The 57,671-nt window shown below is 65.1% G+C and carries 52 protein-coding genes (1 of these 52 running past the window's edge); 25 read left to right on the forward strand and 27 right to left on the reverse strand.

What is annotated here, in order from left to right:
• From VIM61_14640 to ccsA, 3 genes are all read left to right on the forward strand, one after another.
• A partial coding sequence (locus tag VIM61_14640; protein HEY8901646.1) for a cation-translocating P-type ATPase occupies positions 1–1,829 on the forward strand: 1,829 nt, incomplete at its 5' end.
• A gap of 2 nt (positions 1,830–1,831) precedes the next feature.
• Positions 1,832–3,610, forward strand: coding sequence for a hypothetical protein (locus VIM61_14645; protein HEY8901647.1), 1,779 nt, complete (start codon positions 1,832–1,834; stop codon positions 3,608–3,610).
• The gene (gene ccsA / locus VIM61_14650) at positions 3,607–5,226 is read left to right on the forward strand and encodes a cytochrome c biogenesis protein CcsA (protein HEY8901648.1); all 1,620 of its coding nucleotides are present in this window, start codon (positions 3,607–3,609) and stop codon (positions 5,224–5,226) included. The genes VIM61_14645 and ccsA overlap by 4 nt, the downstream gene beginning before the upstream one ends.
• Here the strand turns inward: ccsA and VIM61_14655 are convergent.
• Both VIM61_14655 and VIM61_14660 read right to left on the reverse strand, forming a co-directional pair.
• Complete coding sequence (locus VIM61_14655) at positions 5,214–6,344, reverse strand: serine hydrolase domain-containing protein (protein ID HEY8901649.1); 1,131 nt, start codon at positions 6,342–6,344, stop codon at positions 5,214–5,216. The two genes, ccsA and VIM61_14655, sit on opposite strands and share 13 nt — an antisense overlap.
• Before the next feature lie 26 nt (positions 6,345–6,370).
• Positions 6,371–6,838 (reverse strand): hypothetical protein, encoded by a 468-nt coding sequence (locus VIM61_14660; GenBank protein HEY8901650.1) that lies wholly within the window; start codon positions 6,836–6,838, stop codon positions 6,371–6,373.
• 118 nt (positions 6,839–6,956) lie between these two features.
• Between VIM61_14660 and recJ the strand changes: the two genes are divergently transcribed.
• Together recJ and recG are read left to right on the forward strand one after the other, a co-directional pair.
• Positions 6,957–8,621, forward strand: coding sequence for a single-stranded-DNA-specific exonuclease RecJ (recJ, locus tag VIM61_14665; GenBank protein HEY8901651.1), 1,665 nt, complete (start codon positions 6,957–6,959; stop codon positions 8,619–8,621).
• Positions 8,618–10,699, forward strand: a complete 2,082-nt coding sequence (recG, locus tag VIM61_14670) for an ATP-dependent DNA helicase RecG (protein HEY8901652.1) — start codon at positions 8,618–8,620, stop codon at positions 10,697–10,699. Before recJ ends, recG begins: the two co-directional genes overlap by 4 nt.
• On the opposite strand, the gene VIM61_14675 is transcribed toward recG, so the two are convergent.
• Genes VIM61_14675 through VIM61_14690 form a run of 4 tightly spaced genes read right to left on the reverse strand, consistent with a single transcriptional unit; the run spans position 10,696 to position 14,913 of the window.
• On the reverse strand, positions 10,696–12,087 hold the full coding sequence (locus VIM61_14675) for an FAD-binding oxidoreductase (GenBank protein HEY8901653.1): 1,392 nt from the start codon (positions 12,085–12,087) through the stop codon (positions 10,696–10,698). The two genes, recG and VIM61_14675, sit on opposite strands and share 4 nt — an antisense overlap.
• Before the next feature lie 54 nt (positions 12,088–12,141).
• Entirely contained in the window at positions 12,142–12,633 is a 492-nt protein-coding gene (locus VIM61_14680; GenBank protein ID HEY8901654.1) for a nucleoside deaminase, read from the reverse strand.
• Between the two features lie 38 nt (positions 12,634–12,671).
• Positions 12,672–13,616 carry an antibiotic biosynthesis monooxygenase gene (locus VIM61_14685; GenBank protein ID HEY8901655.1) on the reverse strand — a complete coding sequence of 315 codons (945 nt, stop codon included), beginning with the start codon at positions 13,614–13,616 and terminating at the stop codon, positions 12,672–12,674.
• Positions 13,617–13,623: 7 nt separating this feature from the next.
• Positions 13,624–14,913, reverse strand: coding sequence for a carbohydrate porin (locus VIM61_14690; GenBank protein HEY8901656.1), 1,290 nt, complete (start codon positions 14,911–14,913; stop codon positions 13,624–13,626).
• Positions 14,914–15,049: 136 nt separating this feature from the next.
• Between VIM61_14690 and VIM61_14695 the strand changes: the two genes are divergently transcribed.
• The 5 genes from VIM61_14695 to dxs are packed head-to-tail and all read left to right on the forward strand — an operon-like array spanning position 15,050 to position 21,006.
• On the forward strand, positions 15,050–15,682 hold the full coding sequence (locus tag VIM61_14695) for a DUF1919 domain-containing protein (GenBank protein HEY8901657.1): 633 nt from the start codon (positions 15,050–15,052) through the stop codon (positions 15,680–15,682).
• Positions 15,683–15,723: 41 nt separating this feature from the next.
• Positions 15,724–17,097 carry a sigma-54 dependent transcriptional regulator gene (locus VIM61_14700; protein ID HEY8901658.1) on the forward strand — a complete coding sequence of 458 codons (1,374 nt, stop codon included), beginning with the start codon at positions 15,724–15,726 and terminating at the stop codon, positions 17,095–17,097.
• Between the two features lie 24 nt (positions 17,098–17,121).
• Entirely contained in the window at positions 17,122–18,855 is a 1,734-nt protein-coding gene (locus VIM61_14705; protein ID HEY8901659.1) for a glycosyltransferase family 39 protein, read from the forward strand.
• Positions 18,852–19,112, forward strand: coding sequence for an exodeoxyribonuclease VII small subunit (gene xseB, locus VIM61_14710; protein HEY8901660.1), 261 nt, complete (start codon positions 18,852–18,854; stop codon positions 19,110–19,112). The genes VIM61_14705 and xseB overlap by 4 nt, the downstream gene beginning before the upstream one ends.
• Positions 19,113–19,116: 4 nt before the next feature.
• Complete coding sequence (gene dxs / locus VIM61_14715) at positions 19,117–21,006, forward strand: 1-deoxy-D-xylulose-5-phosphate synthase (GenBank protein ID HEY8901661.1); 1,890 nt, start codon at positions 19,117–19,119, stop codon at positions 21,004–21,006.
• Positions 21,007–21,015: 9 nt separating this feature from the next.
• On the opposite strand, the gene VIM61_14720 is transcribed toward dxs, so the two are convergent.
• Both VIM61_14720 and VIM61_14725 read right to left on the reverse strand, forming a co-directional pair.
• The gene (locus tag VIM61_14720) at positions 21,016–21,330 is read right to left on the reverse strand and encodes a multidrug efflux SMR transporter (GenBank protein ID HEY8901662.1); all 315 of its coding nucleotides are present in this window, start codon (positions 21,328–21,330) and stop codon (positions 21,016–21,018) included.
• A gap of 132 nt (positions 21,331–21,462) precedes the next feature.
• Positions 21,463–22,062, reverse strand: a complete 600-nt coding sequence (locus VIM61_14725) for a TIGR00645 family protein (GenBank protein HEY8901663.1) — start codon at positions 22,060–22,062, stop codon at positions 21,463–21,465.
• A gap of 107 nt (positions 22,063–22,169) precedes the next feature.
• On the opposite strand from VIM61_14725, the gene VIM61_14730 reads away from it, so the two are divergent.
• A complete protein-coding gene (locus VIM61_14730; GenBank protein ID HEY8901664.1) occupies positions 22,170–23,534 on the forward strand; it encodes a glycine--tRNA ligase in 1,365 nt (454 codons plus the stop codon).
• A 234-nt stretch (positions 23,535–23,768) separates the two neighbouring features.
• On the opposite strand, the gene VIM61_14735 is transcribed toward VIM61_14730, so the two are convergent.
• The 13 genes from VIM61_14735 to VIM61_14795 form a co-directional block, all read right to left on the reverse strand.
• Complete coding sequence (locus VIM61_14735) at positions 23,769–25,049, reverse strand: hypothetical protein (protein HEY8901665.1); 1,281 nt, start codon at positions 25,047–25,049, stop codon at positions 23,769–23,771.
• 145 nt (positions 25,050–25,194) lie between these two features.
• Positions 25,195–25,584: a biopolymer transporter ExbD gene (locus tag VIM61_14740; GenBank protein HEY8901666.1), complete on the reverse strand. Its 390-nt coding sequence runs from the start codon at positions 25,582–25,584 to the stop codon at positions 25,195–25,197.
• Positions 25,585–25,647: 63 nt separating this feature from the next.
• Complete coding sequence (locus VIM61_14745) at positions 25,648–26,103, reverse strand: biopolymer transporter ExbD (GenBank protein ID HEY8901667.1); 456 nt, start codon at positions 26,101–26,103, stop codon at positions 25,648–25,650.
• Between the two features lie 37 nt (positions 26,104–26,140).
• The gene (locus VIM61_14750; GenBank protein ID HEY8901668.1) at positions 26,141–26,965 is read right to left on the reverse strand and encodes a MotA/TolQ/ExbB proton channel family protein; all 825 of its coding nucleotides are present in this window, start codon (positions 26,963–26,965) and stop codon (positions 26,141–26,143) included.
• Entirely contained in the window at positions 26,958–27,812 is an 855-nt protein-coding gene (locus VIM61_14755) for a tetratricopeptide repeat protein (protein HEY8901669.1), read from the reverse strand. The genes VIM61_14750 and VIM61_14755 overlap by 8 nt, the downstream gene beginning before the upstream one ends.
• A gap of 41 nt (positions 27,813–27,853) precedes the next feature.
• A complete protein-coding gene (locus VIM61_14760) occupies positions 27,854–30,649 on the reverse strand; it encodes a tetratricopeptide repeat protein (protein HEY8901670.1) in 2,796 nt (931 codons plus the stop codon).
• A 243-nt stretch (positions 30,650–30,892) separates the two neighbouring features.
• Complete coding sequence (locus VIM61_14765) at positions 30,893–31,612, reverse strand: hypothetical protein (protein ID HEY8901671.1); 720 nt, start codon at positions 31,610–31,612, stop codon at positions 30,893–30,895.
• Positions 31,613–31,626: 14 nt separating this feature from the next.
• Positions 31,627–32,319 carry a hypothetical protein gene (locus VIM61_14770; GenBank protein ID HEY8901672.1) on the reverse strand — a complete coding sequence of 231 codons (693 nt, stop codon included), beginning with the start codon at positions 32,317–32,319 and terminating at the stop codon, positions 31,627–31,629.
• Between the two features lie 61 nt (positions 32,320–32,380).
• Entirely contained in the window at positions 32,381–33,523 is a 1,143-nt protein-coding gene (locus VIM61_14775; protein ID HEY8901673.1) for an ABC transporter permease, read from the reverse strand.
• Positions 33,520–34,443, reverse strand: a complete 924-nt coding sequence (locus VIM61_14780; protein HEY8901674.1) for an ABC transporter ATP-binding protein — start codon at positions 34,441–34,443, stop codon at positions 33,520–33,522. The genes VIM61_14775 and VIM61_14780 overlap by 4 nt, the downstream gene beginning before the upstream one ends.
• Complete coding sequence (locus VIM61_14785; protein HEY8901675.1) at positions 34,440–35,393, reverse strand: HlyD family efflux transporter periplasmic adaptor subunit; 954 nt, start codon at positions 35,391–35,393, stop codon at positions 34,440–34,442. The genes VIM61_14780 and VIM61_14785 overlap by 4 nt, the downstream gene beginning before the upstream one ends.
• Positions 35,390–36,016 (reverse strand): helix-turn-helix domain-containing protein, encoded by a 627-nt coding sequence (locus VIM61_14790; protein ID HEY8901676.1) that lies wholly within the window; start codon positions 36,014–36,016, stop codon positions 35,390–35,392. The genes VIM61_14785 and VIM61_14790 overlap by 4 nt, the downstream gene beginning before the upstream one ends.
• Before the next feature lie 66 nt (positions 36,017–36,082).
• A complete protein-coding gene (locus VIM61_14795; protein ID HEY8901677.1) occupies positions 36,083–36,826 on the reverse strand; it encodes a phosphatase PAP2 family protein in 744 nt (247 codons plus the stop codon).
• Positions 36,827–36,942: 116 nt separating this feature from the next.
• On the opposite strand from VIM61_14795, the gene VIM61_14800 reads away from it, so the two are divergent.
• The 3 genes from VIM61_14800 (at position 36,943) to VIM61_14810 (ending at position 42,301) form a co-directional block, all read left to right on the forward strand.
• On the forward strand, positions 36,943–37,365 hold the full coding sequence (locus VIM61_14800) for a hypothetical protein (protein HEY8901678.1): 423 nt from the start codon (positions 36,943–36,945) through the stop codon (positions 37,363–37,365).
• Between the two features lie 89 nt (positions 37,366–37,454).
• Positions 37,455–39,095: an efflux RND transporter periplasmic adaptor subunit gene (locus VIM61_14805; protein HEY8901679.1), complete on the forward strand. Its 1,641-nt coding sequence runs from the start codon at positions 37,455–37,457 to the stop codon at positions 39,093–39,095.
• Entirely contained in the window at positions 39,092–42,301 is a 3,210-nt protein-coding gene (locus tag VIM61_14810; GenBank protein HEY8901680.1) for a CusA/CzcA family heavy metal efflux RND transporter, read from the forward strand. Before VIM61_14805 ends, VIM61_14810 begins: the two co-directional genes overlap by 4 nt.
• Here the strand turns inward: VIM61_14810 and glmS are convergent.
• Complete coding sequence (glmS, locus tag VIM61_14815; protein ID HEY8901681.1) at positions 42,288–44,135, reverse strand: glutamine--fructose-6-phosphate transaminase (isomerizing); 1,848 nt, start codon at positions 44,133–44,135, stop codon at positions 42,288–42,290. The genes VIM61_14810 and glmS overlap by 14 nt on opposite strands.
• A 115-nt stretch (positions 44,136–44,250) precedes the next feature.
• On the opposite strand from glmS, the gene VIM61_14820 reads away from it, so the two are divergent.
• The 3 genes from VIM61_14820 to VIM61_14830 are packed head-to-tail and all read left to right on the forward strand — an operon-like array spanning position 44,251 to position 47,604.
• Entirely contained in the window at positions 44,251–45,543 is a 1,293-nt protein-coding gene (locus VIM61_14820) for a glucose-1-phosphate adenylyltransferase (GenBank protein HEY8901682.1), read from the forward strand.
• 57 nt (positions 45,544–45,600) lie between these two features.
• Entirely contained in the window at positions 45,601–46,272 is a 672-nt protein-coding gene (locus VIM61_14825) for a hypothetical protein (GenBank protein ID HEY8901683.1), read from the forward strand.
• 6 nt (positions 46,273–46,278) lie between these two features.
• Positions 46,279–47,604, forward strand: coding sequence for an MFS transporter (locus VIM61_14830; protein HEY8901684.1), 1,326 nt, complete (start codon positions 46,279–46,281; stop codon positions 47,602–47,604).
• On the opposite strand, the gene thiD is transcribed toward VIM61_14830, so the two are convergent.
• The 4 genes from thiD to VIM61_14850 form a co-directional block, all read right to left on the reverse strand.
• Positions 47,601–48,413 carry a bifunctional hydroxymethylpyrimidine kinase/phosphomethylpyrimidine kinase gene (thiD, locus tag VIM61_14835; protein HEY8901685.1) on the reverse strand — a complete coding sequence of 271 codons (813 nt, stop codon included), beginning with the start codon at positions 48,411–48,413 and terminating at the stop codon, positions 47,601–47,603. The genes VIM61_14830 and thiD overlap by 4 nt on opposite strands.
• On the reverse strand, positions 48,410–49,084 hold the full coding sequence (locus VIM61_14840) for a zinc metallopeptidase (GenBank protein HEY8901686.1): 675 nt from the start codon (positions 49,082–49,084) through the stop codon (positions 48,410–48,412). Before VIM61_14840 ends, thiD begins: the two co-directional genes overlap by 4 nt.
• 76 nt (positions 49,085–49,160) lie before the next feature.
• Positions 49,161–49,877 (reverse strand): class I SAM-dependent methyltransferase, encoded by a 717-nt coding sequence (locus tag VIM61_14845; protein ID HEY8901687.1) that lies wholly within the window; start codon positions 49,875–49,877, stop codon positions 49,161–49,163.
• Positions 49,877–51,007, reverse strand: a complete 1,131-nt coding sequence (locus VIM61_14850; protein HEY8901688.1) for a Xaa-Pro peptidase family protein — start codon at positions 51,005–51,007, stop codon at positions 49,877–49,879. The genes VIM61_14845 and VIM61_14850 overlap by 1 nt, the downstream gene beginning before the upstream one ends.
• 24 nt (positions 51,008–51,031) lie before the next feature.
• On the opposite strand from VIM61_14850, the gene VIM61_14855 reads away from it, so the two are divergent.
• The 8 genes from VIM61_14855 (at position 51,032) to VIM61_14890 (ending at position 57,546) form a co-directional block, all read left to right on the forward strand.
• Positions 51,032–51,895, forward strand: coding sequence for a 50S ribosomal protein L11 methyltransferase (locus VIM61_14855; GenBank protein ID HEY8901689.1), 864 nt, complete (start codon positions 51,032–51,034; stop codon positions 51,893–51,895).
• Between the two features lie 37 nt (positions 51,896–51,932).
• Positions 51,933–52,316: a hypothetical protein gene (locus VIM61_14860; GenBank protein HEY8901690.1), complete on the forward strand. Its 384-nt coding sequence runs from the start codon at positions 51,933–51,935 to the stop codon at positions 52,314–52,316.
• Between the two features lie 133 nt (positions 52,317–52,449).
• The gene (locus VIM61_14865; GenBank protein HEY8901691.1) at positions 52,450–53,079 is read left to right on the forward strand and encodes a prepilin-type N-terminal cleavage/methylation domain-containing protein; all 630 of its coding nucleotides are present in this window, start codon (positions 52,450–52,452) and stop codon (positions 53,077–53,079) included.
• 16 nt (positions 53,080–53,095) lie between these two features.
• Positions 53,096–53,797 carry a PEP-CTERM sorting domain-containing protein gene (locus VIM61_14870; GenBank protein ID HEY8901692.1) on the forward strand — a complete coding sequence of 234 codons (702 nt, stop codon included), beginning with the start codon at positions 53,096–53,098 and terminating at the stop codon, positions 53,795–53,797.
• A gap of 36 nt (positions 53,798–53,833) precedes the next feature.
• Positions 53,834–54,571 (forward strand): superoxide dismutase, encoded by a 738-nt coding sequence (locus VIM61_14875; GenBank protein HEY8901693.1) that lies wholly within the window; start codon positions 53,834–53,836, stop codon positions 54,569–54,571.
• 64 nt (positions 54,572–54,635) lie between these two features.
• On the forward strand, positions 54,636–55,058 hold the full coding sequence (locus tag VIM61_14880) for an NUDIX hydrolase (GenBank protein ID HEY8901694.1): 423 nt from the start codon (positions 54,636–54,638) through the stop codon (positions 55,056–55,058).
• Positions 55,059–55,163: 105 nt separating this feature from the next.
• Positions 55,164–56,330 (forward strand): nucleoside-diphosphate kinase, encoded by a 1,167-nt coding sequence (locus VIM61_14885; GenBank protein HEY8901695.1) that lies wholly within the window; start codon positions 55,164–55,166, stop codon positions 56,328–56,330.
• A 52-nt stretch (positions 56,331–56,382) separates the two neighbouring features.
• Positions 56,383–57,546: a pyridoxal phosphate-dependent aminotransferase gene (locus tag VIM61_14890; protein HEY8901696.1), complete on the forward strand. Its 1,164-nt coding sequence runs from the start codon at positions 56,383–56,385 to the stop codon at positions 57,544–57,546.
• 80 nt (positions 57,547–57,626) lie between these two features.
• On the opposite strand, the gene VIM61_14895 is transcribed toward VIM61_14890, so the two are convergent.
• A protein-coding gene (locus tag VIM61_14895; protein HEY8901697.1) for an ATP-binding cassette domain-containing protein crosses the window boundary here: on the reverse strand, positions 57,627–57,671 show its end. It continues 585 nt past the right edge of the window; only the last 45 of its 630 coding nucleotides appear in the window; its start codon lies beyond the right edge, outside the window; it ends in the stop codon at positions 57,627–57,629.

The following is a 57,671-nucleotide window of genomic DNA, read 5'->3' on the forward strand; positions in this document are numbered from 1 at the left end:
TCGACACGGCCCGGCTCGCGTTGCATGCCGCCCTCGCCGCAAGCGCGGTGCTCGTTTTCGCCCTCGTCGGCATCCCCCTCGCGAGAACCGCTCTCGTCGCCGCCACCCGCGGCCGCATCGTCTTCGAGCAACTCTTCCTCGCCGGCATCCTTGGCGCCTTCGCCGCCTCCGTCATTTCGAGCCTCACCGGCGTTGGCCACGTCTATTACGAAGTCGTCGCCATCCTGCTCGCGATCTACACGTTCGGTCGCACGCTGGGCGACCGCCGCCGCGAAGCCGCGCTGCAGGCGGCCCAGGCGCTCGGCGAGGAATTCGAAACCTGCGAACGCCTGGCTCCCGAGGGTGCCCTCCAACGCATCCCGGTGCGCGAGATTCGCCGCGGCGATCTCGTCCACATCGCCGCCGGCAGCGCGGTGCCGATCGACGGCGTCATCACCGAGGGCTCGGCCCTCGTGCAGGAAAACACGCTCACCGGCGAAGCGTTTCCCGTCACCCGCCGCCCCGGCGATCCCGTGCTCGCGGGCAGCCGCCTCCTCGATGGCCCCCTTCGCGTGCGCGCGACCGCTCCCGGAAACGAACGCCAGCTCGATGCCTTGTTCGAACGCGTGCGCGCCGCCCAGTCCCGCCCCGCCCACCTCCAGCGCGAGGCCGACCGCCTCGTCGCGTGGTTTCTTCCGGCCGTGATGCTCGTCGCGGCGCTCACCTTCGCGGGCAGGACCCTTCACTCCGGCTGGACGGTCGGCCTGTTCAACGCCCTCGCCGTGCTCCTCGTCGCCTGCCCGTGCTCGATGGGCCTCGCCACGCCGATCGGCGTCTGGTCCGCGCTGGCCGATCTCGCCCGTCACGGCATCGCCGCCGGCACCAGCGACCTCGTCGAGCGGCTCGCGCAGGTCGAGCAGGTCGTCTTCGACAAGACCGGCACCCTCGGCGACGAGCGCCTCGCCCTGGTCGATTTCGTCAGCGCGCCCGGCATCGACCGCGAAACCCTCCTCGGCGAGATTTCTGCGCTCGAGGCCGCCAGCGATCACCCGATCGCCAATGCCTTTCGCCTCCATCCGCCGGCCGGCATCGCGACGAACGTGCGATTGATCTCCGGAGTCGGCATCGAAGGCCGCGTCGGCGACGTCCACCTTCAGATCGGCAACGCCTCGCTCCTCGCCGGTCGCTCCGCCGACATCCTGCGCGCGGAACTTCCCGCCGCTCTTCCCGGCGAACGAGAGCTCCTTGTTCTGCGCGACGGCGAACTGGCCGGCGTGGCCCGGCTTCGCGAGCAACTGCGCGAGGCCGCTCGCACCATCGTCGCCGACCTCGAGGCCGCCGGCCTCCCCTGCACGATCCTCACCGGCGACTCCTCGCCCACCGCGCACGGCCTTGCCGCGACGGAATCCGGCCTCACTCCGGAAAGGAAGGCTGCTCGGGTGCGCGAACTGTCCGCCGCCGGGCGCGTCCTCTTCGTCGGCGACGGCGTGAACGACGCTCCCGCCATGGCCGAGGCCCATGCCTCGCTGGCGCTGGCGACCGGCAGTTCGCTCGCTCGCGAGACCGCGCTCGGCGAGTTCCACGACCTCCGCGCCATTCCTTTCGCCATCGCCCGCAGCCGCGCCACGCTCCGCGCCATTCGGCAGAACCTCCTGTTCGCCGCCGCCTACAATGGCCTTGGCATCACCCTCGCCGCCGCGGGCATCCTGCACCCCGTCGCCGCCGCGCTGCTCATGCTCGCCTCCAGCCTCACGGTAAGCGTCCGCGCCCTCCGGCCCGTGAACGTCCGATTGACTCCGCGCCCGCGGCGCGCTCCGCTGGCGGACATTCCGCATCCGCAACCCGTCTGAAAATGCCCGCCACTCCTGCCGCCGAAGCCACGCACCGCGCGCATGTCGCCGCCCGGCGCGAGCGCTCGCCGTTGTGGCGCGTCATCCACGCCCTCGGCTCGCTGAAGCTGGCCCTGCTCCTTCTCGCGACCATCGCGATCGCCTGCGCCGTCGCCACGTTCGCCGAGAGCCGTTTCGACACCAAGGTCGCGCAGGCCTACATTTACAAGGCGCCGTGGTTCACCGTCTGGCTCGGCGTCCTTTGCCTCAACCTCTTCGCCGTCACGCTCACCCGCTGGCCCTGGCAGCGAAAGCACCTCGGCTTTGTCATCACGCATTACGGCATCATCACGCTGCTCATCGGCGCGATCATCGGCTCGCACTTCGGCTTCGAGGGCAACGTCACCCTCCACCGAGGCGCGCCTCCCGCCGACCGCATCACCACCAGTCGAAGCCTCCTCCAGATTCAGAATGCCACCACCGACGACTTCGACCTCGCCCCCTTCGACGCCCAGCTCGTGCGTCCTTCCGAGGCCCGTCCCCGTGAATTTCCGGTGCCCGGCACGGATTGGAAGATCCGCGTCGACGCCTGGGCCGACGCCCTGACCACGAGCGAACGTCTCGCCCCGGCCGAGAGCGGCCCACCCGGCGTCACTCTCGACTTCTCATCGAAAATGATGGGCCAGCACATCAGCCTGCCGCTCGTTCTCGCCCCCGACGCCCCCGCGCCGCGCGACTTCTTCGGCCTCGCAAAGGTCTCCCTCGTTCCCGATCTCCCGGCCCGCGCCCCTCTTGCCATCACGGAATCCCAGCTCGTCTTCGCGAGATTTGCTTCCGTCACTCAGGCCGAGGGCGACGTCCGCACCGGCGTGCAGGCCGCATTGAGTTCCGACGGCGCGATTCTCACCGTCACGCTCGCAGACGGCAAATCCGTCGACTTCGACCGCGTGAAGATTACCGGCCAGCCGCAAAAGGTCGGCCCCGCCACGATCACCGCGACCGAATACTGGCCCGACTTCGTCTTCGCGAACGGCAAACCCGCCACCGCCAGCACCGAGCCGCGGAATCCCGCCGTGCTCGTCCGGGTCGAAGCCCCACGGCCCCTGCCCGGCGCGCGCCCCATGCTCGAGGTCGCCCCGGCCGCGGACGGCATCACCTACCAGCTTGGGCGCGGCGATTACGCCATTTCTCGCGGCGCTGCGAAGGTCGGCGCGTCGTTCCCGCTCGGCTGGGCGGACTGGACCGCTACGCTTTCGCAGTCGCTTCCTCACGCCCGCCTGGTCACGGAGCGACGCCCCGCCGGGGCCGGCGAAAATGGCGCGCCCGGCCTGCGCGCCCGACTGGTCAGCCCCGCTGGCGTGGCCGGCGCCCCGCACTGGCTGGCCTCCGGCGATGCACTCACGCTCACCGGCGATGGCGTGACCGCCCGCCTCGGTTACGGCCTCGAGTCCCGCCCCGTCCCGTTCGAGATCGGCCTGCGCAATTTCGAAGTGCCCCGCCTCGAAGGCACCGACACCCCCGCGAACTTCATCGCCACCGTGGAATTCCGCGATCCGAAAACCGGCGCGACGAAACAGGATGTCGCCCAGATGAACCACCCCGCGAGCTGGCCCGGCGGCGCATTTGCCGTCACCACCGGATTGAACTACAAATTCTCCCAGGCCCAGTGGAATCCCGAGGACCTCGGCGAAACCACGCTCCAGGTCCTCTACGACCCCGGCTGGCTCCTCAAGTGGACCGGCTCGCTCGCCATCTGCTGCGGCATTTTCATCATGTTCTACCTGCGCCCGAAAAAATCATGAGACTCGTCCTGTTCCTCGCGCTCATGCTCGCCGCGCCGCTCGCCCGCGCCCTCGACGCCACGCCGCTCGAGGCGATTCCCGTGCAGGAAGGCGGCCGGAAGAAACCCTTCCTCGTCTTCGCGCAGGAGAATCTCCTCACCCTCAGCGGCCGCACCGCGCTCACGCTCGACGGCCGTTCGCAGTCCGCTTCCGAGATCATCAGCCGCCTCTGGCTCACCCCCGAGAAAGCCGGCTCGCTGCCCCTCATCCTCGTCAACAATCTCCCGCTGAAAGCCGCCGCCGGTCTCGACGAATCCCGCAAATGGTTCTCCCGCGACGAGCTCGCCGCCAGCGCCGGCTTCCTCGCCCTCTACCAGCGGGCCGAGGTCGCCCGCCGCACCGCGAAGGACGGCAAGCTCACCGGCACCGACAAGACCGTCGACCAGATCGCCCAGCGCATTGCTCGACTCGATGCCCTGCGGACGGGCGAACTCCTCCGCCTCGTCGCGAATCCCGCCGGCGATTCCGCCGCATGGAGCCCGCTCCCTCTCGACAATCCCGCCGTCGCATCCCTCCGCGCCGCTCTCCTCTCGGACAACGACGCCGCCTTCAAAGCCGCCGCCGATTCCCTGCGCACCTCCCTCGCCGCGCAGGCCCCGCAGTTCCAGCCGTCCGCCTGGAAAATCTCGCTCGAGCTGCTCTATCAAAAAGCTCACCCGTTCCGCTGGGCCTGGATTCTTTACCTCGCCGCCGGCATTACCCTCGCCGTCACCTCCGTGCGGGGACGACGGGCCGGCTACGCCATCGCCTGGGGGCTCGCCGGGGTCGGGGCGCTGTTCCAGGCCGCCGGATTCACCGGCCGCATCCTCATCGCCGGCCGGCCGCCCGTCTCGAACATGTATGAGTCGATCATCTGGGTCGCGTTCGGCGCCGTGTTCTTCGCGCTCGTCTTCGAGGCCATCCACCGCGGACGCTATTTCCTGCTCGGCGCCACGTTTGCGGCCGTCATTCCGCTGCTCCTCGCCGACTTCCAGCCGCTCGCCCTCGACCGCTCGATCCAGCCGCTCACGCCCATTCTCCAGAGCAACTTCTGGCTCGCGACGCACGTCCTCATCATCACCCTCAGCTACGCCGCCTTCCTCCTCGCCCTCGGTGTCGCCCACATCGCCCTCGGCAAGATCGTCCTCGGCCGGAAACCCTCCGCCGCGCTCTACAACTACATCTACCGCACCCTTCAGGTCGGCGTCCTCCTGCTCGCCATCGGCACCATCCTCGGCGCCGTGTGGGCGAATTACTCCTGGGGCCGCTTCTGGGACTGGGACCCCAAGGAAACCTGGGCGCTCATCGCGCTCCTCGGCTATCTCATCGTGCTGCACGGCCGCATCGCCGGGGCGTGGGGTGGCTTCGGCCTCGCGCTCGGCGCGTTGCTCGCGTTCCAATCCGTCCTCATGGCCTGGTATGGCGTGAACTTCGTGCTCGGCGTCGGCCTCCACAGTTATGGCTTCGGCTCCGGCGGTTTTGGCTACGCGGTGACGTTCGTGACCGTGGAACTCGCCTTTGCGGGGCTCGCCGCTTGGCGCCATCTCGGCCAGGCCAAATCCCCCGCAGGAGTTCGCGGGATCGATCAGCCCGCGTAAAGCGCCTCGACCAGCGCGAGCGCGCGCCGCTTCGGCAGCACGCCCATCTCCATCTGGTTCATCACGTAGGCAAACCCGAGGCCGGCATCCGGATCCGCAAAGGCCAGGCTGCCGCCCGCGCCGGGATGCCCGAACGCCCGCGTGGACGGCCCAAAATTCGCCCGGATCTTGCGCCCCTCGCCGTCTACGGGATCCCGCATGAACCCCGCCGAGAACGCCGTCTCGAGACGAAGCACCTTGTCGAGGCCCTGCGAGAGGGTGTGCGTCATGTGGGCGAGGGAATGCGGACTGAAGTAATGCACTCCACCCCAGGCGCCGCCGGCCGCCAGCATCGCGTAGAACTTCGCGAGCGCGGAGGCCGTGCCGATGCCGCTGAGCGACGGGATGGACGCGCCGCGCACGGCGGGAGAATTCATCGGCGACACGCCCGCCAGCCCGCCGGGCGACGCAAACGCGCGACGCGTGAGCGAATCCGGCCGGGCCATCGCCTCGGCGAACTCATCCTCCGGCTCCACGCAACCCCCGGCCTTCGGCGGCAACATCTGCGCCACGCGATCGTGCAGTTCCGCCGGCATGCCGATCCAAAGATCGAGCTCCAGCGGATCGCCGAAGTGCGTCCGAAAATATTCGCCCAGCGGCACGCCATTCGCGAGCCGGCGCACCATCTCGTCGGCGACGAATCCAAACGTGCGCGGGCCGTAGCCGTGGCCGCCATCCTGCCACAGCGGGACCTGCCCCTCGATCGCTCGCGCCACGCCGTCGTGATCGAGGATCGAGAGATCCTTCGCGTCCAGTGCGCTCAATCCCGCCCGGTGCGAGAGCACCTGCCCGACGGTGAGCGACTCCTTGCCGCAGCGACCAAACTCCGGCCAGAACTCCATCACCCGCGCCTCCAGCGGCACGCCGCGGCGCTCCAACGCATGAAGCACGCACGCGCTGGCCAGCCCCTTCGTCGCGGACCAGATCAGCACCGGCGTCGCGACCTCCCACGGCAGCGACCGCGCGCCATCGCGCCAGCCGTCGTGCAACGAGAGAATCTCCTCGCCGTCCTGCCAGATCGCGACCGCCGCGCCCACCTCGGCGCCGCGGGCAAAATTCTCCGCGAAGGCCGCGCGCACGCCTGCGAGGTTCAATCCCGCCGCGCTCACAGGCTCATCATCACTTCCTTCAGGTCCGGATCGTATTTCGCAATCTCGCGAAACTTGTCGTCCATCTTGAAACTGATCTCGAGGGCATGCTGCGCATCCTGGAGATTGCCGAGCACCGCGTCGTAGCAGCCCATGTTGTAATAATACGTCGCCTCGCGCAGCAGCGAGGCCGGCCCCTTGAGCAGAAGCTCCTTCGCCTCGCGCGTCTGCCCAAGCTCGTGCAGGCAAAATGCACCGTGAATGTAGCCCGTCGTCTGCTGCGGATCGGCGGTGCGGAGCTGTTCGCACACAACCATCGCCTCGCGCCAGCGCCGGGCGCGCATGTGAATGAAAAGGCGCACCTGCAGGACCTCGAGGCAGGCCTGCTCGGCCGTCGGCAGCTCGTCGAGTTCGCGCAGAGCCTCATCGGGCATTTCCAGCTCGATGTATCCTTGCGCCGCGAGGAGCGTGCGTTCGATCGCCATGCGGGGAAAATGCGCGCGACCCGCCCGATTGAAAAGTCGAAACCCATTTCGCATTCCCCAATCGGCAATCCTTATTACCATCCGGGGAATGGAGCGCAGATGGATTTTACCCGAAGCCGTGAACGCCGCCGCCGCGCAGGCGCTGGCCCGCGAGCACGGCCTGCCGCGATTCGTGGCGGATCTCCTGTGCTCCGCCGGCCGCATCGGCAGTGAAGCCGTCGCCACCTTCCTCCAGCCGCGTCTCCGTTCGCTCTCCGATCCCAACCTCCTGCCCGGCATGCCCGCCGCGGTGGCGCGACTGGACGCCGCCCTGCGCGCGAACCAGCGCATCGTCCTCTACGGCGACTACGACGTGGACGGCGTCGCCTCGCTCGCACTCCTCCATCGCGTGCTGCGCGCCTACGGCGCCCGCGTGGAATGCTTCCTGCCGCTCCGCGTCGGCGAAGGCTACGGCCTCAGCGCCGCCGGCCTCGAGCGGTGCGTGGAAATCCACGCGCCGGACCTGCTCGTCGCCGTGGATTGCGGCACGAACTCCACCGCCGAGATCGCGGCCCTGCGCGACCGCGGCATCGACGTCATCGTGCTCGACCACCACGAGCCGGACGTCTCGTTGCCGGCCTGCGCGGCCCTCGTGAATCCCAAGCTCGGCGACGGCGCCTTCGCGTATCTGTGCAGCGCCGGCATCGTCTTCAAGGTCGCCCACGCCCTGCTCAAGGCCTCGCCGCTTCCCGGCTTCGATCTCCGCGACGTCCTCGACCTCGTCGCTCTCGCCACGCTTTGCGACCTCGTGCCGCTCGTCGGTGAGAATCGCATCCTCGTCCGCGCCGGCCTCGACCAGATGACCCGCAGCCGGTGGCCGGGCATCACCGCCCTGCTCTCCGCCGCCGGGGTCAGCACGCCCGTGCGCGCCGCCGACATCGGCTTTCGCGTCGGCCCCCGCATCAATGCCGCCGGCCGCCTCGGCACCGCGCAGGAAGCCCTTCAACTTCTCCTCACCGACGATCCCGCCGAGGCCCTGCGCATCGCCGCGAGCCTCGACGCGCAGAATCGCGAGCGCCAGGCCGTCGAGCGCGCCGTCGCCATCGAGGTCGAAACCTGGCTCGACGCGAACTTCGATGCCGCCCGCGATGCGAGCATCGTCGCCGGCGCGCGCGACTGGCACCAGGGCGTGCTCGGCATCGTCGCGTCTCGCATCTCGCGGCGTCACCACCGGCCCACGCTCATCGTCGGCTTCGACGAGACCGGCCAGGGCAAGGGCAGCGGCCGCAGCATCGAGGGGTTGTCGCTCGTCGAGGCGCTCCGTCGCTGCGAGACGCACCTTGGCAACTTCGGCGGGCACGAGATGGCCGCCGGGCTGAATGTTCACGAAGACCGCTTCTCGGAATTCCGCGCCGCGTTCGAATCCACCACCCGCTCCCTTGTCACCCGTGAAATGCTCGTCCCCCGTCTCCACCTCGACGCCGAGGTGTCCCTCGCCGCGTTTGGTCACGACCTTCTCGACGCCCAGGACATGCTCGCCCCGTTTGGCAACGGCAACCACCAGCCGCTTCTGCTCGCCCGCGCCGTCACTCCCGCCGCCGAGCCGCGCGTGCTCAAGGAGAAGCACCTGCGCATCGCCTTCATCGGCGACCGCCGCCAGACCGTGAACGCCATTTTCTTCAACGGCGCCGAGCACCCCCTGCCTCGCCCGCCGTGGGACGTGGCCTTCCACCTCGAGCGCAACGCCTGGAACGGCCGCGTCGAGGCCCAGATGCAAATCATCGCGATTCGTTCCGCCGCGTGACCTCGCTTCCCGAACCACCCGCCGCCATCAGCCCGGACACGCCGCTCAATAAGCTCGACTGGATCCCGCCGAAGCGCGCCGCCAGCCTGCGCAAGCTCGGCCTCCGCACGCTCGGCGACCTCGTCCTGCACTATCCCCGCCGCCACGAGGACCGCCGCCACTTCGCGCCCTTCCCCGACGCCGCCGGCGAGAAGCCCGTCCTGCTCTGCGGCACCGTCGTGAAGGCCGGCTACCTGCCCTACGGCGGATGGAAACGCGGCTTCCAGGCCGTGCTCGAAGAACTCGGCGCCGGTGCGCTCGCCCGCCGGATTTCCTGCCGCTGGTTCAACATGCCCTACGTCGGCAAACTCATCGCCGTCGGCATGCGGATGGTCGCCTACGGCCGGCCGAAAGCCCGGGGAAAGCAACTCCTGCTCGATTTCCCCGAGTTCGAAATGATCGAGGACGACGGCGACACCCTCGTCCACCTGCACCGCATCACGCCCGTGCATCCCGCCGGCGAGGGCGTCACCCCGCGCCGGCTCCGCGAGTGGATTTTTCAAGCCCTCCAGACCACGGATCTCGCCCGCATCCCGAGCCTGCTGCCGGGCGCGGACGCCCATCCGAAGCGCGCCGCCACCCTGCGCGCGATCCACTTTCCGGAATCCTTCGAGGCCCTCGAGAAGGCCCGCCGCCAGCTCGTCGCCGAGGAATTCTTCGCCATGCAGGCGCTCATCGTCGCGCGGCGCGCCCGCGTCGAGGCGCTGCCCGGCAAGGCGAAGGTCGCCCCGGGCGAACTTCTCGCAAGACTTCACGCCGCCCTGCCCTTCGCGCTCACCCGGGCACAATCCCGCGCGATTGCCGCGATCCGCGCCGACATGGCCAGCGACCGCCGGATGAACCGCCTGCTCCAGGGTGACGTCGGCTCCGGAAAGACCCTCGTCGCGCTCTCCGCCGCGTTGCTCGCCATCGAGGCCGGCACGCAGGCGGCGATCATGGCCCCCACCCAGCTCCTCGCCGAGCAGCACTACGCGAATTTCCGGCGCCTGCTCGCCCCGCTCGGCATTCGCATCGCCCTGCGCACCGGCTCACGGCGCACCAGCGACAATCTCGAACTCTGGTCGGGCGAGGGCGCCCCGCAACTCGTCGTTGGCACGCACGCCCTGCTCTACGACCCCGAGGAACTCCAGAATCCCGGCCTCATCGTCATCGACGAGCAGCACAAATTCGGCGTGCTCCAGCGCGCGAAGCTCATTCTCCGCGCCGACGCGCCAGACGTGCTCGTGATGACCGCCACGCCGATTCCCCGCACCCTCGCGCAGACCGCCTACGGCGATCTCGACGTCACCGTCATCGACGAGATGCCCGCCAATCGCGGCCGGATCATTACCGGCATTCGCGACACCGCGAAACTGCCCGACGCCGCCGCGTTTCTTCGGAAGCAGATCGAGACCGGCCGGCAGGTTTACATCGTCTACCCGCTCGTCGAGGAATCCGAAAAGATGGAGGCCAAGGCGGCCACCGCGGAGTTCGAGAAGTGGCGCCAGTTGCTCGCTCCGCACGCCTGCGGGCTGCTCCACGGCCGCCTGAAGCCGGAGGCGAAGGAAGCGGCCATGCGCGCCTTCGCCCAAGGCGAGACGAAGGCTCTCGTCGCCACCACCGTCATCGAAGTCGGCATCGACGTGCCGAATGCGAACGTCCTGCTCGTTGAGAATGCCGAGCGCTTCGGCCTCGCCCAGCTTCACCAGCTCCGGGGGCGTATCGGCCGCGGCGAGCACACGTCGTATTGCATTCTCATGCCCGGCGAGGACACACCCGAAGCTCGCGAGAAACTCGCCGTGCTGGAGCAGACGCGCGACGGTTTTGCGGTCGCCGAGGCGGACCTCCGCCTGCGCGGCCCGGGCGACCTGCTCGGCACCGCGCAGACCGGCCTGCCGCCGCTTCGGCTCGGCGATCTCTTCCGCGATGGCGAAATCCTCGAGGCCGCCCGCAAAAGGGCGACCGCGATTTTCCAATCCGATCCCGAGCTCGCCCGCCCCGAGCACGCGCCGCTCAAGGCCTGGCTCGCCCTTCAGGACGCCACCGCCCTCGAAGGCTAGGCGTCGTCGCGCAACCCGTCGAAGTAGTCGAAAAACACGCCGTCCGGATCGTGTCTGGCGCGCAGTTCCGCCAGCCGCGCCCAGCTCTCCGACGAGAAGGCCCGCCGTGCATTCGACGGCCGGCCCACGGTATCCGACTCGCCGACATAGAAGCCCGCGACGAGGGGATCGAGCCGCTCCACGAGCTCGCGATGCCATTCGGAATTCACGGCATCGTCCGCCGCATCGGTCCACATCGTCCACGGCCCGCCGTAAATCCGTGCATGCATGGAATACGCGCCGGCGGCTGGGTCCGGCGCCGGATTCGCGCCCGTGAAGAAGACAAACAGCACGAGCGACAGCGGCGACGGCGCGTTCGCAAAATGCGGCCCTACCGCATCGACGAGATCGCCGGCATTGGCATCGGAAAACGTCGCCTCGACGCGATTGCGCAGCCCCTCCGGCCACAACGCCCCGGAGGCATCGAAGAGTTCCTCGAACGTCACGGGCGCAGGCGGCGTGTGCCCGACATTTCGGGCAAAAATCGGCCCCTCGGCGAGCGGCCGCAATTCCGCAAGCGCCTGCTCCCCGGTTTCTACAAACGCCGTCGCCGTCACGAGGCAGATTTTCCCGCTCGAAGTTGGGCGATCCGCCGGCGCGGCCAGCAGGAAGAGGCTCAACTCGACGCACGGCGCCAGCTTCGGCGCGATCTCGCCGAGCCATGCCGCGACTTCCGCGGCGTCCTCGTATGCGTAGGAAATGCTGGTTCCGTGGATCGCCGCCGGCAGCGGATAGAGCCGCAGGTGATACCGCGTCGCCACCCCGAAAAAGCCGGAGCCCGCGCCTCGCGCGGCCCAGAAATACTCCGCGTTCTCGGTCGCGCTGGCGATGATGCGTTCGCCCGCCGCCGTCACGATTTCCACCGCCTCGACGCTGCCGGCGCCAGGCCCCCAGATGCCCTGATTCCACGACATCCCGCCGCCCAGCAGGTAGCCGCTCAGCTTCACCTGCGGACAATGCCCGCTCGGAAACGCCAGCCCGTGGGCATTGAGAGCGCGCTGGGCCTCGCGATTGCTGATGATCGGCTGCACGACGGCGCGCCGCGCCTCGACGTCGATCGAGATCACGCGATCGAGGTGGGTGAGATCGATCAGGACGCCGCCGTTGCGGAGCGTGGGCTGGCACCAGTTGTGCCCGCCGCCGCGCACCACGACTTTCAAGCCGTTGGCCCGCGCGAATCGAATCGCCGCGACGACATCCTCCTCGTCGGCCACGCGCACCACGACATCCGGCGCACGCTCGGGGATCAGGCGATTCCAGAGATTGCCGTGGAGGAGTTCGTAAAAATGGGAATCCGTCCGCCCGGCGACATCGCCGCGGCAGGCTTCCTTCAATGCCGAGAGGTCCATGACGAAAGGGGACGGCCCGTCCCGGGAGACGGGCCGCCATTCACGCGAACCGGATCAATACTGAATCTTGTCGGGCTTGGCCTGGTATTCCTTCCAGACCTCGACGGCCTCCTCGCGGAGGAGCTGGGTGAGCTTGATCGAGCGCTGCTCCTTCGGCAGGGCGAGTTCCTTGTAGATCGGGCTGTCGTCGAAGTTCCCGTATTTGAAGGCATCCTCGACCGTCGCGGCGTAGAAGACCTGGTCGATGCCGGCCCAGTAACACGTCGCCATGCACATGGGGCAGGGCTCGGCCGAGGTGTAGAGCGTGCAGCCGGTGAGCTTGAAGTTCTGCAGCGTGATGCAGGCGAGACGGATGGCCTCCATTTCGGCGTGCCAGGTGGGATCGTGGCTGGCGACGACGCGATTCATCCCCTCGGAGACGATCTCGCCATCCTTCACGATGACAGCGCCAAAGACGCCTCCCGTGCAGTATTCGAGGGAGGCCCGGCGCGACATCGCAATGGCGCGGCGGATGAATTTTTCGTGATCGGGGTTTGCAGTGCTCATGGTGTGTTTTGTGGTGTGTTTGGGAGAAGGAAACGGGGCTACCAGGGCAGCAGCCACCAAAGGGCAATGATTTCGGCGACGAAGAGCCCCGCGAGAATTGCGGAGCCGCGCCAGCTCGTGGCCGCGGATGCGGGCTCGGGAAACAGCCACCAGCCGAACCACCGCACGAACAGCGGCATCGTGGCAAAGCTCGTCGCGAAGACGCTGATGACATTGCCGATGAAGGTCGCGAGCGACGCGTGCAGCCCGAGCGCATGCAGCACCGGGCTGAGATATTTCATTTCCAGCATCACGATCGGAAACAACCCCAGCAGCACGAGCAGCGAGGTCTTCCAGTTCGGCGGGCCCTTGCCCGTGACGGGATCCACCGGCACCCAGCCGGGAAACGATGTCGCCAGCCGCATGAGCTCCTCGCTCTCGATGAAGGCCTTCGATTCCGTGAGCAGCTCCGCCCGCTCGGGCGCGGCCATCCATGCTTCGAGGTGCTCGGCGGTGTCGTAGCGGACAAGCGTCGTCCAATGCGAATCCTTCCCCGACGGCGGCTGGAGATACATGCCGCGATAGCCCGGGTATTTCGCCTGCGCGGCCTGAATGCGGGTCGCCCATTCGCGGTAGGTCGCCTCCATGCCGGGCTTCACTTTCGAGAGGATCACCTCGGTAACGGTCGTTCCCGGGGACGTCGGGCCGGCGCCCGGTTCCATCACTTCGCCGATGTTGCCGCCCTCGAAGAATGGCAGCGCCTCCGCGAGCACCGCCGCCCGCTCGGGCGATCTCTGCCACACCTCGAGCTGCGCCGCAGTCTCGAAATTCAGGATGAACGTCCATTCCTCGCTGCCCGCGCTGCCGGGCGGCATGAGGTCGCTGCTCAGGAATCCGGGAAACTTCGAGACGACGGCGTCGTGGTGCCCCTGCCAGGCCGTGAACGCGTCGGCGTCCTCGGGACGAACTTTGGCGGTGGCGATCAGGACGGCAGGGGCGCTCATGAATTTCTCAAAACAAGACGGTCAGTCGCATCGTGGCGGCCCAGGCTCCGCCGAGCTCCGCGCCGAGGCCGGGAGTCGGAATGTAACTGACGACCGGCTGCAGGTAGGTGGCGGCGACGAGATGCGCCTGGTAGTAGCCCTGAAACATCAGTTCGCTCTCGCGCGAGAATTCCCGGGGGTTCAACCGCGACCACGCCACGCCCAGACCGGCGGAATCCTGCGAGCGCCCGGGCACGAGGCCGAAAGCCGTGATCCCGCCGCCAAAATAGCGCTGGAACGGCAGCGTCTCGGAGTCGTTCGCGCCAAACTGGAAAAACGCGCTCACCCCGGCGTTGTCCCGGCCGGGATGCTGCAGCCACAGGCGCTGCGAGCCGAAGAGATACACGCCCGTCGCGCCGTTCTCGGTCACGCCCGGCCCGCGCAGTTCGCCGATTTGATTCCACAGGCCGATGGCAAACGAGCCCGGCAGATTTCCCGCGCGACCGGCGGGAATCTCCCACGCGCCGCCCGCCTCCCAGATCTGGAAATAGTAGCCGTTGAACTGCGGCCCCAGCATGCCCGTCTGCGTGTTGTTGTTCGCGATATTCCCGTCGTAGAAGCCGTAGTTGAAATAGCAATTTTCCGTCGGCGCGAGCGTCGTCGTCACGCCACAGGTCGAATTGTAATAACCGGGCATCACACCAAGCGCCGTGGGATTCACGAAGACCGGGGTGAAGGCGAGCCCCGACACCGCCGGCACGGCCAGCGTCTCGTCCTGCGTCGGCACGGGCCGCAGCACGTTGCCGAAGTCATTCGTCGGCACCATCTTGCCGACGCGCGCGACGAGCTTGCCGTCGAAGAATTCCTGCCGCCACCAGAGCTGATAAAGCTCCGAGCGGTGCAGCGGCTCCGGCCCCGGCAGCGAATTGTAACCCTGCGCGCTGCCGGCCTGCTGGTTTGTCTGCTGTCCGTCGAACTGCAGGAACTCGATGCCGAATTTGCCGCCCTTCCAGCCGATGAGCTTCTCCGCGTCCAGACCGAGACTCAGGATGAACAGGCTGTTGAAGCTCCACGCCTGCGGATCCGCCCCGCCGGAGATCACGAAGTTCGCGTCGCCCACCCACACGCCGCCGAGGAACACGCCAGAGTCCTTTTTGAAACCCGCGAGCCGGCCCAACTGACCCGTGCCGGTGGACTGGTTGATCGCGCCGGGGTTTGCGCTGATCCCCAACGCCTCGTCCGTCGAGCCTGCCCGGGTCTCCGTCGCCGTGAACATCACGCCAGCGACAAGCATTGGAAACCAGCGAACGCGGCGCATTTTTCACGACGTTAGCGCGCCGCCCGTCGCGCTGCGAATGAATTGCATCGACCTCTCGAAAAATTTTCGCCCTTCGAGAACGGACAATCCGCAGATTGTTCTTCCCGGTCCCGCCCCGGCGCAAAATGCTGGAGCCATGACGCCCGCGGCCATTTTTCGCGCCTTTTCCGATCACGGAAACCGGCTGCGACTGCGTTTCTCGGTGCGGGAGCCGTTCGCCATCCTCACGAACAACTGCTGGGGCTCCGCGCTCTATCGCGACCTCGACATCTCCTACAACACACCCTTCGTCGGCACGCTCGTCCCGCCGGAGTGCTACCTGCGTTTCCTCGGCGACGTCCCCGGTTATCTCGCGCAACCCCTTCGGTTCATCGAGACCTCGCGCTACGGCTGGCCGATCAAATACCCGCTTGCGCTCCTCGGCGACGCGGAGGTCCACTTCATGCATTTTCCGACCCGCGAGGAGGCCGCCGGAAAATGGACCCGCCGCCTCGAGCGCATGCCGCGCGACCCCGCCACGTGGCGCGTGAAGTTCTGCGATCACCACCTCAGCCTCGATCCCGCCGAAGCCACCGCCATGCTCCGCGCCTTCGACGCCCTGCCCTTCGCGCACAAGATCACCCTCCTCGGGCGCGAGAACCCCGGCCTCGCCAGCGGCATCGTGCTTCGGGAATGCCTCGCCGCCGGCCGCGTGCCCGATGGCCATGCCGCCTACCGGCCGTCGCTCCGCTATTTCAATGCCGCCGCGTGGTTGAACGGCGACCGGTAGTTGTTTTTCGCAGGATCCTCGCGTAAGAAGAGCGAGACAAAATGGCACGCTCGCAACCCACCGTCCTCATCGTCGACGACGAAAAGAACACCCGCGAAGGACTGCGCGACGCCCTCGAGGACAGTTTCGAGGTTTACATCGCCGGGGACCAGGACGGCGCGCTGGCCACGCTGGATGCCGAGTCCGCCGACGTGATGATCACCGATCTCCGCCTCGGCGCGGACAACGGCATGCAGCTCATCGAGCAGGTGCTGAAGCGCCCGCGGCCGCCGGTCTGCATCATGATGACCGCCTACGGTTCGGTGGACACCGCCGTCGAGGCCATGAAACGCGGCGCCTACGATTTCGTGACGAAGCCGGTGAACATCGACCGCCTCGAGATGCTCATCCGCCGCGCTCTCCGCGAGCGCGACACCGTGCGGGAGAACGTCGAGTTGAAGGAACGCGTGCAGCGCAACGAATCCCTCGACGCGATGATCGGCCGCTCGCCGCAGATGGTGCAGGTATTCGACACCCTCAAGCAGGTCGCTCCCTCCCGCGCCACCGTGCTCATCCAGGGCGAAAGCGGCACCGGCAAGGAACTCGCCGCCCACGCCATCCACCACCTCAGCCCCCGCGCCGGGAAGAAATTCGTCGCCGTGCACTGCGCGGCGCTCTCCCCGCAGCTCCTCGAGAGCGAGCTGTTCGGCCACGAACGCGGCGCCTTCACCGGCGCGACCGAGAAACGCATCGGCCGCTTCGAGCAGGCCAATGGCGGCACGCTCTTCCTCGACGAAATCGGCGAGATCGACTCCTCCACGCAGGTGAAAATCCTCCGGGTGCTCGGCGAGCGCGCCTTCGAACGCGTCGGCGGCAACCAGACGATCCAGACCGACGTGCGCCTCGTCGCCGCGACGAACAAGGACCTCGCGAAACTCGTCGCCGAGGGCAAATTCCGCGACGACCTCTTCTTCCGCCTGAACGTCGTGCCCATCACTCTGCCGCCGCTGCGCACCCGCAAGGAGGACATCCCGCTTCTCGTGCAGGCCTTTCTCAAGGATGCCGCGCGGGAAAACGAGAAGCCCTTCCGCGAACTCACGCCCGAGGCGATGGCCTGCATCCTCGACTACGACTGGCCCGGCAACGTCCGCGAACTCCGCACCGCGGTCGAGCACGGCGTCGTGATGTGCAGCACCCCGCGCATCGGCGTGCGCGACCTGCCGGCGGCCATTCGGAGCGCCATTCCGCCGGTCGCGACCGATACGGCCCCTTCCCAAAAGCCAGACGCTTTGGATTTGCACCACGCGGAACGCGTCCTTATCTTCCGCGCGCTGGAAGAAAGCGGCGGCAATCGGTCCGCGGCCGCTGAACGGCTGGGGATAAGCCGACGCACCCTTCATCGCCGGCTCAAAGAACTGAACATCACCAAACGCTAGCGCGCGCCTTTTCCTCCGTCGTTTATGGTTCCGTCTCCCGGCCAGGGTTTTCAAACCGCCATCCACTCCCTCGAACAGGGTAAACTTGCCCCGTTGCTGCGGGCATTCGCCGGCGTTGTCGTCCTGCTCACGGTGGCCCTGCTCTATCTTTTCGTGCAGTTCACGGGCTTCGACTCGCCCACCGCGATGGATCAGGGCCAGATCTCCCGGTCGCTGGCCTCGGGAGAAGGTTTCTCGACGAAATACATCCGTCCGCTGGCCCTCTGGCAGCTCAACCACGCCGAAAAATCCATCCCCGCCGGCAATTTCCCCGATTTCCTCCAGCCCCCGCTCTCCCCGCTGGTCAACACGATCCCGCTTCTGCTCGCGAGGTCCCACTGGGACATGACCCCGAAGGACATCGTCTACGCCGGCGACCGCGCCATCGCGATTTTCTCGACGCTCCTCTTCCTCGCCGCCGTCGCCGTCGGCTATTTCGTGGCTCGGCGCCTCTTCGACGCGTCTCTGGCCCTCGTCGCCTGTCTGCTGGCGCTCGTCACCGACATCCTGTGGAAGTTCTCGCTCTCGGGGCTGCCCCACATGCTCCTGTTGCTTCTTCTGATGGTCGCGAGCTGGATGATCGTTCGCGCCATGGACGAGCAGGAGACAGCTCCCCAGGCTCCGCCGCTCAAGAAATGGCTTTTGCAGGCAGGCATTGGCGCGCTCTTCGGCCTGATGACGCTCTCGCACTGGCTCGCGTGCTGGTTCTTCTTCGGCTACCTCTTCTTCGCGTTCTTCTATTTCCGCCCGCGGATTCTTCCCCTTGCTGCGCTCGCCACCTTCCTCGTCGTGCTCACGCCGTGGATCGTGCGGAACATCCAGGTTTGCGGCCATCCGTTCGGCATTGCCCTGTTCCCGCTTGGGCAGGACATGACCCTCGTCCGCTCGCTCCAGCCGGACTTCAGCGATCTCTTCTACGGCTTCAAGATGAAGGTCCGCACCGGCATCGTGGACCAGATGGGCGCGCTGTTCTCCTATCTCGGGCTGAACCTCGCCGCCCTCGCCTTCTTCGGCTCGCTCTTTCACCCTTTCAAAAGCCCGACCGCCGCGCGCTTCCGCTGGTGCATCCTCGCCATGTGGGTCGCCGCCGTCCTCGGCATGGCCGCCTACGGACCGATCACCAACGCGGTGAGCGATCCGCAGCTCCACTCGGTCTTCATCCCGCTGATGATCTTCTACGGGCTCGCGTTTCTGCTCGTTCTGTGGAATCGCCTCGGCTTCCAGCACTCGCTCTTCCGCCTGATCTTCAACGCCGTGATCGTCATTCTCGCCGCGATCCCGATGCTGCTCACGCTCTTTGCCGGACAGGCCCGCTCCGTCAACTGGCCGCCCTACGTCCCGCCCTACATCGCCATTCTTGGAGACTGGTATGATCCCAAGGAAGCGCTCTGCTCCGACATGCCCTGGGCCGTCGCCTGGTATGCGAATCGCAAATGCCTCCTGCTGCCCGACACGCCGAAAACGATGATCGAGATCAGCGACTACGACATCATTGGCGCCCCGATCCAGGGCCTCTACCTCACGCCCATCACCGGGGACGCGAGATTCCTCTCCGACATCGCCACCGGCGAATACAAGGCGTGGGCCGGCCTCATCACGCGCCAGCCGCAGAGCGTGAAAGCCTTTCCGCTGAAGGCCGCCACGCTCCTGCCGGTGGATGGAAAGGTCGTCCTCTTCGCCGACCACGACCGCTGGTCCAGCGCCGTCAAAACGCCATGAGCAAAGCCACCCCATCTCCGGAATCCCCCGCGCCCTCGCTGGAAGCAGCCCTCGAGCGCCTCGACGCGATCGTCCGCGAAATGGAGGCCGGCGAGCTCCCGCTCGAGACGCTCATTGCCAAATACGAGGAAGGCATCGGCCTCTCGAAATTCTGCGAGGAAAAACTCGCCCGCGCCGAGGAACGGATCCGCATCATCACCCGCGACGCCGCCGGAAATCCCATGCTTGAGGAATTCGACGCAACCGGCGAAGAATAGCCGAATGCCGCTATTGCAGCGAATCAAGTCTCCGGCCGACGTCAAGGCTCTGCCCGCCGCCGACCTTCCCGTCCTCGCCGAAGAAGTTCGCCAGGAACTCATCCGTGTCCTTTCGCAAACCGGCGGCCACCTCGGCCCGAATCTCGGCGTCGTCGAGCTCACCATCGCGCTGCACCGCGTCTTCGATACGCCCACCGACAAATTCGTGTTCGACGTCAGCCACCAGGGCTACGTCCACAAGCTGCTCACCGGCCGCTACGAGCGATTCGACACCATCCGGCAATACGAGGGCCTGAACGGCTTCCTTCTCCGCACCGAGAGCGAGCACGATTGCTACGGCGCCGGCCACGCGGGCACCGCGCTCAGCGCCGCCCTCGGCATGGCCACCGGTCGCGACCTCCGCGGGAGCGACGAACACGTCGTCTGTGTCGCTGGCGATGCCGCCTTCACCTGCGGCGTCAGTTTCGAGGCCCTCAACAACGTCGCGAATTCCACCCGGCGATTCATCGTCGTCCTGAACGACAACGAATGGTCCATCGCGAAGAACGTGGGCGCCGTCGCCGAGTATCTCAACCGCATCGTCGCGAACCCATCCTACGCGCACCTCCACGAAAAGGCCGCGCACTTCGTCGAGCGCCTCGGCGGAAAAACCGCCCGCAAACTCGCCGGCAAGATCGAGGCCGGCGTGAAGAATCTCATCGCCCCGTCCGTGATCTTCGAGGATCTCGGCCTGCGCTACTACGGCCCGATCGACGGCCACGATGTCGATCTGCTCACGCAAACCTTCGAGTTCCTCAAGACGCAGACCGAGCCCGTCATCCTTCACATCCTCACGAAGAAGGGCAAAGGCTACGCGCCCGCCCTCGCGAAGCCCGACAAGTTCCACGGCCTCGGCAAATTCCAGGCCGACACCGGCGAAACCGCCGCCGCCCCCACCCCGACGTATTCCGAGCTCCTCGGCCACACGCTGGCCGACTTCGCCGACCGCGACAATCGCATCGTCGCCATCACCGCCGCCATGCCCACCGGCACCGGCCTCGTCAGCTTTGCCAAGCGCCATCCGAAGCGCTTCTTCGACGTCGGCATCGCCGAGGAACACGCCGCCCTCTTCGCCTGCGGCCTCGCCACCCAGGGGCGCAAACCCTTCCTCGCGATCTACTCCACCTTCATGCAGCGCGCTTACGACATGATCCTGCACGACATCGCGCTGCAGAATCTCGACGTCGCCCTGTGCATGGACCGCGCCGGCCTCTCCGGTGACGACGGTCCCACGCACCACGGTCTCTTCGACATCGGCTACCTCCGCCCCGTGCCCGGACTCGTGCACATGCAGCCGAAGGACGAGGACGAATTCGTCGACATGCTCTGGACGATGGCCCACTACAACGGCCCCATCGCCATTCGCTACCCCCGCGGCGCCGGCACCGGCGTGAAGCCCAAGGACCAGCCAAGGCTGCTCGAGATCGGCAAGGCCGAGGTCGTCCGCCATGGCAAGCAGGTCGCCCTCTTCGGCCTCGGCAACATGTGCGAGGTCGCGCTCGAGACCGCCCGCCTGCTCGAGGCGCACGGCATCGATGCCGCCGTCATCAACCCCCGCTGGATCAAGCCGCTCGACACCGCCACCCTCGAATTCTTCGCCCGCGGCTGCGACGTCATCTGCACGCTCGAGGATCACGTCCTGCCCAACGGCTTCGGCTGCTCCGTGATGGAGCATCTCTCCGAGCAACGCATCACGACGCCCGTGGTCCGCATCGGCTGGCCCGACGAATTCATCGAGCACGGCAGCGTGCCGATCCTCCGCGAAAAGCACGGCCTCACCGCCGCGGCTGCCGCTGAGAAAATCCTCGCCGCCCTTCCGACCCGCAAGCGCGCCGCCGCGCCGTCCGCAGCCTGACGCCCGCGCTCACGTCGCGAGTTTCAGGCCGACGATTCCGCCGCCGATCGCCAGCAGGCAGGCTGCGCGGGCCAGCGTGAGCGCGTCGCCAAAGGCCACGACTCCCACGATTGCCGTGCCGATTGTGCCGATGCCGGCCCAGATCGCGTAGCTCGAACCAAGCGGCAGCGTCCGGACGGCCTGCGCAAGGAAGACAACGCTCGCGACCATCGCCGCCAGCGTGAACGCCGTGGCCACGGGCCGCGTGAACCCGTGCGTGTATTTGAGCCCGATCGACCAGCCGATCTCGAGCACTCCCGCAACGAACAGATAAAACCAAGCCATAACCATTTTCGAAAAAATGGAGGCCGTCCCCCGTCTTCCAACTCTCTCCGGGGTCGTCCCCGAAGCGTCACCGCGAAATGCGGCGACGCGCAAAGTTTAACGCACGATCGCGGGATGGCAACCCGCCCGAGATCAATGATCCTTGGCTGCGATCGCCGACTGCGTCGTGATGCGATCCGTCAGCGCCAGCAATAGAGCGGAGACCACGAAGGTGATATGGACAACGACCTGCCACAGAATCTGCATGTTCGCGTCCAGGCCGCCGGGGGTGGTTTTCAGAGAACCGATCTCGATGAACGTGCGGAGCAGATGGATCGAGGAAATCCCGATGAGCGCCGTGGCCAGCTTGACCTTCAGCGCGCCGGCATTCACGTGCGACAGCCACTCCGGCTCGTCCGGATGCCCACGCAGGTTCAACCGCGAAACGAAGGTCTCGTAGCCACCGACGATGACCATCACCAGCAGGTTCGCAACCATCACCACATCGATCATGCCGAGAACGGCAATCATGATGTCCTGCTCGGTAAACTTCGCCAGCTCTCCAGTCAGCGGATCCAGCGTCGGATAAAACAGCCCGTGGATGAGGTGGACGAGCTCCTTGAAAAATTGAACGACGTAGACAGCCTGGGCAACGATCAGGCCCAGATACAAAGGCGCCTGCAGCCAGCGGCTGAAAAAGATCAGGCTGCCGAGGCCGCGAAGATAGATGGGTTGGGAAGAGCGATCCGTCATGAGATTTTGAAGGCGCATGGCGATACCACGGACCGCGATTCCGCGCAACCGGAACGCGTTTTCCCCCTGTCCGTGCCGCGCGCTCTGTGTTTTACTCGCCGACCCTTATGTCCACGAAAGACCCCAACGCCCAGCGCATGGAAAAGATCGTCAGCCTGTGCAAACGGCGCGGCTTCATCTTCCAATCGAGCGAAATCTACGGCGGCCTGAACGGCTTTTGGGACTACGGTCCGCTCGGCGCCGAGCTCAAAAAGAACCTCAAGGATTTCTGGTGGCGCCGCAATGTCCGCGAGCGCGACGACATGGTCGGCATGGACGGCTCGATCATCATGAACCGCGCCGTCTGGAAGGCGAGCGGCCACGAGGCGACGTTCAGCGACCCGATGGTCGACTGCAAAACGTGCAAGACCCGCTACCGCGCGGACCAGCTGCCGGAGAAGAACGGCGAGAAGTATTGCCAGAACTGCGGCGGTCGCGACCTCACCGAGCCGCGCGACTTCAACCTGATGTTCAAGTCGCACGCCGGTCCGCTCGAGAGCGAGGATAACCTCGTTTACCTCCGCCCGGAGACCGCGCAGGCGATTTTCGTGAACTTCCGCAACGTGCTCGACACCTCGCGCAAGAAGCTGCCCTTCGGCATCGCGCAGATCGGCAAGGCCTTCCGCAACGAAATCAATCCCCGCAACTACACGTTCCGCTCGCGTGAGTTCGAGCAGATGGAGATCGAGTATTTCTGCCGCGCCGAGGATGGCCTGCGCCTCACCGACGAGTGGCTCGAGCACCGGCTCAAATTCTACGAAGACATCGGCATTCCTCGATCGAAGATCCACATCCTCGACGTGCCGGACGGCGACCGCGCGTTCTATTCGAAGAAGACCTACGATCTCGAATACGAGTTCCCGTTCGGCATCAGCGAACTCGAGGGCATTGCCTACCGCACGGACTACGATCTTTCCGCGCACATCGCCGCCAGCGGCAAGCCGCTGGACTATTTCGACCAGGAGAAGAACGAGAAGTTCGTGCCGCACGTCGTCGAGCCCAGTGCCGGCGTGGATCGCACCACGCTCGCGCTGATCTGCGAGGCTTTCGACGAGGAAACCGTCACCGACGAGAAGGGCAAGGCCGAGGTGCGCACCGTGCTGCGCTTTCACCCGCGCATGGCCCCGATCAAGGTCGGCATTTTCCCGCTCCTGAAGAACAAGCCCGAGCTCGTCGCGAAGGCCGAGGAAATCGTCGCCCTGCTCCGTCCGCACATGATGGTGCAATACGACGAGACCGGCGCCATCGGCCGCCGCTACCGCCGCCAGGACGAAGCCGGCACGCCCTTTTGCGTGACGGTCGATTTCGACACCATTGGCGAAAACGGCCCGGAGACGCAGGACACCGTCACGCTGCGCCACCGCGACTCGATGGAACAGAAACGCATGGCCATCGCCGACCTGAAGGCCTGGCTGATCGAGCAGATCAGCTGACCGGTATTGCCTCTCCGGGGGAGGATTCCGCCGATCCCCGCGTGAGAGCCTCGTCAATCCTTCTTCACCCGCGCGGCCTGCAGACCCGGGCATGAAAAGACCCGGCGGAAGGAATTCTCCAGCGGGTTTTTCCCGGAGACCGGGCGCGCGCCCCTGCGCGCTCATGGAGAGCCGAGAATACCGTCGGCGCCGACCTTCCCGGGAGGCGCCGTGCTTCGAATCCTCTCGAACCGGTTACGGAGTGCCGGGCAGGGCGGGAAGCCCGCTGGATGACCTTTCGGCCGATCTGAATGGAGAACCGGTCAGCGACTCCTGGGGCAAATATTTTTGAAGCACGCCCTTGGCCGAATCGGAGATCGGGGCGATCGAGAAGAGCGGCAGTTGCGGGATTCCGGATGGCCCCGGCGTCCATTTCATGCCCTCCGTCTCGACGAATAATCCCGCACAATAAATTCCGCCTTCGTCGCCGACGAGGATTTCGATCGACTTGCTTTCTCCCTCCCTGAGCGTGAACCACTTTCCGGCAAAGATCGGCGTCGATCTTTTGTTCGGAAAGGAAGCTGCGCCCATTTCCTCCCGGGCGGTGCCGGAATAGCCATGATCCGAAGCGTCGAGGACGAGTGTGCCGCCCAGCTTCACGATCATCACGTTGTCGCCAAATCCGACCAGCCGGAAGGTGCCCGACTTGGCGGCCACCACGGTTCCTTTGTAGTGGGCGATCCATTCGCCGGGATCGGATTCCGGAGCCTGAAAAGCCCTGCCCGCCTCGGTATCGGGAATGGCGGGAAAGAAAAACTGGTTCGCGTAAAGTTTCGTCGGCGACTTCCAGTATTTATTCTCGCTGGGGATGCGCCAGGCCCCGGACAGGAATTTCTTAAGGAATCCGGTGTATTGGGGGACGTTCATGCCCGTGGGCCGATCGGCGCGATCCCGCTTCATGTCGTAGAAATTTCCCTCGATTCCGCCGTTCGGCGATGACACCCCGAAAAAGGGAGTGGCGGCCATGCCGGGAGAATTCGTCGCCCCCAGGCCTCCCAATCCCAACGAGGCGCCTCGACCGGGGAGACCCAATCCCTGGGTGTCGCTGAGAAGCGAGCTATCGGTATCCGGCGTGAGTTCGAGCTCCGGCAAATTGACCGCCGAGGCGCCGGTTGCCGTGATCCGCTTTGGCTGGACCGGGGCGCTCATGGCCTCGCGCTTTTGCGCAAGCTGCACGGTGTGTTCGATCTTCTTCTGGCTGTCGGTTGGCGGCACCACCACGGCTTTGAAGTTCGTGGGGCGCTCGGTGATGGTATTGACGACCAGATACCACGCTCCCGCCAGGAAAACGACGTGCGCAAGCACGCTGATGATGATGAACCATATCCGGTTCTTGCCGTCCGGCGTCTTCGACTGCGATTCGGTCGGAGCTGCCAGCTTCGGCGTTTCTTCCACCGGAGCGGGAGGCGTCTTCGGTGCAGCGACCGGCTTCGTTGGAGAGGGACGCTTGGCGACCGGCGGTCCTTTCGGTTTCAACGATGCCTTTGGGATTGGCGCCGCTTTCATGGCGGCCGCGGGGGCGGGAGCCGCCGGCGGGGAGGAAGGCCGGAGAGCGGAGGCGCCCGCCTGGTGGTAGCGAGGGACGCGCGCCGGGCGGGAGTTTGGCGGAAGCGGAATGCCTTTATTCATCATCGGAAACGGTAAACGTGACAGCTTCGATCCGCGCTGCGGCCAGGGCATCCAGCACCTGAATGGCGCGACTGTATCGGGCGACCTGATCGCTCACGATGGTGACCACGAGCGGGGACTTGGCGGCTTCGGCACTTTGCCTGAGCCGTGACAGCGCCGCCGTCAGTTGCGGCAGCTGGGCGCTCTGGGGGGAGTCCATCGGCTCGTCGTTCAAGGTCACGTCGCCAACGTCGGAGACCGTGATGATCTGCTCATCAACGAAGTTCACGGGCGCATCCGTATCCGCCACGCCAGGAAGGTCGATGTTCAGCTCTTTCTCCACTTTCACGGCCCCGGCCATCACCATGAAAAACAGCATGATGACGAAAACGACGTCGATCATGGGAGCGATCTGGAATCCCAGAGCCCCCTCGTCGATGGATGGATCTACGCGCGCCATAATTGGTTACTCCTTGTTTACGGAAGAAAACGAGATGTCGGAGATTCCCGCAGCCGCTCCGGCGTTCATGAGTTGAGAGATGACGCCGAGTTCCGCGTCGCGATCCGCGCGAATGACCAGGCGCGGCGGCAACTTCGGATCCACCGGCGGCTTGCGACTGTTGGACTTCGCGGCCTGAAGGTCCGTCGCAAGGCTGTCGATGGTGGCATAAGTCCGGTCATTCATGATGAAGTTCGCGACCTTCTTTTTGTCATCCCATCGCACGTTGACGACGATCTCGGTGCGGCTGTTTTCCTTTTTCAGGCCATTGGCCGCCACGGGTAGCTTGATGGTCTTATCCACCTTCAGGACCTGCGCCGACGTGATCGCCATGAAAAACACGAGCAGGACGAGCAGCACGTCCACCATCGGAGCGACCTGAAATTCCGGGTCGCCATTCAAACTGCCTCCGCCTCCTGCCATGGCTTATTCTCCGATCGATAACGTTTCCCAGGCCCGATCAGGCAACGGAAGGTTCCTGAGTGACGGGCACAACCGTTTCCGAAGACACGAGCCAGCTCGGCCAGCCGGCCTGGGGTTCGTTTTCGCCGATGATGACGCCAGGCATCGCCTCGTAGGGCATTTTCCGAAACAGTCGCGCGACGACGTCCTGCACGTCGTGGATCCCTGCCGCGGCCCGATTGCGGAGGAAGTAATAGGCGCCAAAGGCGGGAATCGCGATGAACAGGCCGCTCGCCGTGGCGACAAGCACCTCGCCGATCGCGGCGGAGAGGCTGGAGGGATCCCCGATGCCGGTGCTGCCCAGCGTCGCAAAGGCCTTGATCATTCCTGTAACCGTTCCGAGCAGACCGATCATCGGCGTGCAGACGCCAATCACCGACAGGTAGCTGATCATCGTTTGAATGCGGGAGTTCTCCTTGAGGACCTCCGTGGTGATGGCCTCCTGGGTGGCCTCCGCGCCATCTCCCACCAGGCTGAGGCCTGCGCGGGTCACATTGGTCAGCACCGAAGGGTTGGCGCGGCAATAGTCGTAGGCGTCGAGGTAATCGCCCCGTTGGAACAGGCTCTTCAGCACGGCCTGCTGGTCGAGGGGCGCGATCTTCTTTCGGCCGGTGCGAAGGATTCCATCGCCGATCAGGTAAACCGTGGCCATCGAGCAGATGGCGATCGGGAACATGACCCAGCCGCCCTCCTTGAGCTGCTCGAAAAGCGTTTTGGTGTGGACGGCGGCGGGCGCTCCGGGCTCTGCCGCGCAGAGGGAGCCGATGCTAAGGAGGAAGGCGCCAGCCAGAAGAAGACTGGAGATGAGTTTGGTTTTATTCATTCGTGGTCGGTGGATATTCGGTGTCGTTGGTCGGACTCGTAGAGTCGGAATTGAGTTTGGCCAGTTCGATTTTGGCCTTGGCAGCCTCCGGCGAGGCGGGGTTTCCCCGGATGAGTTTTTTCAGGACGGCGACGGCGTGGGTTTTGTCCTCGAGACCGAGGTAAGCCTCCGCGGCCCCGAGCAGCGATGCGGGCAGGACGGTTTCCTGGTCCGAATAAAGTGTCGGCACTCGGAGGTAAGCGAGCAACGCGGCGTCATACTGCTCCAGCGCGAGGAGCGCATCGCCCTTCCGGCACCAGGCCGTGGCGATGGTCTGGGGATTGGTGCTCTCGGCGATGGCCTTGTCGTAATAATTGTCCGCCTTTTGGTATTCCCCGGAGCGCGCCCACACCGCCATGATCTCGACCAGCGCCGCCCGGATCACTTCGGGATCGTCGGCGTTCTTCGTGAGCTGGTCGATAATCTGCCGGGCCTCCTGCTCGCGCTTGAGTCCCGCCAGGGCCTTGACCTTGATCACGGCGCTTGCGGCCGCGTCGTTTCCCCGGACTGCCGCGAGCTTCTGCCGGTCCGCAAGCACGGGATTGATCAACGCCAGGGCCTCCGCCGGCCGGCCAAGATCGATCAACTGCATGGCGCGCTTGAGCCGGGGATTCTCGGGAAACTCGATCTTTTCCACCATTTTCGGGTTGTAGTCGATCTGGGCGACCACTCCGGGGGCCAGCTCGCGATTGACGGAGACATAACCGTCACGGGCTCCCTTGACGGTGTCGGTTTCGAGGGTCGTGCCGTCGCGAAGCTGAATTTTGGAAGAATTGAAGGTGCTCTGCGCGGCTGCCCCTGAGGCCATGGCCACGAGCCCAGCGAATGCAATTCCGATAATCTGTGGGTTCATCCTTGCGTCATCTCCGCCAGGCGCTTGCGCGCGGTTTCGAATTCCGGGAAGCCGGAGAGATTCTGATGTTGGAGGAACTCCTCGTAGATCGAGCGGGCTTTGGCCCCGTCTCCCAATTTCTCGTAACAGCCTGCGTTAGCGGCGTAGGCCTTCGCGACCCACGGCAAATACAGGCGATAGCCCATGTAGACTTTCTCGTAATAGGCGATGGCTTTGGGCAGGTTTCCGGCCTGACTCTCGATCTGACCAAGCGCGAAAATGCTGGACGCCGTCGCCTCGCCTCGCCATTCGCGGGTGGACGCCACCGCCTCGAACAACGCCCGGGCCTCGTCAAAGCGCCCCAGCGCGAACAGGGTATTCGCCTTGCCGAGGGTCGCCTCCTTCAACTTCGCGCGAGCTCCGCTCTTCTCGAGAGCGGTCTGGAAATGCCTCAACGCCTCCGTGAGCCGGCCTTCGTTCAAGGCGATCTGGCCGAGACCCACATCGGTGTATTCCCGGTAGCTGCTCTTGGGAAACGACTTTTCCAGACGCTCGTAATACGCGGTCGCCCGCCGGGAGTCTCCCTTGCCGAGGAGAAAGTCTCCGGTGAATGCCAGCAACGCCGGGCTGAGCACATCCGGCTTGTAGGCATTGGCGAGCGTCGTCATGGCGGCTTCGCTTCCGCCTTCGTCCTTGAACTCCCGGCAAAGTTCCGCCTTTGCGTAGAGAAGGCGGGCTTGCGTCACCGGAGTCTTGTCCTCGCTCACCTCCGCCATCAGCCGGTCAAACTCGCGCTGAGGTTCCGGGCGCTTGCCCGTCTGGTCGGGTCGCATTCGCACACAAAGCGTCACGAGCTGCGCAATCAATTCCTCCACGGTTTCCCGGCGCACGTCGGCGATCGTGAGGAGGATGGCGTCGGCCACATACTGGCGAGCCTCGTCGGCGCGGCCCAGGCGGGCCTTGGCCTGGGTCACGGCAGAGATCCCTGCCAGCACGGAAGGGTGGGACGGATGGCGGCTGACGAAGTCGCTGAACACGGCCTCGATGCGTTTCCAGTCCTTCTTCTGCTGGAGCAACTTCCTCATCGCAAATAGCGAGTAACCAATCACGCCGTCGTTTTTGCCCAGATTGTAGGCTTGCTGATAGGCGTCGATCGCCTCGTCGATCTGGTCGTTCTCGGCGAGGGCGTCGGCTTTCAAGGCGATGACTTCCGCGGAAAGCTGGGCGCCGGGATAGTCTTTCATCCATTGGTCGCAGTCGGCGATGACCTCCGCATATTTGGACGCGCTGAATTTGCAGACTCCCAGCCGGTAGCGAGCGTCCGGGACGAAAAATCCATCCGGATAGGTCTTCAGATAATCGTTCAGGGAAGTTGTTGCCGCGTCATAATCTCCCGAGAGAAGCTGGCAAAGGCCGATGCGAAACCGGGATTCCTCCACGAATTGACCGCTCGGAAAATCGGTCAGATACCGACGGTAATCGTTGAGCGCCACCTCATACTTGCCCTGGGCGAAGCGGCTGTTCCCGAGAAAAAACCGGATCTGTTCCGTAAATTTGCTGTTCGGTTGCTCCTTGAGCATCCTTCCGAAATAAGTCTCCGCCGCCACGGGATCGTTCGCCGTTAGCGCGGTCGTGCCCAGCAGGTAACCGATCGCATCCGCGTTTGGGTGGTCGGGAAACTCGTTCAGATACAGCTCGGCATAGCGCCGTGTCTCCGCGATACGGCCGGCTTCCGCAGATTCCACGGTGATGCCATAAAGGGCTTCCTGGCGTTCGGGATCTTCCGGATAACGCCGCAAAAACTCGCCGTAGATCGCGAGCGCCTCCCAATGTTGCTTGGTCTCCGCGTAGGCCCGCGCAAGTCGCAGAAGGTGCGCGGAGGAAAAGTCCGGGGTGTTCCGGTATTCAGTCAGCATCCGGGACGCCTCGGAGATACTCTGCGACAGAAACGTGTTCTGGCCCATTAGCTCCGCGACCTTGCTGGGATCGGTCCGCATCGTCAGAGCATTGTCCGCCAGCTGCTTCTGCATGTTCTGGAGACCCGCCTCCTGCAGTTCGATGACCCTTTGCTTGGAAAGGACAACTTCGTAGGCTCCGAGCGCGAGATCGGCCTTCTTTTCGTTGAGGAGTTGATCTCCGAGACGGAAAGCCATCGTGTTCAGTCGGAAAATGTTCGGCAGGTAGCCGACGTTTTTGCGCAACTGGCCAAGGGTCGCAATGGCCTTATCGTAAGCCTTGCCTCTCGCGTAGGAGTCCGCCAGCAGCAGCAATCCCTCGGCCTGCCACGCGTTCTTGACGCCCGTGCCGACCAGAAGGCGCAAAATCTCGACGGCCCGGTCGTATTGCTGCGATTCCAGATAAACCTTTCCCTCACCAAGCAGCGCCCGCTCCCGGAATTTCGGATTAGCCTCCAGTTGCTTGTAGCCGGCGATCGCGGCTTCAAAATTTCCGGACTTCAAGGCAGCAAAGCCGAGCGAGACCATCGCCTCGTTCCGGCTGGGCGAAGAGGGATATCTTTCGAGGAATTTCCGCAGTGTTTCCGTGGCCGGGGCATATTGCTCGCTCCGCATGTAGGCGGCCGCAAGCGTCAGATAGACGACTTCGATGCGTGCTTCGGGAGGTGCCTGGGACACCACCGTCTCGAGAAGCGGCGCAGCGGTGGCGTAATCGCCCCGGGCGAAGGCCGCCGCGCCATCCTGGTAGGCCTTCTGAAGCGGTATTCCCGAGGCGGCCGGGGCCGTCTCCGGGGCCGGAAATCCGGCAGGCGCCTGAGCAGGAGCGTTCGAACTCGCCAGAAGACCCAGAAGGATCACGCCGGCTGCCAAGCAAAATCCAGAATTAATGAGGAAGCCGTTGCTGGAACCCATACTCCCCGAGATCACCGATATTCATGATTGATGCGGATTTCCGGAGGGACGGTAAATGGCTTTAAAGTTCGTCAATGATAGAGCTTTGAATCGAGTTTTCGGCACCTCCTCTAATCAGCGAAATTTGTGTGTCAATGGAAATTGACCCGCATATCTGTAAGATTTTTTCGCCGTGGGGGGGCGACAAAGTCAATCGCGGCCCGGCTCGAGGGAACCTCCGAGGATGTGCATCCAATGCGCGAGGAAGAATTGTTTTTCCGTCGGCAGGAGAGTCGGCGAGGCGCCGACGATGGGCCGCATCGCGGTCATCATCTGCAGGCAGACGAGCACGTAGATGCAGGCCCAGACGCCCAGCCGGCTGCTCGCGCCGCTCCAGGCGATGATGGCCGATTTTGAGAGCAGCCGCAGGCCGAAGCCGAGCGCGACAAGCCACAGCACGATGTGCAGGCACGCCATGAACGCGACGGAATCGGTGGATTGCGAAAAGATCCACGCGATCGGCGCGAGACTCACCAGCAGAACGGCCGTCAGGCAGATGCTCGCCATCAGCAAGCTGACCACATCGCGCAGCCGCACGTCCGCCCCATTCAGGCACAGGAAGACAAAAAGGCTCGGCAAACAGATCAGCGCGGCAACGGCGGAGCCGCCCACGATCTTGGCTGGGGCGATCCCGTATTGCGCCCCGCCTTCCAGGCTGCCCACCACGAGGCCGTAGAGCCCGAGCGCGACGACCGCCACGAGGGAGAGCGCGCCGAGCACCGTGGCGGCCCGCCCTTCCAGAAGCTCGCAGACGACCTTCCCCGGCTGTTTGAGCAACGCGGAAATCACGCTCCAGGTTGTGGGTGGTTCGTCCATCCGGACATATTCGAAGGAGTTGCGAGGCGGCAGGGCGGGTGGTTCGTCGTTCATGGCATGTGTTTGGGTTAAAGGAGGTGGTGAATCGCGCGCCAGACGGCCTGGAAAAAATTGCCGTGCAGCGGATCGGGCCGAAAAAATTCCACGGCGAGCCCGGGACTGCCGATGAAGGGACGGAGCACCCACGCGAGCTGCGTGCCGAGCAGAAGCGCGCCGGCGAGCCAGCCGAACAACACGCGCCGGGCCACCGCCGCGCTACCGCTCGTGACGACAACCAGCCGGAAAAGACGCCGCACGCCGATGATACCAGCGAAAGCGATGACGCCCACATGCGCGAGCAGCGTGACGTTATGCCCACCGATGCCATTTCCTGCGGCAAGCGATGGCGTGTTCCAAAGCAGGAAAAGCATGATCGGCGCAATGGCCGCGAGCACCATGGCGGTCACCGAGAAACTCATCAGGATGGCGAGCGTCGTCTGGCGGAATCCCATCCCACTGCCGAGAAGCTGGCCGAGGCAGCCATTGAGCGCGGCATTTCCGCCGCAGGTCAGGAAGACGAGGAGCGGAAACTTGATCGCCGTGAACACCGCCTGCCATCCATCGCGCCAGAGGCCAAGCGTGGCTCCGTAGAGCCCGCCACCAATCACGATGACCAGGACGCACACGCCGGCCCAGCGCCAGCTTCGTTCCTCCAGCCACGTCCGCTGGGCCGAGGCGTTGCCTCCCAGCAGGCGTCGGAAACGAGCGGGCGCGTTGAACATGCGTCGACCCTGCGCGACGTCGGTGGGGAATCGATGAAGGCCGCGTGAAATGCGCGCGAAATCAATCCAGCGTCTGCCGGTAGCGCTTCACGCCGACGGTGAGCACGATGAGTGCGAAGAGCGCGAGCGGCCAGACGTCGCGGGCAATGTCGGCCGCGCCATTTCCTTTGAGCAGGATGCCACGGACGATGCGCAGGAAATGGGTGAGCGGAAAGACCTCGCCCAGCCACTGCGCCCAGACAGGCATGCCCCGAAAGGGAAACATGAATCCGGACAGCAGGATCGACGGAAGAAAAACGAAGAACGTCATCTGCATCGCCTGGAGCTGATTCCTTGCGACGGTGGAGATCGTGATCCCGAGGGCCAGATTCGCGGCGATGAAGACAAACGCCGCCGCGAGCAACAGCGCGATGCTCCCGAGCATCGGCACATGAAAGAGGAAATGCGCGACAAGCAGGATGATGCCCACCTGCACGTAGCCGACCATGATGTAGGGCACGATCTTGCCGACGAGCACCTCGCTGGGCCGGGTGGGCATCGAGAGCAAGGTTTCCATCGTGCCGCGCTCGCGTTCGCGCGTGATCGCAAGCCCGGTGATCATCACCATCGTCATCGTGAGAATCACGCCCATCAGGCCTGGCACGATGTTGTATTGCGTAATGACCTCGGGATTGTAGAGCGCGTGCACCCGCACATCGACGGGACCGCTCGTGCCGGCGAGAAAGGCGAGCGGCCCCTTGAGATCGTTGGTCAGCGCCTGATCGAACAAACTCGTCAGCGACCCGAGCGCCTGTCCCGTGGCGGAGGGATCGGTGGCGTCTGCCTCGACAAGAATCGCCGGCCGATCGCCGCGCTGCAGATCCCGTGAAAAATTTTCCGGGATGTTGACCACGAACTGGATCTGCCCGCGGGCGAGCAGATCGCGCCCCTCCTGCTCGGTCTTCACCACGCGCGTGAAGTTGTAATAGGTGCTGTTTTGCAGGGCGTGAAGAATGGTTCGCGCCTGCGGGCCATGGTCGGCGATCAACACCGCGGCCGGCAGATGACGCGGGTCGGAATTGATCGCGTAGCCGAAGAGCAGCAGCTGGATCACGGGGATGCCGAGCATCATCGCAAACGTGAGCCGGTCGCGGCGCATTTGCGTGAATTCCTTCACGATCATTGCGCCGAGCCGGCGCGGCGAGAAAGGCGACCGCTCGTTCATTCGCGAAAATTGTCCTCCGACCGGTCCATCAGATGGATGAAGACATCCTCGAGGCCGGAGCGAATCTTTGTCCATTCGCGTCCTTCCCGGAACGGCTCGATCGCCCGCTCGAGCGCCGCCGGATCATCCCCGCTCACGTGAAGCATGTTGCCGAAGGCCACCGCCTGCTGGATGCCCGGCCGACCGCGCAGCTCCCGGGCGAGCGCCGGCAAATCTCCACCGGACACGCTCCACGTCGCAAGCCCGACGTGATCGATGACCTCGCGCACCGTGCCATGCGTGAGCAGATTCCCGTAGGCGATGTAGGCGAGCCGGTGGCAGCGCTCGGCCTCGTCCATGTAGTGCGTCGTGATCAGAAACGTCAGCCCGTCGGCCGCGAGTTCGTGAATGTGCTCCCAGAAATCGCGGCGCGCCTTGGGATCGACGCCGGCGGTCGGTTCATCGAGCAGCAGCAACTTCGGCGAATGAATCAGGCACGCCGCCAGCGCGAGACGTTGCTTCCAGCCGCCGGAGAGCTGTCCGGCGAGCTGGTTCTGCCGCCCGGCGAGGCCGAGGCGTTCGATGCTTTCCTCGACCGCGCGACGTCGATTCGGCACCCCATACATCCTCGCCACGAAATCGAGGTTCTCGGCGATGCTGAGATCCTCGTAGAAACTGAACCGCTGCGTCATGTAGCCAACGTGCCGCTTGATGGCCTCGCTCTCGCGGATCACATCGTGCCCGAGGCAGGTTCCGCTCCCCGCATCCGCGCGCAGCAGGCCGCAGAGCATGCGAATGAACGTCGTCTTGCCGCTGCCGTTCGGGCCCAGGAAGCCGTAGATCTCGCCGGTGCGGACCTGCAGCGCGATGTCGTTGACCACCGTGCGGTCGCCGAACCGCTTCGTCATTCCGCGAACGTCGATCGCGAGGTCCGCACTCATGGCGTCTCGAATTCGACGTCCACCGGCTGGCCGGGATGGAGCTTCGCCGCCGTTGCCGGATCGAAGACCGACTCCACCATGAACACCAGCTTGCCGCGGCTCTCCTGACTGTAGATCACGGGCGGCGTGTATTCGGCCCGCGGCGAAATGAAGCTCACCGTGCCGGCATACGGCTGAGCGACGCCATCGGCAAACACGCGCACCGGCTCGCCGTAGCGCAGACTGCCCACGCGTCCCTCCGGCACGAACGCCCGCACTTTCACGTTGGCCGGGGGAAGCAGCGTCACGACCGGACGCCCAGCCGCCACCCATTCGCCGGTCTGGTAGAGCGTATCGAAGACCAGTCCCGAAATCGGCGCGAACTGCTGCTTCTGCGCGAGGGCCCACTCGGCATACGCCAGCGCTGCCTCCTGCGCCCGCACCGCGGCCTCCGCCGCGGCAACCTGGCCGCTCCGCGAGCCCAGCCGCGCGGTCTGAAGATCGGCCTCCAGCTTTGCCACGATCTTGAGATCCTGATCCTTCGCGGCGCGCGCCCGATCCAGTTCCTGCACCGCCGAAGCGCCCGTGCGCACGAGCCGTTCCTGCCGCGTAAACTCCTTGCCGGAAAGCAGCGCCGCGGCCTGGGCCTGCTGGAGCTGGGCCTGGAGTGCGTCGATCTCCGTCGGGCGCTGTCCCTGGCGCGCATCCTCCAGATTTGCCCGCGCCTGCGCGAGCTTCCGCGCCGCCTCGTCGCGCTGCGCCGTCTCCGCGCCGCATTCCAACGCAAACAGCGGATAACCCTTGCCAACCTGCGCGCCGCGTTGCACCGAGAGTGTTTCGAGCTGACCCGCCAGCGGCGAGGCCACGTAAACGAACTCGCCCTCCACATAGCCCTGCACCCGTCCGGAATCAGACCGAGAGCAGCCCGTGAACAGCGCCGCGATCGCGAGCAGCCAGAATCCGCGCTTCACAGCTGTCGCCTCCCCTTGTCGGTCGTCGCGCCGATGAGAAAAAGCGTGAGGATCTGGTTGAACGCGGCCTTCGGCGTCAGCCCCAGCTCGCCCAGCATCGGCGGATTCACGATCGCATCGGTCACGCCCCCGAGGAACTCGATCATCATCCGCTCGGGCACGTCCTTGCGGATCATTCCCGCCGCCCGGCCCTCCTTCAGAAGGCTCCCAAAATGTCGGTGAATCAGCCGGCGCCGTTGCTTCTTCACGAACTCGAAGAGTTCCGGCGTCTCCCGGGCAATGTCCCTCAGGAAGGAAGGCTGGATCTCCTCCGCCTGGAGACGAATACACCGCAACAACGCGTGCAATCGGGCCGAAAAGTCCAGCCCCTCATCCCCGGCCACGTCCGCCAGTTGTCGCTCCGCCTGCGCAAACTTGGCCGCGATCACCGCCTCCACCAGAGCCCGTTTGCTCGGGAAGTGCTCGTAGAGCGTCTTCTTGCTCATGCCGAGCTCGCTGGCGAGATCGGCCATCGTCACCGCGCGGAAGCCGTGCGCGAGAAAGTGCTTCCGCGCCCCGGCCACGATGCGATCAACGGCCATCACGACGCCGGCGGCGGATTCGATGAGAGAGGACTTTGCCATGCGATTGGAAACCCGTTAAGTCTCTCGGGTTTCCACGCATCTCGCAATCGATTTTTGAAACTTGCGCTACTTCCGGAGCATCCCCCGGCTTTGAAACCAGTGGCCGACGAGCCAGCAAAGGGCGGCCCAACCGATTCCCGCGGTCCATCCCGCAAGCACGTCGCTCGGATAATGCACGCCAATGATGACCCGGCTCACCCCCACGAGAAAGGCAAGCGCAAGGGCCGCGACGACGATGTAGATTTTTCCGCGCCGATTTTCGATCGTCTGGGCGAGCACGGCGGCGAGCGTGAGATAGACGATTGCGGAGAGCATCGAGTGACCGCTCGGATAGCTGGAGTTCGAGATTTCCGCCAGGTGGGGGACGGCATTCGGGCGATCACGATTGATCAGGTGCTTCAGGCCCTGACTGAGCAGCGTGCCGCCAACGGTCGCCCCAAAAAGAAGGCCCGCCGCTCCGAAACGACGCTGCAGGACGAGAAATCCGAGGACCAGAATGGTCAGGATGGTCAGCACGGAGGCGCCGCCGAGAGCCGTGATGTCCAGGCTCGCCGACGTCACCCACGACGGTCCGATCGGACGATGCAGGTCCGCCGGATCGCGTAGCGCGAGCATCAGTGCATTCTCGGTCTCGTGATGCTCCTGCTCGCGCATTTCCTCGGTGATGGCCACGAAGGACCAGAGGCACGCGGTCAAGGCGCCTACCGAAACGAGCAGCACGAACTCCCGCCAGCCGTAGGCACGGAAATTTCGCCAGCGCACACGAGAGTCGGCACTGCCTGCCGGGGAGGAGGAATTGGGATTCGACATACGAGGAAAGAACGGGCGGCGCTGGCTTCCCGGTCCCATCGCAGGTTGACCGGACTTCCGTCGAAGCGGAAGCCGCATTTGCCATTGCCGGGCGGCCCTGCTATCCTGAAACTATCGTGAAAGCCCGAGTCCGCAAGACCACTCCATTTACCGTGGCGGTGGTATTGATTCTGACGCTCGGCTCGCTCATCGCCGGCAGCCATTGCTACCTCGGCGGAATGAAGGTTGTTCACCCCTCGGAGCATGCGTGCTGCGCGAAGCCGGCCCAGACCAGGGCCCCGGCGCCCCTGTCGAACTACGCGGAATGCTGCGCCTCGCTCGCCGCACCGCTGCCGGCCCATGCTTCCGCCCCCGCCCTGCGCCTTCACGAGCTGTTCGCCGCGTGGCCGCCCCTGCTCGACGTTTTTGCCATTCCGTCGGAAATCACCCCCTCGCCGGTTGCCAGGAGCGCCCAAGTCCCTCCCGATCCTCCGCCCCTTTACGAACTCGTCCTGAGTCACAGTCTGCCGGCCCACGCGCCGCCGTCGTCCCTCGTTTGATCCCGCCTCCGCGGCGCGCACGTGCGTGCCCGGTTCCCGCTTCGCCGTGCCGCTTCCGCGGTGCGCTCACCATCAACGATCGACGACTCATGAAAAATTTTCTCTTCGCCCTGCTCCTTGCGAGCCTGGCCGCGTGCTCGAAAACGCCGCCCGCCGCCACTCGCCCGGTTAAGTTTTACCAAAGCCCGATGCATCCGTGGATCACCTCGGACCATCCCGGGAACTGCACCATCTGCGGGATGGCGCTGGTTCCCGTCTACGAAGGTGACGCCGGATCATCCCCCGCCGCCCCGAGCGACCTCATCACGCTGCAGGATGCCTCCCTGCGCGTGCTTGGCGTCGCGACGGTGCCGGCGCGAAGGATGGAACTCACCCGCTCGCTGCGGTTCAGCGGCATCTTCGAGGATGACGATACCACGCATCGCCTCGTCGCCGCGTTCTACGACGGCCGCATCGAGCGCGTGTATATCGATCACGTCGGAGAATACGTGAAGAAGGGGCAGCCCCTGGCCGCGATCTACAGTCCGGAGCTACTCTACGTCGTGCGCGAGTTCCAGACGGCCGTGAAGAACGCCTCGGCGAATATCCTCAGCACTTCGGCCCGACGCCTCGTTCAATACGGCCTCAGCCCCGAGCAGGTCGAAGCTCTCGGGCGGCAGAAGGAGCCCGCCTATACGATCGACCTGCTCGCGCCAGCCGACGGCACCGTCCTCGTGCGAAAGGCTTACCAGGGCCAATACATCAAAACCGGCGAGCCGCTTTTCGAGATCGGCTCGCTGTCGCACCTGTGGTTTCACGCCGAGGTCTACGAACGTGATCTCCCCGACGTGAAACTCGGGCAGAAGGCGACGCTTACCACGCCCACCGTTCCGGGCCGCGAGTTTCCCGGCGTCGTCACGTTCATCGACCCGAACTTCGATCCCGCCACGCGCAGCACGAAGGTTCGCATCGAGGTGAACAACCCCCTCGTTGACCAGAACGAGCCCGGCATGCGCTACGTCCTGCCCCATCGCGCCTATGCCGAGGCCAGCATCGCGGCCAGCCTCGGGGAGGTCCTCGTCGTGCCGCGCTCCGCGGTCCTGCGCGACGGCAGCCGGTCCGTCGTCTACGTGCAGAAAGCTCCGGGGCAATTCGAACCGCGCCCCGTGAAGGTCGGCCGCGTCGGTGACGAAGGCATCGAAATTCTGGAAGGTCTCACCGAGAACGAACCCGTTGTCGCCGCCGGCAATCTCCTCATCGATGCCGAGGCCCAGCTCCGCGGTGACGTGACGAAGGCCGAGCCGCATCCCCCGCACGCCGTCACGATTCCGGCCGGCGCCAGCGCCTTTCTCGCGCAGTTGAGCAAGGTCTCCGCGAGTCTCGCCGCCGAGGACACCGTCGCCACCACGGCCGCCGCCCGCTCCCTGCCCTCGCTCGCGGCCGCCATTACCGGCGATCCGGACAACGCCGCGTTGCGCGACCTCCAGGCGCTGACCACTCCGCCGCAGGGCGAGGACCTCCGCGCCTTGCGCAAAAGTTTCCTCCCGTGGAGCCAGGCCGGCACGGCGCTGGCGACCGAGCTTCGGCAGCACGGAGCCGACGCCGGCGTGCGCGTCTTCGAGTGCCCGATGACGTCCGGCAGCTTCCCCGGCGCTCCCGCGCGCGCCCGCTGGGTGCAGACCGGCGCGGACACCCGCAACCCCTATCTCGGCGCCGCCATGCTCACCTGCGGCGAGGAGGTGCGACCATGAACCCGCGTCCCGACTCCCGCCGCGGCGCCATCGCCGCCATCATCGACTGGTCGCTCGACAACCGCTTCATCGTCGCCTGCGCCGCGCTCCTGCTCATCGGCTGGGGCGTGTGGGCGGTGAGGAATTCCCCGGTCGATGCCGTGCCGGACCTCAGCGAAAACCAGGTCATCGTTTTCGCGGATTGGGCCGGGCGCAGCCCGCAGGAAGTCGAGGATCAGGTCACCTACCCGCTCACGACGAATCTCCAGGGTCTCGCGGGCGTGCGCGAGGTGCGCGCGCAATCGATGTTCGGCTTCTCGTTGCTCACCGTCGTCTTCCGCGACGATGTCGACAACTACTTTGCCCGCACCCGCGTGCTCGAGCGGCTGAGCTACCTTCAGCAACTCCTGCCTGCCGGCGTCACCCCGCAGCTCGGCCCCGACGCCACCGGGCTCGGCTGGGTGTATCAATATTACTTCAAGGTCGATCCGGCCAAACTCGCCCCGGGCGACGGAGGCACCCCCGGTTACGATCTTGGCTCGCTCCGCGCACTCCAGGATTTCTTCGTCCGTTACCAGCTCGCCGCGGTCCCTGGCGTGGCCGAGGTGGCCAGCGTCGGCGGCTTCGTCCGGCAATATCAGGTCGCGGTGGATACCGGGAAGATGCGGCAATCCGGCGTCACTCTCCGCGAGGTGATGGACGCGCTCGGCAACAGCAACCTCAACGTCGGCGGGAAAGTCATCGAGGAGAACGGCATGGAATTCGTCGTGCGCGGCCTCGGCCTCGTGAACTCGATCGACGATCTCAAGCGGATCGCCGTGCGCACCACGAATGGGCTCCCGATCTACCTCGAGGACATCGCCTCCGTGACCCTCGGCGGAGATTTTCGCCGCAGCGCCCTCGACGTCGACGGGCGCGAAGTCGTCGGCGGCATCATCGTCATGCGCACCGGCGAGAACGCCATGGAAGTGATCCGCCAGGTGAAGGAAAAAATCGCGCAGATCACTCCCAGCCTGCCGCCCGGCGTCACCATCCAGCCCTTCTACGACCGCAGCGGACTCATCGATCGCACCATCGACACCCTGCGCCACGCGCTCATCGAGGAAATCATCCTGGTGACCCTCGCGCACGTTGTCTTCCTCTGGCACTTCCGCAGCATCCTGATCGTCACGATCCCGCTGCCGACCTCGATCCTCATCTCGTTCATCCTGATGAAGGAGTTCGGCATCACCTCGAACATCATGTCCCTCGCGGGCATTGCCATCGCCATCGGCGTGCTCGTCGATGCCGGCATCGTGATGACCGAAAACGTCATCCGGCATTGCGAGGAGGCGGAGCGACGAAAGGGCGCCCGCCTCACGCCGGGAGAAACTATCGCCGTCACCCGCGAGGCCGCGCATCAGGTCGGCCGTCCCATCTTCTTCGCGATGGCCATCATCATCCTCGCGTTCCTGCCCGTCTTCGCCCTCACCGGCCAGGAGGGCAAACTTTTCCATCCCCTCGCCTTCACGAAGACCTTCGCGATGGCCGGCGCGACAATTCTCGGCGTCACCCTCGTGCCCGTGCTGTGCACGTGGCTCGTGCGCGGCCCCTTCCATGCCGAGCGCGAGAATGTGGTCATGCGCCTGCTCATGGCGCTTTATCGCCCCGTGCTGGGCGCCGCTCTCCGCCATGGCCGCCTCGTGCTGATCGTCGCCGCCGCGCTGCTCGTCGGCGCCGTGGCGCTCGCCAGCCGCCTCGGCAGCGAGTTCATGCCGCCCCTCGACGAAGGCAGCCTGCTCTTCATGCCCGTGCTGCTGCCGAGCACGTCCCTCAGCGAAGTGAAACGCATCGTCTCCTGGCAGGACCAGGTCATCAAAAGCGTGCCCGAGGTCGAATCCGCCGCCGGCAAGCTCGGTCGCGCCGACACCGCGACCGATCCCGCGCCCGTCGAGATGATCGAGACGACCATCACATTGCGACCACCCTCGCAATGGCGGCCCGGCATGACACGGGAGAAACTCGTCGCCGAGCTCAGCGAGAAGCTGAGCGTCATTCCCGGCTACGTTCCCGGTTTTCTCCAGCCGATCGAGAATCGCATCCTCATGCTCAGCACCGGCATTCGCGCCCAGCTCGGCGTCAAGGTCCTGGGGTCCGACCTCGGCCAGATCCAGGGGATCGCCCTGCAAATCGAGCAAGTCGTCCGAAAGGTCCCCGGCGCCGTCGGCGTGGCCGCCTCACGCGTGCAGGGCAAGCCCTACGTCGAGATCCTTCCGGACCGGCTCGCCCTCGCTCGCTACGGCCTGCAGATCCGGGACCTCATGGACGTCGTCGAGACGGGCCTCGGCGGTCTGAACATCAGCACCACCATCGAAGGCCGCGCCCGCTACCCGATCCAGCTTCGCCTCGAGCGCAGCGAACGTGACGACATCGAGCGCATCGGCAACATCCTCATCACGACGTCGAAAGGCGTGTCCGTGCCGCTCGGTCAGGTCGCGCATGTCCAGCGCGCCATCGGTCCCAGCGAGATCGCGAGCGAAGACGGCCTCCTCCGCGTCTTCGTGCAAAGCAACGTGCAGGGGCGCGATCTCGGCGGGTTCGTTCGCGAAGTGCGGGAGCGCGTTGCCCGGGAGATCAAGCTCCCACCCGGCGTCACCATCGAGTGGAGCGGCCAGTTCGAAAATCAACTCCGCGCCCAGCGCACGCTCGAGCTCATCGTGCCCGTCGTGCTGCTTGTCATCTTCGTCCTTCTCACCCTGGTCTTCCGCTCTCCGATCGAAGCGATGCACGTGATCTTCGCGGTGCCGTTCTCCCTCACCGGCGGCCTGTTTCTCCAATACCTCCTCGGCACGAATTTCAGCGTCGCCGTGTGGATCGGCTACATCGCGCTCTTCGGCACGGCCATCCAGACCGGCGTCGTGATGGTCGTCTATCTCGAGGAGGCCCTGCAGAAGCGACGCGCCGAACGCGGCAACGCCTTCTCCCTCGCCGATCTGCGCTCCGCCGTCATCGACGGCGCCATGCTGCGCCTTCGCCCGAAGGTCATGACGGTGGCCACGGTCATCGCCAGCCTCCTTCCGATCATGTGGAGCGTCCGCACCGGCGCGGAGGTCATGAAACCCCTCGCCACGCCGGTGATTGGCGGCATGGTCAGCAGCCTGCTGCACGTCCTCATCGTCACGCCGGTGATCTTTTACTGGATCCGCCGGCGCGCGCTGTTCGGAAAGGCCACGACTATTCGACCGTGACGCTCTTGGCGAGATTGCGCGGCTTGTCCACGTCGCAGCCGCGCTCGACGGCGATGTGGTAGGCCAGCAACTGCAACGGGATCACTGTGAGGATGGGCGTCAGGAAATCCGGCGCCTCGGGGATGAGGATGACGTCGTCCGCCACGTGCGCGAGACGATCCTCGCCTTCCGTGCCGATGGCGATCACCGGCCCCTTGCGCGCCTTCACCTCCTCGATGTTGCTGAGATTTTTTTCAAAGACGGCGTCGCGCGGAGCGATGAAGACCGAGGGGGTCTTCTCGTCGATCAACGCGATCACGCCGTGCTTCAGCTCCGCGCTCGGGTGGCCGCTGGCCGCAATATAGCTCGTCTCCTTGAGCTTGAGCGCGCCCTCGAGCGCGATCGGGTAATTGAACTGCCGCCCCATGAACAGCATCGTCTCGGTCTGCGCGTATTTCCGCGCAATCGCGGCGATCTGGTCGTTGAGCTCGAGGGTCTTCGCGACCTTCTCGGGCAGCTTTTCCATCTCGCGAATGATGTTCAACCCCTCGCTGTGCGAAAGATGCGTGATGCGGCCGAGCAGGAGCGCGATGAGCGCCTGGACGACGAGCTGAGAGGTGAAGGACTTCGTCGCCGCGACGCCGATCTCCGGACCGGCGTGCATGTAAACGCCGCCGTCGCTTTCGCGGGCGATCGTGGACCCGACGTTGTTGCAGATGCCGAGCGTGCGATGGCCCTTCCGCTGGCTCTCGCGCAAGGCGGCCAGCGTGTCGGCGGTCTCACCACTTTGGCTGATCACGAAGACGAGCGTATCCTTCGGCAGCGGGAGATTGCGGTAGCGCAGTTCGCTCGCGAACTCGCATTCGACCGGGATGTGCGCGAGCGACTCGATCATGTATTCGCCGGTCATCCCCGCATGAAGCGCGGTGCCGCAACCGGCGATGACGACGCGTTCCACGGCGCGCAGCTCGGCATTGGACATCTCGAGTCCGCCAAGCTTGGCGGTGCCCTCCTCCGGGGCAAGGCGGCCGCGCATGGCGTCGCGCACGGTGCGAGGCTGCTCGAAGATTTCCTTCAGCATGTAGTGGGGGTAATCCCCCTTGCTGACGTCCTTCTCGCTGAACTCGACCTTGCTGACCTCGTAGCCCGCGCCCTCGCCCTGGAGCGTGGTGATGTCGAACCCATCCGCGTCGAGCGCGACGAGTTCGTAGTCCTTCAAATACACGACGTCGCGCGTGTGGCTGACCATCGCCGCCGCATCGCTTGCCAGGAGATTCTCGCCCTTGCCGATCCCCAGCACGAGCGGGCTGCCGCGCCGCGCGCCGATCAGCACGCCGGGAACATCCTGATGAATCATCGCGATCCCGTAGGTGCCGATCACCTGGCCGAGCGCGTTACGCAGCGCCTCGACGAGAGCAGCCTTCGACGGCCGGTGGAGGCGGTCGAACTCGCGCCCGACGAGATGCGCGAGGACTTCGGTGTCCGTCTGCGATTTGAAAACGTGGCCCTGCTCCTCGAGGGCGACCCGCAGCTCCAGATAGTTCTCGATCACGCCATTATGGACGAGCACGAGACGTCCGGACTGGTCGAAATGCGGGTGCGCGTTCTCTTGGGTGACCGCCCCGTGCGTGGCCCAGCGAGTGTGGCAAATGCCCGTCTGCCCATGGATCGGCTGCTCGGCGACGAGACGTTCCAGATCGGCAATGCGGCCCACCGATTTGCGGATGGCGATCTCGCCCCCGTTCAGCGTGGCGATGCCCGCCGAATCATATCCGCGATATTCCAGCCGACGAAGTCCCTGCAACAGGGCCCGGGGCGCCTCGGCTTTACCAACGTAACCAACGATTCCACACATGCGTTCGAGGATTCATCCATAGATTACGGGGTTTTTACACCGATTTAATTTCGGATGAGTTTGGCCACCGCCCCCGAATCTGCGTATTCTTCAAATCCCTCTCCGTAAAAAAGTCATGAGCGCTCCCCTGATTCCACCCGCCAGCCGCACCCTCGCCATCATCATGGGCGGCGGCGCCGGCACCCGTCTCTTCCCCCTCACCAAGGAGCGTGCGAAGCCCGCCGTTCCACTCGGCGGAAAATTTCGTCTGGTCGATATTCCGATCAGCAACTGCCTGAATTCCGGAATTCGCGGCATGTATGTGCTCACGCAGTTCAACAGCACGTCGTTGCACAGCCACATCAACGCCACCTACAAGTTCGACCACTTCTCGCCGAGCTTCGTGGAAATTCTTGCCGCGCAGCAGACGCCCGAGGGCTCGCACTGGTATCAGGGCACGGCCGACGCGGTGCGCCAGAATCTTCGCTACTTCCTCCAGAAGCCCTACGACTACTACATCATCCTCAGCGGCGATCAGCTTTACCGCATGGATTACCGCGACATCCTGCGCCAGCACATCGAGGCCGGCACGGATCTCACGATTGCGACGATTCCCGTGAATCGCGCCGCGTCCTCGGATTTCGGCATCATGGATACGGACGAGGATCGCCGCATCATCCGCTTCGTCGAGAAGCCGAAGGATCCCGCCGTGCAGGATACCCTGCGCATTCCCCCGCACCTCCTTCAGTCGATCGGGCTTTCTCCCAAGGAAGAACTCTTCCAGGCCTCGATGGGCATTTACGTCTTTAACCGCGACGTCCTCATCGACTGCCTCGACAACGATTTCGTCGACTTCGGCAAGCACGTCATTCCCGCCGCGATCGATCGGCTGAAGGTCGACGCCTACATCTTCCAGGGCTACTGGGAAGACATCGGCACCATCCGCGCATTCTTCGACGCGAATCTCAACCTTGCCGACCTCAATCCCCCCTACCGCTTTTACGTGGCCGGCCGGCCGATTTACACCCAGCCGCGCTTCCTGCCTGCCAGCATCGTGCGCAACAGCACGATCAACAACGCCATCATCTCCGACGGCAGCCACATCTTCGACTCGAAGATCGAGCGCTGCGTCGTCGGCATCCGGAGCATCATTCGCTCCGGATCCACGGTCAAAAACACCATCCTCATGGGCGCGGACTATTACGATGACGACGTGCACGACGCCCCCGTCGGCGCGCCGCCAATCGGCATCGGCCGGAACTGCGTGATCGACCACGCCATCATCGACAAGAACGCCCGCATCGGCGACGGCGTCGTCATCACTCCCGAGGGCAAATCGCAGGACACCGACGGCAACGGCTACTACGTGCGCGACGGCATTGTCGTGATCCCGAAGAACTCCGTGATTGCCCCGGGCACGTGGATTTGATGAGAGTGCGGGCGGCTTTCCGTTGAACCCCGGAGACCGCCCGTCACGATTCGCACCATGCTCCGCCACCCGCTCGCTCTGCTCCTGCTGGTCCTGCTTCCGCTCGGCCTCGGCGGTTGTCTTTTCGACCAGCCGCTCACCGACCCGAACTCGCTGACGACGCCGAACATCGACAGCCGCCTGCTCGGGGTCTTCGAATTTCGCGAAGGACCGCAGGAGAAGCGCAAGCCGGCGAAGCCTGATCCCGAAGCCAGCCCCACGCCGTCCCCCACGCCCGATAACGTCAACGTCCAGCGCCTTGCGGTCATGCCGCTCGGCCCGAACAAATACATCATCTACTACCGGGACTTCAGCAAAAGGCCGGCAAAGACCTACAAGTTCACCGGCTGGCTCTCGCGCGTGGACTCGACGAACTACATCTCGTTCCGCGATGACACCGACGGCTCGGAAAGCTTCGGCAAATACGGTTTCTTCAAATTCGAGTGGGAGTTTCCCGGCAACTTCCTGCTCTACGCGCCGGACATGAAGGAGTCCGAGAACGCAAAGTCGCCCTTCGAAATGCGGAAGGCTCTGCGTGCGAAGATCAAGGCCGGCACCGCCTTCCCCTACACGGCGACCTACTGGTCGAAGATCGCGCGCATCTGGTGGGATCCCAAGGCCGCTGAGGCCGGCACGAACATCCCGCCGGAGTTCGAGAACGGCACCACCCGGCAAGATCCCGGCCTGTAATTCTCCGTGACCTCGCGGGACGACCGTTTCCGCACCGAAGGCCTCGCTCCGGGCGCTCGCCGTCACCCGTTGCTCTGGGTGCCATCGCTTTATTTTGCGATGGGGATCCCGAACGTCACGGTCTCCGTGCTCGCAGCGATCCTCTACAAGAACCTCGGCTATTCGAACGAGGTGATCGCGCTCGCGACGAGCCAGATGTATCTGCCCTGGGCGCTGAAGCCGCTGTGGGCGCCGTTCATGGAGCCCTTCCGCACGAAGCGCTTCTGGGCGATCTCCATGCAGTTCCTCATCGCCGCCCTGCTCGGCCTCATCGCGTTCAGCCTGCCCCTCCCGGGCTTCTTCGCGATGTCGCTGGCCTTTTTCTGGATCGTCGGCTTCGCTTCCGCGACGCAAGACATCGCCGCCGACGCCATCTACCTCACCACCCTTCCCCCGAAGGCCCAGGCCCGCTTCATCGGCGTGCAAAGCATGTTCTACCACGTCGGGTTCGTGCTCGCCGCCGGTCTGCTGGTCACTCTGACCGGCCGCCTGCATGACGATCTCGGACTCGACTGGCCGCACGCGTGGATGGTCATCATGGCCATCATCGCGACCATCATGCTCGCCTGCGGGCTCTGGCATTCTCGAATGCTTCCGCCGGGAGATTCACCCAGATTTCCCGCCCCGCCCTTCGTCGCGGCCCTCGATTCTCTGAGAGAAACGTGGCGCACCTTTTTTCAGAAACCGCAGATCGGAATGATGCTGCTCGTCTGCTTCTTCTACCGGTTCGGCGAGGGCTTCATCGAAAAGTTCGGCCCCCTTTTCCTGCTCGATCCGCGCACGGTCGGCGGCCTCGGACTCAGCAATGCGGCGATCGGCAACATTTACGGCACTCTGGGCACGCTTGGCTTTCTCGCCGGCAGCGTGCTCGGCGGACTTTTCGCCGCGAAGATGACGCTCCGGCGTTCGTTCCTCGTGCTGGCGCTCGCCGTGAATCTGCCCCACGTCACGTATTACCTGCTCAGCGTCGGCCAGCCCGAGAATCTCTGGCTGATCGCGACCGCCGTCACGATCGAGAAGTTCGGCTACGGCTTCGGCGCGGTGGGTCACATGCTCTACATGATGCAACAGATCGCGCCCGGGCCATTCCGGATGACGCACTACGCCTTCGCGACCGCCGTGATGGGACTCACGAAATGGGCTTCCGGCTCGCTCAGCGCCGGCCTCTACGCCGCAACCGGGCACAGCTACCAGCTGTTTTTCCTCTTCGTTCTCGCGGCCTCGCTTCCGCCAATTCTCCTCGCCTGGCTCGCCCCATTTCCGCGCAGCGAAGACTCCGAGCCGAAGAATTAGCGACCGTCCTGCGCCAGAATCTCGGTTTGGCCCCACCGGTGCCGGCGCTCGATCGCCCGCGTGATGAAAACCTTCGCCTCGCCGACCGCTTCCCGGAGAGAGGCGCCCCTGGCCAGCGCCGTCGCAATCGCCGCCGAATACGTGCAGCCCGTGCCGTGCGGGTCCGCCCCGCGAATGAAGGGCGCCGAGAATTTCTCGCTGCGTCCGCCCGGCTCGACGAGCACATCCACCGCCTCGCGGCCGCGCAGATGGCCTCCCTTGAGCAGAAAAGCCACGCCGAACTCCGCGGCCAGCGCGGCGCCGGCGCTCTCCATCTCGCGCACGCTCGTCACCTTCGTGCCGGCCAGGACTTCGAGTTCGTTGAGATTCGGCGTCACGAGCGTCGCGAGCGGCAGCAACGAACGGCGGTAGGCGCGCACCGCCGCGGCCTTGAGCAGGAGATCACCACTCGAGGCGACCATCACGGGATCCACGACCAGCGCAGGCTTCACCTTGCGGCGAGCCGTCGCCGCAAGCAGCGCATTGATCACCGCCTCGATGATCGCCGAGGAATAGAGCATCCCGGTCTTCACCGCAGCGACCGGGAACGCCCCGAAGCTCAGCGCGACCTGCTCGGCCACGACCGCCGCGCGAATCGGCTGGATCATCGAGACCTTGCCGGGCACCTCGGCGACGACGCACGTCACCGCGGTGAGCGCATAGCCGCCCAGCGCGGTGATGGTTTTCGAATCGGCCTGCAACCCGGCCCCGGCGGAGTTGTCGGAGCCGGCAATCGTCAGGACGACGGGAAGCGCCCCGGCGCGACTCACCGGCGATTCCCCAGGAGGATCATCAGGTAGTAAAGAAGCTGGCCGAGCACCGCGACGAAAGCAGCGACGTAAGTGAGCGCGGCCGAGTCCAGGACGTTGTTCACGCCCGCGGCCTCGTTGCCGGGCTGGATCAGTCCCATCTGGCCAAGGATGACCTTCGCGCGACGCGTGGCGTCGAATTCCACTGGCAGGGTGACGAGCTGAAAAACCGCGAGCACCGCGTAGCAGATCGCCGCGACCATGATGGCGTGATAGCCAAGGGCCGGAATGAAGAAGCCCGCAATGATGACGATCGGGAGAATCTTCGAGACAGCCATCGTCGCCGGCACGACCGCCATGCGCCACTTGAGCGGCGCGTAAGCCTTCGCGTGCTGGATCGCGTGACCGACTTCGTGCGCCGCGATACCCAGCGCCGCGACCGACGGCGTGTTGTAGACATCCGTCGAGAGGCAAAGCCGCTTGTTCATCGGATCGTAGTGATCGCCGAGCATGTCGTTGATCTCGACGACATCGACATCGTGAATGTTCGCGGCGCGCAGAATTTCGCGGGCGGCCTCGGCGCCGGTGACGTTCGAGCTGGCGCGGACGTTCTTCCACTTGCCAAAGGCCGACGACACTTTCGCCTGCGCCACGAGCCCGAGGATCATCGGCAGGCCGATCAGAATAATCATCCAGAGAATCATAAAATTAATGGGGTTTTCGTTGAAGTGAGACACATTGCCGCGCCCGACGTTCAACGCAAGTGAATCAAACTTTCGCCTCAATCACGGCATAGAGCTCGTCGGGGTCCGTGAACAGCACGCGAGACTCGCGGAATCCCGCGGCGGCGAGCATCTCCGCATAGGTCTCCAGGGACTCCGCGTAGTCGTAGGCAAAGGCATGATCCCGCACCTTCGCAAGTTCCTCGGGGTCGAGCGCGGCCCACCGCACGCGAACGACCTCCCACCAGCGCAGCAACGTGTCGCCGCGCGTTTCTCCGGGCCGCGAGATGGCCTCGAAGAGAAGCAGCCGTCCCCCGGGCGCGATGAGCTGGCGAATTTTCGGAAGAAGCTGCCGTTTGTCCCCCCGAGGGAAGTGGTGGAGGTTCAGTCCAATCAGGATGATGTCGAAGATGTCGCTCGACTCGCGCAGATAATCGAACAGGTCCGCCTGCACGAAGCTCTTCTCGCCCCGCAGCGAAACGGCATATTCCTCGACGAGGCGTAGCGCCGTCGCCGAGAGATCCACTGCCCGGTAGTGCGAGAATGATTTGCCGGCGAGCGCCCCTACGGTCCATTCCCCATCGCCGACGCCAAGATCGAGGAGCGAGAACGGCCTCCCGTGATCTGCGAAAGCCTGCCCGATTGCCGCATAGGCCTCGCGATGATGCAGGCCATTGAACTCGAGAATCTTTCGAAAGATCACCCAGTAGGAGAAAAACTCCCTCGCCTGCTCGGGCTCGTCGTCGGAAAGCGGCGTCGGCATCAGATTTCCAAAGGTTTCGGAAAGCGACTGAGCACTCGGTGGCCGCGCTCGGTGATCACGACGACATCCTCGTGCCGCACGCCGCCGATGCCCGGCACGTAGATTCCCGGCTCGACCGTGAAGACCTGGCCCGGTCGCAGCGTCGTCCGTGCGATGCGCGGCTCCTCGTGCAGTTCCAGACCAAGACCATGCCCGAGGCCGTGAAAAAAGCCCTGCCAGCGACCCTTTCGTTGCTCGGTGGGATATCCGCTCGCGGTGAAAAATTCGCGGACACCATCCTGGATCGCGAGACCGGCCGCGCCGGGTCGCAACGCGCGCAGCGACTGGCGCTGACCCTCCAGACACGTCTCCCACAACCGCCGCTGGGCGTCGGTCGCCCTGCCGCGAACGACGGTGCGCGTGAGGTCGCCGTAGAACCCGCTCTTCGCAGCCCGCGGAAAAATATCGAGAATGATGAGTTCGTGGGCCTTGAGCGGCCCGTGCCCGCGTTCATGCGGGTCGCAGGCCTGCTCACCTCCGGCGACGATCGAATTGTTCGTGGCGAAGCCGCCGGCGAAAAGCATCGCGGATTCCAGCTCGGCGCGCAGCCGCTCGGCGGTGAGGACGATGCCGTTCCAGTCCAGCTTCCGATCCTTCCGGATCGTGCAGGCCCGCAAAATTTCCACCGCGCGTTCGAGGCCAATCTCCGTGATGCGGATCGCCGCGGTGATCGCGCGAACTTCGGCCGGCGTTTTGATTTCGCGCTCCGGCCAGAAATGGCCCTCGACCGGGCGCACGGTCACTCCCGCCTTCGCGAGCGCAGCCGCAAGACCGCAGGGAAAATCGGCCGGCACGAGCGGGCGCGCCGCCCGGTGCTTTTTCGCAAAGGCCGCGACGACCTCGGCGAATGTCGAGTCCGCCTTCTTCTTACGACGCACGAGAGCCTCGTAATCCGCATACGCCTCCACCGCATCCACGCGCGCCTGCCGCCGCCCGCGATCGACCTCGAGATTGCTCAGTAGAACGGCGGTGCGCCCGCCGGACGCGACGAACGCGAAGGCATCGGGGACGTGAAAGCCGGTGGCGTAGAGCTGATCGGCATTCGATTCGCTCGCGGCGACAATGAGACGGCTGGGATTGCTTCGAGGCACGGCAGTTGTTTTACCATGATGAGCATGAAGCGCATGAAGAATCCGCAGGCCTCCCCGGGCAATGTCGCCCTCTGGCGATGGTCGCGAATGACCTCGGAAAAATGGGAGGACGCGTGGCAGGAGCGCCTGCAATTCCTCGGCCCCGGCCGCGCCGCCTTCATTGGCTGGCCCGGCTCGCGCAGCGTGCGCATCGAAGCCTTCGTCGACGAGAAGACCGCCCGGAAGCTCGTGAAGGAATTCGGCGGCAAGGTCACGAAAGCGCGGGATTGGATTGCCGATCCCGAGCGTCCGCGGAAACCGCTGCGCATCCGCGGTCGGCTCACCGTCCATGGCGACGCCGAGAGCTTCGCCGCGCGAAAGCCCGGCTCGACCGGCATTCTCGTGCCCGCAGGGATGGCCTTCGGCACGGGCGACCACGCGACCACCGCGAGCGTGCTGCGCATGCTCTGCGATCTCGCCCCGGAGATGCCCCCGGGCTGGCGCGCGATCGACGCCGGCTGCGGCAGCGGCATTCTGGCCCTCGGCGCCGTGGCGCTCGGCGCGGCGAGCGTGGAGGCCTTCGACTACGACGAGGGCTGCGTGCGCATCACGAAGGCAAACGCTCGCGCGAACAAGGTTCGCTCGATCGATACGGCCGTCGCCGACGTGCTCCAATGGCAGCCGACCGCGCGTGTGGAGATCGTCATGGCGAATCTCTTCAGCGACCTGCTCATCAAGGCCGCGCCGCGCCTGAAGCGGGCCACGAAGGCCCATGGCTGGCTGCTTTTTTCCGGCGTGCTGCGGACGCAGCTGGCCGAGGTGATCGCCGCCTTCGAAAAGCTCGATTTCGTGGTCGAACGCACCGTCGTGCGCGGCAAGTGGTCCGCCGGACGCCTGCGGCGGAAATGATTTGACCCTGCCACCCTTGTTCGCTTCCCTGCCGACCATGTTCCGTCGGCTCGGCATTCTGCTCGCCGCGCTCGCGCTCTTCACGGTCGCGGGCGGGCATTGGGCCGTGCTGCAATCCGTCGCCTGGGCGCAGATGCTACGCACCTACTCGCAGGACGCGACGGTTTCCGCCGCGATCGCGAAGACCTTCAGCGGCCAGTATCCCTGCGGCCTGTGCCGAAAAATCGCCGAGGCGAAGAAGACCGAAGAGCAGAAAGCTCCGGAATTCATCGCCGCGAAGAAATCCCCGGAATTTCTGGCCGCGCGCCGCAGCATGCTGCCCGCGCCTTTTGTGACGACGAGGGAATACCCCCGCGTCGTCGTGCTCGATCCCGGCTCGGCCGCGCCTGAGCCGGCGGTGCCTGTCCCGCTCCGCGCCTAGTCCTTCCCATCGTTCCCGTCGTCCGGTCTCTGCGACCGGCGGCTCGTTGAATTTGCCCGGCGGCATTGTGCCTCCGTGGCCCAGATGAAAGGCGGCGCGCGCGTTTCCCGCGGGCGCGACCGTGCGGAAACCATTGAAAAGACATCCTTCCCGGCGAGGCTTCACCCTCGTCGAGATCCTCGCGACCATGGCGGTCTCGGCCCTGCTGGCCGGGCTCGCGTTTGCTGGCTGGCAACGCACATTCCTCGCCGGCAAGAACACCCAGTGCCTCGCCAACCTCCGCGCGATCGGCGTGGCGGCGGCAGCGTATTCCTCGGACAACGACGGCGCGCTGCCCGCGACCGCGCACCAGCGCGATTCGTGGATCGCTTCGCTCCAGCCGTATCTCGGCACGAAGAAGCCCTACCGATGCCCGCTGGATCCCAATCCTCGACGAGTCTCCAGCTACGCGATCAACGACGCGCTCACCCCGCGCGCCAGAGGGCCGAACTTCTCGCGCCGACAGAACATTCCGCGCCCCGCGGCCACGATGTTCATGGCCGAGACCGCGGACAGTTTCTCGGGCGGCGATCACTTCCATTTCTTCGATGAAGAAACCGGGGAGTTCGTCCTCGTGAGCATGCCCGGCGAGCTCGGGCCGATCCGCCATTCGCTCGGGTCGAACTACCTCTTCGTGGACGGCCACGTCGAGACCCTCACCCACCGGGAGCTGAACCAGCGTCTCCGGGAGGCCGACTCCGCCTTCATCAATCCCAATCCCTGAAATCACTCACATTCTCATGAAATCTCTTCTTCTCATCGTCCCGATCCTCGTCACCCTCGCCGGCCCGCTGTGCGCCCAGCACAGCCACCTCAACGCCGGCATCATCGACGCAAATCACAACGGCATCGCCGACGCCGGCGAGCGACTCGCCTTCGTCAACGGCGCGACATTCAACACCGCATCGGGCTACGCGCTCTCGCTGACGTGGAAGACCACCGGCGACTATGCCGGAACCTTCAGCGGCAACCTCACTTTCACCGCGCTCGCGGCGACTCCCGACCGCGGCGGCCCCGAGGCCGACCATGCCGCGCTCGGCTCGCATATCGTCGTGCAACTCGTGTCCGTAAGCGGACCGACCGGCGGCACGTTTTCGTTTTGGGAGGACAACGCCGTCAGCCCGACGATCAGTCTCGGCGTCGGTGCAGCCTCGTCCCCGACGATGCGCTGGGACCTCAGCGAAAACAACGCCCTGCCCGGCGACGATCCCTTTGGCCACGTCCACGGCCGGCAATTCAGCGTCGATCAGGCCGGCACTTACACGGCGACTTTCCAGCTCTTCGACACTTCGACGAACGGACCCGGCGGTGGCCCGCTCCACGCCGCCAGCGACACGTTCCAGATGAGCTTCGTCGCCGTGCCCGAGCCAGGCGTGCTCGCGCTCTTTGCAATCGGCGCGGTTGGCGCGATCTTGGGAGGCCGCCTTCGTCGGCGGTCGTAACGCATCCATCAACCCACCCTCAATCGAACGCCGCATATGATCACTCGTCGTCACGCCCTTCGCACCGCCTTCGCCGCCAGCACCACCCTCGCGATTCCCGCGTTCCTCGGTCGCGCCGCGGATGCCACGCCGCCCCCGGCGGCCGCCGCTCCCGCACCGACCGGCCCGTTCAAGCTGCCGCCGCTCCCCTATGCCTACGATGCGCTCGAGCCCCACATCGACGCCCGCACGATGCAGATCCACCACGACAAACATCACGCCGGCTACGTCGCGAAGCTCAACGCCGCCGTGGCCGACTTCCCCGAAGTCGGCAACAGGCCGATCGAGGAGCTCATCCGCAACCTCGACGCCGTGCCAGAAAAAATCCGCAAGGCCGTCCGCAATCAGGGCGGCGGTCACTACAACCACTCGATCTGGTGGCCGATGATGAAGAAGAACGGCGGCGGCGAGCCGACGGGCGCACTGGCCGAGGCCATCACGAAGAAGTTCGGCAGCTTTGCCGAGTTCCAGAAAAAGTTCTCCGCCGAGGCAGGCAGCATTTTCGGCAGCGGCTGGGCGTGGCTCGTGGTCGGTGACGACGGGCTCGCCATCGAGACCACCGCGAACCAGGACAACCCGATCTCCAAGGGCGCCTACCCCGTCCTCGGCATCGACGTCTGGGAGCACGCCTACTATCTCAAGCAGCAGAACAAGCGGGCCGATTACATCACCGCGTGGTGGAACGTCGTCGACTGGGACCACGCTGGCGAACGCTTCGCGAAGGCCGGAGCCTGACCCCCTCGCCGTGGGGCGGCGAAAAAAAGCCGTTGTCGAACGCCGCCCCGCTTCTTATTGGTTCATGCGAGTGCCACCAGGGAAAAAAGTCGCCGTCAAGAAGGCCGCCTTACGCGGGGGCAAGGAAGTCTCGGCGATGGGTTGGGTGGAAGACGCCCACGGCGGCGTGCTGATGGTGAAGCAACTCCGCGGCCGGAAGCTCTGGACCCTGCCCGGCGGCAAGATCGGCGCCATGGAAAGCGTCGAGGCCGGCCTGAAGCGTGAGATTCTCGAGGAAACGAGCGCTCACGTGATCTTCGCCAGCCAGATGGCGCTCTTCGACCGTCCCGCCAAGCGGAACATCACCTTTCTCTTCCGCGTGACCCTCAAGCCCGACGACGTCCTGAAGCCGCGTCCTCGCGAGATCGCCGCGGTCGAATACCACGCCGAACTTCCGCGCGACACCTCGCCCTCGCTCCGGCATTTCTGGAAGCTCATGCGGCACTAGCTGCGGAAAAAGCGAATTGACGCCCTTCGGAAGCGGCCGATAGGTTCTCCCTCCGCTCTGGATGTGCCAAACCGCCGCTCAGGCGGAGTCTCTCAACACATCCGCATGGCCGAAGAGCTCGCATACGCAATCATTACGCCTTACTCGATTCGCAAATCGCGGACGGGCGGGATCGTTTCGCGGCTACTCTCCCGCTCCGGGCTCGAGCTCGTCGCCGGCCGGATGTTTGCTCCCGGCCGGGAACTCGTCGAGGCCTACGCGGAAACCATTGTCACGGAGACGGAACCCCGCCACCGCCGCACGCAGGAACTCATCCGCGAATACGTTCTCGCGAACCTTGCGCCGAATGCCGAGGGCAAGCGCCGCCGCGCGCTCCTGCTCATCCTCCGCGGCGAAGACGCCGTGGCCAAAGTCCTTTCCGTCGCCGGCCACATCGTTCACGAAACGACCGCCGGCGAAACCATTCGCGACACCTACGGCGACTATTTCGCCGACGGGGACACCGTCCACTATTTCGAGCCCGCCGTGCTCGCCGCACCAAATCGCGAGACGGCCGAGGCCAATCTCCGCCTCTGGGCGAGCCATTCCGACACCGACGGCGGCATCCTTGAGGGCATCGTGCCTTATCCCGCCGGCAGCGAGGTCCAGAAGACGCTCGTTCTCATCAAGCCGGACAATTTCCGCTTCCCGAACGCCCGCCCCGGCGGCGTGATCGATCTTTTTTCCCGCACCGGCCTGTCGATCATCGGCTTCAAGGTCCATCACATGAGCGTCGCACAGGCCGAGGAATTCTACGGCCCCGTGCTGGCCGTCCTCGAGACCGTGATGCGCGAGTCCACCGGCCGCCGTGCCCGCCTCGCCGCCGAGGAGGAACTCGGCTGCCCGCTGGGCGACGAGACCGAAGGGAAACTCGGCGACTTGCTCGGCCCGATCGCCGGCCGCGCGCACTGGGAAAGCATCGTCCAGTTCATGTCGGGCGCCCGCCCCGGCCAGTGTCCGCCGGAGAAGCGCGACACTCCCGGCACCGAAAAATGCGTCGCCCTCGTTTACGAAGGCATCGACGCCGTGGCCAAGATCCGCGCCGTGCTCGGCCCCACCGATCCTTCGAAGGCCCCCGCCGGCACCATCCGGCGCGAATTCGGCCAGTCCATGATGGTGAACGCCGCGCATGCCTCGGATTCGCCCGAAAATGCCGCGCGCGAGTTCGGCATCATTCGTATTACCGAAAACAATCTTAAACCGCTGGTTGAATCGCACTTCGCGAGCCACTAGCCTCTTTCCACCCGAAAAAACCCGCGCATACCGCCCAACCGTCCGTAATATCATGCAACTCTCTTCCCGCGTAGAAACGCTCACTCCCTCGCTTACCCTCGCCATCGACAGCAAGGCGAAGGCGATGAAGGCCGAAGGCATCGACGTCTGCGGCTTCGGCGCTGGCGAGCCCGACTTCGATACGCCCGACCACATCAAGGCCGCCGCCCAGGCCGCCATCGAGACCGGCTTCACGAAATACACGCCCAGCTCCGGCATTCCCGAGCTCCGCGAGGCCATCTCGCAGAAGTTCGCCGCCGATAACGGCCTCAACTACAAGCCGAGCCAGATCATCGTCAGCAACGGTGCGAAGCAGAGCTGCTACAACGCCATTCTCGCCACCTGCGAGCCCGGCGACGAGGTCATCATTCCCGCTCCCTACTGGCTGAGCTATCCCGAGATGGTCCGCCTCGCCGGCGCCGAGCCCGTGATCGTTCCCACCACCGAGGAGAACAACTGGAAGATCACGGCCGAGCAGTTCGAAGACGCGATGACGCCCAAGACCAAGATGATCATCCTGAACACCCCGGGCAACCCGACGGGCTCCGTCTACACGAAGGAGGAGCTTCGCAAGATCAGCGAAGTCGCCGCCGAGGAAGAAATCTACATTCTCTCCGACGAGATCTACGAAAAGCTCGTCTATGATGGCGCCGAGCACGTCTCGATCGCCTCGCTCACGCCCGAAGCCTACGACCTCACGATCACCGTGAACGGCTTCAGCAAGGCCTACTCCATGACCGGATGGCGCCTCGGCTACCTCGGCGCGCCCGAGCCGATCGCGAAGGTCATCGATTCGCTCCAGAGCCACAGCACGTCGAACCCCTGCTCGTTCTCGCAGAAGGGCGGCCTCGCCGCACTCAAGGGCGACCAGCAGTGCGTCGTCGACATGCGCGAGGAGTTCAACATCCGCCGCGAATACATCTACGGCCGCCTGAACAGCATTACCGGCATCACCGCCGTGAAGCCGCTCGGCGCCTTCTACGTCCTCGCGAACATCAGCGCCCTCGGCCTGAACTCGACGAACTTCGCGGACCGCCTCCTCAGCAAGGCCAACGTCGCCGTCGTGCCCGGCATCGCCTTCGGCGACGACCGCACCGTGCGCCTGAGCTACGCGACGAGCATGGACATCATCAAGAAGGGCCTCGACCGCATCGAAGACTTCGCCAAGACGCTGTAGCCCGGCGTCTCGGGAACGCTTTCCCACCAAAAAGAAAAAGGCCGCTTCGCCCGAAGCGGCCTTTTTCCGTTTCAGGAACGTCACCCCACGAATCGTCCAGCCTCCATCCGCAACTGACGATCCGC

This window comes from Chthoniobacterales bacterium (assembly GCA_036569045.1).
Classification (GTDB): domain Bacteria; phylum Verrucomicrobiota; class Verrucomicrobiia; order Chthoniobacterales; family JAATET01; genus JAATET01.

What these genes read in the sequence shown, in the direction of transcription:
- VIM61_14705 (HEY8901659.1), top strand. Translation starts at nt 17,122, where the DNA reads ATGGTTCCGTCTCCCGGCCAGGGTTTTCAAACCGCCATCCACTCCCTC.
- VIM61_14720 (HEY8901662.1), bottom strand. Translation starts at nt 21,330, where the DNA reads ATGGCTTGGTTTTATCTGTTCGTTGCGGGAGTGCTCGAGATCGGCTGG.
- glmS (HEY8901681.1), bottom strand. Translation starts at nt 44,135, where the DNA reads ATGTGTGGAATCGTTGGTTACGTTGGTAAAGCCGAGGCGCCCCGGGCC.
- VIM61_14775 (HEY8901673.1), bottom strand. Translation starts at nt 33,523, where the DNA reads ATGAACGAGCGGTCGCCTTTCTCGCCGCGCCGGCTCGGCGCAATGATC.
- VIM61_14845 (HEY8901687.1), bottom strand. Translation starts at nt 49,877, where the DNA reads ATGCCGACGCCGCTTTCCGACGACGAGCCCGAGCAGGCGAGGGAGTTT.
- VIM61_14770 (HEY8901672.1), bottom strand. Translation starts at nt 32,319, where the DNA reads ATGTTCAACGCGCCCGCTCGTTTCCGACGCCTGCTGGGAGGCAACGCC.
- VIM61_14780 (HEY8901674.1), bottom strand. Translation starts at nt 34,443, where the DNA reads ATGAGTGCGGACCTCGCGATCGACGTTCGCGGAATGACGAAGCGGTTC.
- VIM61_14725 (HEY8901663.1), bottom strand. Translation starts at nt 22,062, where the DNA reads ATGACGGATCGCTCTTCCCAACCCATCTATCTTCGCGGCCTCGGCAGC.
- VIM61_14755 (HEY8901669.1), bottom strand. Translation starts at nt 27,812, where the DNA reads ATGGCCTCAGGGGCAGCCGCGCAGAGCACCTTCAATTCTTCCAAAATT.
- VIM61_14745 (HEY8901667.1), bottom strand. Translation starts at nt 26,103, where the DNA reads ATGGCAGGAGGCGGAGGCAGTTTGAATGGCGACCCGGAATTTCAGGTC.
- VIM61_14855 (HEY8901689.1), top strand. Translation starts at nt 51,032, where the DNA reads ATGAAGCGCATGAAGAATCCGCAGGCCTCCCCGGGCAATGTCGCCCTC.
- VIM61_14695 (HEY8901657.1), top strand. Translation starts at nt 15,050, where the DNA reads ATGACGCCCGCGGCCATTTTTCGCGCCTTTTCCGATCACGGAAACCGG.
- VIM61_14820 (HEY8901682.1), top strand. Translation starts at nt 44,251, where the DNA reads ATGAGCGCTCCCCTGATTCCACCCGCCAGCCGCACCCTCGCCATCATC.
- dxs (HEY8901661.1), top strand. Translation starts at nt 19,117, where the DNA reads ATGCCGCTATTGCAGCGAATCAAGTCTCCGGCCGACGTCAAGGCTCTG.
- VIM61_14660 (HEY8901650.1), bottom strand. Translation starts at nt 6,838, where the DNA reads ATGGCGATCGAACGCACGCTCCTCGCGGCGCAAGGATACATCGAGCTG.
- xseB (HEY8901660.1), top strand. Translation starts at nt 18,852, where the DNA reads ATGAGCAAAGCCACCCCATCTCCGGAATCCCCCGCGCCCTCGCTGGAA.
- VIM61_14790 (HEY8901676.1), bottom strand. Translation starts at nt 36,016, where the DNA reads ATGGCAAAGTCCTCTCTCATCGAATCCGCCGCCGGCGTCGTGATGGCC.
- VIM61_14875 (HEY8901693.1), top strand. Translation starts at nt 53,834, where the DNA reads ATGATCACTCGTCGTCACGCCCTTCGCACCGCCTTCGCCGCCAGCACC.
- VIM61_14740 (HEY8901666.1), bottom strand. Translation starts at nt 25,584, where the DNA reads ATGATCGACGTCGTTTTCGTCATCATGCTGTTTTTCATGGTGATGGCC.
- ccsA (HEY8901648.1), top strand. Translation starts at nt 3,607, where the DNA reads ATGAGACTCGTCCTGTTCCTCGCGCTCATGCTCGCCGCGCCGCTCGCC.
- VIM61_14645 (HEY8901647.1), top strand. Translation starts at nt 1,832, where the DNA reads ATGCCCGCCACTCCTGCCGCCGAAGCCACGCACCGCGCGCATGTCGCC.
- VIM61_14825 (HEY8901683.1), top strand. Translation starts at nt 45,601, where the DNA reads ATGCTCCGCCACCCGCTCGCTCTGCTCCTGCTGGTCCTGCTTCCGCTC.
- VIM61_14860 (HEY8901690.1), top strand. Translation starts at nt 51,933, where the DNA reads ATGTTCCGTCGGCTCGGCATTCTGCTCGCCGCGCTCGCGCTCTTCACG.
- VIM61_14730 (HEY8901664.1), top strand. Translation starts at nt 22,170, where the DNA reads ATGTCCACGAAAGACCCCAACGCCCAGCGCATGGAAAAGATCGTCAGC.
- VIM61_14810 (HEY8901680.1), top strand. Translation starts at nt 39,092, where the DNA reads ATGAACCCGCGTCCCGACTCCCGCCGCGGCGCCATCGCCGCCATCATC.
- VIM61_14750 (HEY8901668.1), bottom strand. Translation starts at nt 26,965, where the DNA reads ATGAATAAAACCAAACTCATCTCCAGTCTTCTTCTGGCTGGCGCCTTC.
- VIM61_14885 (HEY8901695.1), top strand. Translation starts at nt 55,164, where the DNA reads ATGGCCGAAGAGCTCGCATACGCAATCATTACGCCTTACTCGATTCGC.
- VIM61_14840 (HEY8901686.1), bottom strand. Translation starts at nt 49,084, where the DNA reads ATGATTATTCTGATCGGCCTGCCGATGATCCTCGGGCTCGTGGCGCAG.
- VIM61_14690 (HEY8901656.1), bottom strand. Translation starts at nt 14,913, where the DNA reads ATGCGCCGCGTTCGCTGGTTTCCAATGCTTGTCGCTGGCGTGATGTTC.
- VIM61_14685 (HEY8901655.1), bottom strand. Translation starts at nt 13,616, where the DNA reads ATGAGCGCCCCTGCCGTCCTGATCGCCACCGCCAAAGTTCGTCCCGAG.
- VIM61_14805 (HEY8901679.1), top strand. Translation starts at nt 37,455, where the DNA reads ATGAAAAATTTTCTCTTCGCCCTGCTCCTTGCGAGCCTGGCCGCGTGC.
- VIM61_14680 (HEY8901654.1), bottom strand. Translation starts at nt 12,633, where the DNA reads ATGAGCACTGCAAACCCCGATCACGAAAAATTCATCCGCCGCGCCATT.
- VIM61_14880 (HEY8901694.1), top strand. Translation starts at nt 54,636, where the DNA reads ATGCGAGTGCCACCAGGGAAAAAAGTCGCCGTCAAGAAGGCCGCCTTA.
- VIM61_14795 (HEY8901677.1), bottom strand. Translation starts at nt 36,826, where the DNA reads ATGTCGAATCCCAATTCCTCCTCCCCGGCAGGCAGTGCCGACTCTCGT.
- VIM61_14870 (HEY8901692.1), top strand. Translation starts at nt 53,096, where the DNA reads ATGAAATCTCTTCTTCTCATCGTCCCGATCCTCGTCACCCTCGCCGGC.
- VIM61_14765 (HEY8901671.1), bottom strand. Translation starts at nt 31,612, where the DNA reads ATGAACGACGAACCACCCGCCCTGCCGCCTCGCAACTCCTTCGAATAT.
- VIM61_14700 (HEY8901658.1), top strand. Translation starts at nt 15,724, where the DNA reads ATGGCACGCTCGCAACCCACCGTCCTCATCGTCGACGACGAAAAGAAC.
- VIM61_14675 (HEY8901653.1), bottom strand. Translation starts at nt 12,087, where the DNA reads ATGGACCTCTCGGCATTGAAGGAAGCCTGCCGCGGCGATGTCGCCGGG.
- VIM61_14890 (HEY8901696.1), top strand. Translation starts at nt 56,383, where the DNA reads ATGCAACTCTCTTCCCGCGTAGAAACGCTCACTCCCTCGCTTACCCTC.